Origin of the sequence: Prauserella flavalba (assembly GCF_003202235.1) — a bacterium.
In the GTDB taxonomy this organism is placed as follows: domain Bacteria; phylum Actinomycetota; class Actinomycetes; order Mycobacteriales; family Pseudonocardiaceae; genus Prauserella_A; species Prauserella_A flavalba.
In genome coordinates, this window is sequence record NZ_MASU01000013.1 from 567828 (window position 1) to 623281 (window position 55454).

Consider the following 55454-nt stretch of genomic DNA (forward strand, 5'->3'; position numbering starts at 1 on the left):
CCCGCTGCAGGTCCCACGCCTCCAGATAGTCGATCGTGCCGATCTCGCGGACGTCGACGGGATCGGTGGTGGCGCGGCAGGACCTGGTCGCATTCTCAGTCACGCTGACGAGGCTACGCCGCGCCTCACCGGCGGCGACAGCCGAAGTGCGACGGCTGACAGCAGGGCGATACCGCTCACCGCCAGCACGGCGCCGACCGTGTCGGTCAGCCAGTGCACGTCCAGCACCACCCTGCTCGCGGCGCACAGCAGCGTCGCCACCACCGCCACGCGCGTCACCACGGCGACCAGGTGGGCGGCCAGCAGTGTGCACAGGACCACCGCGGCCACGCCCGTGCTCGCGACCGACACCACGTGCCCGCTCGGATAGCTGAAGTCGGGGTACACGCGGGGCCGTTCGCGCGCGAAGACGGGTTTCGCGAGCCAGCTCGTCGCCCGGCAGAGGCCGAGCAGCAGCAGTACCCGCAGCACGATCCCGGCACGGTCCGTGTCGCCGCGCCGCCACAGCACGAGGGCGCCGATCGCCAGTGCCACCGCGAACAGCACGGGCAGCACCGGGCCGAGCACCGCGCTCACCACCTCGGCGACCACGCCCGCGGGGCCTCGCCAGCGGTCCTGGAGCAGCTCGCCGAGCAGGGCGTCGAGCCCACCGGGCGAGCCGCTCACGAACACACCGAGCGCGACGAACGCCGCCAGCAGCACCACGCCGAGCACAAGGGAACGCCGGACGGTCACAGCACCGCCGCGAGCGCCTCGTCGAGGTCGGGGTGCCGGAAGCCGAAGCCCGCGTTGACGAGCTTGCGGGGCACCGCCCTCGGACCGGTCAGGATCATCTCCTCGGCGGCCTCGCCGAGCGCGACGCGCAGCGCCGGAGCGGGCACCCACCACGGCGCGGGCCGGTTCACGGCGCGGCCGAGCGCCCTGGTGAACTCCGCGTTGGTCACCACGCCCGGCGCCGCCATGTTGACGGGGCCGGTCACGTCCTCGCACTCCAGCACGAAACGGATCGCCGCGACCTGGTCGGGCAGGGAGATCCACGGGAAGTACTGCCTGCCGCCACCGAGCCTGGCGCCGAGGCCGAGCCAGAACAGCGGCTTCAAGGGTCCCAGCAGCCCGCCCTTTCCCGCGAGCACGGGCGCGTTACGCAGCAGGACCACGCGGGCGCCCGCCTCGACGGCGGGTGCGGTCGCGGCCTCCCAGGCAACGCACAGCTCGGGCAGGAACCCCCGGCCCGCCGGACGCGACTCCTCGGCCTCGCACTCGCCGGTGTCGCCGTAGTAGTGGGCGCCGGAGGAGTTCACCAGCAGCGGCACCCCGTGCTCGGCGACGGCCTCGGCGAGGACCTCGGTCGGCTCGATCCTGCTGTCGGTGAGCAGTTGCTTGCGGGCACCGCTCCAGCGGCCGGAGATCAGCGGGGCGCCGCACAGGTTCACCACGGCGTCGACACCGTCGAACGTGCCGTGGTCGATGCGGCCCGCGGGCGGGTCCCAGCTGCGCTCGTCGCCCGTGCGGGTGTCGCGGCGCACCAGCCGCAGCACGTCGTGCCCTGCCTTGCGCAGGCACGGCACGAGCGCGCTTCCGATCAGACCGCTGGAACCGGCGACGACTACTCGCATGAACCCACCTTAAAGAGACACAGTGAAGGGGCGCCCACCGAAAGGTGGACGCCCCTCACGCCGAACTCACGTGCTACAGGCCGAGCTCGTCCTCGAACTTGCCCTCTTCGAGGCGCTGCTTGATCGTCGTCAGGAACCGGCCGGCGTCGGCACCGTCGATCAGGCGGTGGTCGTAGGTGAGCGGCAGGTAGGCCATCGACCGGACGGCGATGGTGTCGTTGCCGTCCGCGTCGGCCACCACGACCGGGCGCCGCACGACCGCGCCGGTGCCGAGCATGCCGGACTGCGGCTGCACGATGATCGGCGTGTCGAACAGGGCGCCGTTGCTGCCGATGTTCGTGATCGTGAACGTGCCGCCCGTCAGCTCGTCGGGCGTGACCTTGTTGCTGCGCGCCCGCGCCGCCAGGTCGGCGATGCGGTGCGCGAGCCCGGCCAGGCTCAGCTCGCCGGCGTCGTGGATCACCACCGAGAGCAGGCCGCGCTCGGTGTCCACGGCGATCCCGAGGTTGATCGCGCCGTGGTAGGTGATCTCCTTCGTCTCCTCGTTGTAGGAGGCGTTGACGTTCGGGTGCTGCTTGAGCGCCTCGACGGTGGCCTTGGCGAAGAACGGCAGGAACGTGAGGTTCACGCCCTCGCGCTCGCGGAAGGCCGCCTTGGCCCGCTGCCGCAGCTTGGCGATCTTGGTGACGTCGACCTCGTGCACCTGCGTCAGCTGCGCCGAGACCTGGAGCGACTCCCTGGTCTTGGTGGCCGTGATCTGCCGGATGCGGCTGGCCTTCTGCACGGTGCCGCGCAGTGCCGCCTTCTCCGAGTCCGACACCGCGGCGGCCGGCTCGGCCGGTGCCTGCGCGGCCGGGGCTGCTGCGGCCGGCTGCGCGGCGGCGGGAGCCGCGGCGGGCTGCTGCCGCTGCTTCTCCTCGACCGCGGCGAGCACGTCCTGCTTGCGGATACGCCCACCGACGCCGGTGCCGGTGAGGCTGCCCAGGTCGATGTCGTGCTCGGCGGCGAGCTTGCGCACCAGCGGCGTGACGTACGGCCCGGCGGCGCCGTCCCGGCTCGGAGCGGCCTGCTGCGCGGGCTGGGCCTGCTGGGCCGGTGCCGCGGCGGGCGCGGGCTGAGCGGGCGCAGGGGCCGGGGTCTCCTGCTTCGGCGGCTCCGGAGCCGCCTGCGGCTCCGGCTGCTTCGGCTGGGCCGGGGCCGACGGGGCGGCGTTCGCGTCACCGATCACGGCGAGCTGCCCACCGACCTCGACGGTCTCGTCCTCGCTCACGGAGATCTCGAGCACGGTGCCCGCGACCGGCGAGGGAACCTCGGTGTCGACCTTGTCGGTGGAGATCTCGAGCAGCGGCTCGTCGACCTCGACCGTGTCGCCGACCTGCTTGAGCCACCGGGTCACCGTGCCCTCGGTGACGCTCTCGCCCAGCTCGGGCAGCGTCACCGGGGTGCCTGAGGCCGCGCCGCCCGACGGGGCGGGTTCGGACTGCGCGGGCTGGGCCTGCGCCTGGGTGGGCTCGGGCTGCTGTTCCTGCGCGGGCTCCGGCTCGGGCTGCGCGGGCGCCTCCTCGGCCTGCGGGGCGGGCGCCGCGGCACCGCCGCCGGAACCGTCGTCGATCACCGCCAGCTCGCCGCCGACCTCGACCGTCTCGTCCTCGCGGGCGACGATCTTCTGCACCGTGCCGGCGACGGGGGAGGGGACCTCGGTGTCGACCTTGTCGGTGGAGATCTCGAGTAGCGGCTCGTCGACCTCGACCGTGTCACCCTCCTGCTTCAACCACCGGGTGACGGTGCCCTCCGTGACGCTTTCACCGAGCTCCGGCAATGTGACGGAGTACGCCATCGTTCGCTGACTCCCTTGACTGTTTCTGGTGTGGTCTGGTTCTGAGGCGACTGACGTCAGCCGTGCGTGTGCAGCGGCTTGCCCGCGAGGGCGAGATGCGCCTCGCCGAGTGCCTCGGTCTGGGTCGGGTGGGCGTGGATGAGCGGGGCGACGTCCTCGGGGAAAGCCTCCCAGTTGTAGATCAGCTGTGCCTCGCCGATCAGCTCGCCGACGCGGTCGCCGACCAGGTGCAGGCCCACGACGGGGCCGTCCGGGGCCTTGACCAGCTTCACAGCGCCGGAGGTCTTCAGGATCTGGCTCTTGCCGTTGCCGGCCAGGTCGTAGGTCAGCGTCGTGACGTCCGAGCCGAACTTCTCCTTGGCGGCGGCCTCGGTGAGGCCGACGGAGGCGACCTCGGGGTGCGAGTAGGTGACGCGGGGGATGCCGGCCTCGTCGATGGGCTTCGGGTCGAGCCCCGCGATGTGCTCGGCGACGAGGATGCCCTGCTGGAAGCCGCGGTGGGCGAGCTGCAGGCCGGGCACGATGTCGCCGACGGCGTAGACGTTCGGCAGGTTGGTGCGCAGCAGGTCGTCGGTGAGCACGAAGCCGCGGTCCATCTGGACGCCCGCCTCGTCGTAGCCGTGGCCCGCGGTGTTGGGGCCGCGGCCGACGGCGACCAGCAGCAGGTCGGCCTCCAGCGTCTCGCCGGACTCCAGCGACACGCTCACGCCGTTGTCGTCCTGCTTGGCGCCGGTGAACTTCACGCCGGTCTTGAAGGCGATCTTGCGGCGGCGGAACGCGCGCTCGAGCTGCTTGGACGCGAACTCGTCCTCGTTCGGCACCAGCCGGGGCAGCGCCTCGACGATGGTCACCTCGGTGCCGAAGGAGGCCCACACGCTGGCGAACTCGACGCCGATCACGCCGCCGCCCAGCACCACGGCCTTCTTGGGCACGTAGTCGAGCTTCAGCGCGTCCTCGCTGGCGATGATCCGGCCGCCGAGGTCGAGCCCGGGCAGTGACTTGGAGTACGAGCCGGTGGCCAGCACCACGTTCTTGCCCGTGTAGCGGGTACCGTCGACGGTCACCGTGGTGCCGCCGGAGAAGGTGCCCGTACCCTCCACGTAGTTGATCTTGTGTGCCTTCGCGAGGCCCTGCAGGCCCTTGTACAGGCGGGTGACGACCCCGTCCTTGTACTTGTGGACGCCGGCCATGTCGACGCCCTCGAAGACGGACTTGACGCCGAACTGCTCGCCGTCGCGGGCCGAGTCGGCGACCTCGGCGGCGTGCAGCAGCGCCTTGGTCGGGATGCATCCGCGGTGCAAGCAGGTGCCGCCCAGCTTGTCCTTCTCGATCAACGTGACGGAAAGGCCCAGCTCGGCGGCGCGGAACGCCGCGGCGTAGCCACCCGATCCGCCACCCAGGATCACCAGGTCGGCTTCAGCGTCGGTCACTTCTCAAACTCCTCGGCAGGCAGTGTCGATGGGGTACACGGGCGCCGTGGTGCGCTCATCACACCTCATCTTGTCACCTCGCCTGACAGGCTTGCGAGCTAGTGCTGCCCATGTGGCGGACACGTCGTTTCCGTCCCCGGAATAATGATCGTGGGGACACCGGAAGAGAGGTGGTCGACGTGGGGCTGTTCGACTCACTGCGGAGAAGGAACAAGGGGTCGTCGAAGCCGGGAACGCTGCGAAAGGCCAGCTCGGCCGACACGCGGCACCTGGAGGAATGGGCCGCGTCGCGGCGCGGGGTGGAGGCGTACGTGGAGCCCCGCACCACTGTCACCGACACCACTGTGGTGCTGGTCGCACACGACGGTGAGTGGACGCGGCGCCGGATCGGCAGCCTGTCAGCGGCCCAGGACTTCGGCCGCAAGCGCTCCATCCCCGTCTATGAGGTCGCCCGCACGGGCTACCCGAAGCGCATGCGCGAGTACACCGAGCGGCAGAAAATCCTCGAGCGCCGCCGCGAGCAGCCCTGAGCCCTCACCCGACTGCAGTGAAGGCCACCTTCACTGCAGTCAACGCAGTGAAGGTGGCCTTCACTGCGGTTGAGCACGGGTGGCTACGCCGACGCCTCCAGCAGGCGCAGGTGTTCCTCGAGCAGGGCGCGGATGCCCGGGTGGACGGTGGTGCCGAACACCGGGTCCCATTCGACGACCTCTCCGGTGCCGGGGCGCAGCACGATCCCCTCGGGGTCGCTGATCCCGATCCCCTCGGCGGCGGGAGCCAGCTCGGCCACACCGAGCAGGCGCGGGAACACCACGTCGGCGCGCAGGCCGTCGCAGGTGAGCAGGAACGCGCGGTAGTCGGCCGGCAGCGGGTGGCCGAGCCTGCGCTCCACGTCCGCGATCGCCGCAGGGCTCGCCGGCGGCGGCACCGCGCCCGGCTCGCCCCGCAGTCGCATGATCTCGGCGACCAACTCCCGCCAGCCCCCGCGCTCGCGCTCCGGCCGGTAACGCGCTCCCAGCGCGGCGACGAGCGTCCCCGCGTAGTCCCTGGCCCACTCCTCCGGCACCGTCAGCACGCCGTCGACGAGCAACGGCGCGACGTCACGGCACGCGGCGAGCGTGGCCACGTCCGGTCGCTTCGTCTCGCCCGCGCGCTCGGCCCACCGGCCCAGTGCCTCGGTGGCCGCCTCGACGTCATCCCGCTCCGCCGCGGCCTGCGCCTCGGCGGCGAGTGCCCGCAGCGGGTCCCGGCTCTCCTTGGCGAGGTGCGCGCGGTGAGCCTCGGCCTCGGCGTCGAGGTCGAGCGGGGTCAGCTCGGCCGCCCAGTCCGGTGTCTCGCGGCGCGCGGCGAACAGCATCGCCCACGCCCGCGCGGTGAGCGGCTCCGCCGCGAGCCTGCTCGCCTCACGGCCGGTCGCGGCGAGCCAGTGCCGCACGAGCCGGTCGGACTGCGCGCTCGCCCCGGCGCACGCCAGCAGCAGGGCGGCGGTGGAGATCACCGCGTCGACGCCCTCGTCCGACGCCGTGAGCACCTTGCGCACGGCGTCGTCCGCGTAGCCGCCCTCGTCGGTCACCCGTTGTCGGCGATGTCCGCCAGCACCGCGGCGATCGTGCGCACCGGCACGCCCGTGCCGCCCTTGCCGGTGTAGCCCCACGGGCCGCCCGTGTTGAAGGCGGGGCCCGCGATGTCGATGTGCGCCCACGGCAGGCCCTCGGCGACGAACTCGCGCAGGAAGATCCCGGCCGCGAGCATGCCGCCCCAGCGGGAGCCCGTGACGTTGGCGAGGTCGGCGAGCTTGGAGTCAAGGTCACCGCGCAGCTCCTCCGGCAGCGGCATCGGCCAGCCGTTCTCGCCGGTGGCTTGCGCGATCGCGGCCACGCGGTCGCGGAACTCGTCGGAGCCCATGATGCCGGGCGTGCGGTTGCCAAGGGCCACCATCTGCGCGCCGGTGAGCGTGGACGTCTCGATCAGGTAGTCCGGCTCGTCCTCGGCCGCGCGCACGATCGCGTCGGCGAGCACGAGCCTGCCCTCGGCGTCGGTGTTGAGCACCTCGACGGTCTTGCCGCCGTACATGGTCAGCACGTCACCGGGCCGGTACGACGTGCCCGACGGCATGTTCTCCGCGAGCGGCAGGTAGCCGGTGACCTCGAGCGGGTACTTGAGCTTCGCGGCGAGCACCACGGAGGCGAGCACCGCGGCGGCCCCGGACATGTCCGAGGTCATGTGGTCCATGTTCGCGGCGGGCTTGAGCGAGATGCCGCCCGTGTCGAACGTGATGCCCTTGCCGACCAGCGCGACCTTCCTCTTCGCCTTCGGCCCCTTGTAGGAGAGGCAGACCAGGCGCGGCGGCCGCGACGAGCCGCCACCGACGCCGAGGATGCCGCCGTAGCCCTTGCGCTTGAGCTGCTTCTCGTCGAGCACCTCGATGTCGAGGCCGGTCTGCTCGGCGAGCTTCTTCGCGCGGTCGGCGAACGAGCCGGGGAAGAGGTCGTTGGGCGGGGTGTTCACCAGGTCGCGCGCGGTGAGCACCGACTCGGCGATCGCCGTGGCGGCCTTGAGCGTGGCGCGGTGCTCGCGCGCGGACCCGTCGGCAGGCGTCGCGACGTCCACCGTGGACACCGGGGCGTCGCCGGGCTCCGACTTGTACTCGGTGAAGGTGTACGCGCCCAGGATCGTGCCCTCGACCGCGGCCTGCAGGTCCACAACGGACAGCGTGGTGAGCGCCCGCGCGGTGCCGGCCAGCGCGCGGCCCGAGGCGCCCGCGGCGCGGCGGACCTGCTCCTGCGTCGGCTCCGGCTTGCCGAGGCCGACGGCGAGCACGACGCCCGCGGGCAGCTTGCCCAGCGTCGGCACCTTCACGACCTCCTCGGCCTTGCCGGTGGCGCCGAGCGTGCGCAGCACGTCGACGAGCGTGCCGCCCAGCGCGGCGTCGACGGCCTCGGCGCCGGGCGCCAGCTCCAGCCCGTTGGCTCCCTGAACGGTGCCGACCACGACGGCCTCGGCGCGGGTCTTGCCCAGCGCGGCCTCGGTGATCTCGGACAGGGCAAGCTTCGGCACGCTCACGTCAGGCTCCTCGTCGGGTCTCGAATCTTGTCCGCCATGCTATTGACGGCGTCGTGACCGGTGAGAGGTAGGTACGAGCGTGCAGGTCGGTGCTGGCATCCTCGGCGCGCTCGCGGTGGCCGCCTCCGCTGCGGGGTGGTGGCTGCTCGGCGGCGTCGTGCTCGCGGCGGCACTGGCCTTCTGTGCTCAGTGGACGGTGCCGGAGCCGGAGGGCCGCGGCGCCACCCTGTACCGGGGCCTGCGCTCGGGCGCCAGGATCGCGAGCGTCGCCTTCTACGCCTCGGTGTTCGCCGCCTACGCGGTGCCCGGCTCGGCGTGGCTCGGCGCCGGCGTGTTCGTGCTGCTCGTGGCGGTCGCCGACGCCGTGGGCGTCGGCATCGGCGACTACTGGCGGCGCTGGATCGCGGGACTGCTCGTGGCCGCGGGCGCCGCGTTCGTGGCGGTGAGCGTCGCGATCGCCCCGGCGGGACCCACCGGAGAGCCGTCGTGGCCCGGCGTGCCTGGGCTGCTGCTCGCCGGTGCCGTGCTGTTCCCGCTGCTCACCGGGCTCGACCGGCTCCGCCTCGCCACGGGCGCCGTGCTGGTCGCCGCGGTCGCGGCGGCGGCGCTCTACCAGCTGGGGCCCGTGCGTCTCGGGCTGTCGGTGACCTCGCTGCGCGACGCGCTCGCCGCCGCCGACGCCGAGGCTCTGCAACCGCTGCTCGGCGGCGTCGTGGTGCTCGCGACCGTGCCCGCGGCACTCGCGGCGCTCACCGAGGCGAGGCAGGACCTGCGGCCCCACGGGCGGATCGTCGGGACCGCGGCCTGCGCGCTGGCCTCCGTGGTGCTCGCGGTGGTGCTGACGCCGGTGGGCGCCCTCTTCGTGGCGGCCGCGTTCGCACTGGCGCAGGCGTTCGCGGCGGCGTTGCTCACGCGCGAGCGCACCGCACCGGCCGTCGCGACGGCCGTACTCGCCGTCGCTCTGTTCGGCGGGCTGGTGTTCGGTGCATGAGTCCCCTGCGGTGGGAGCCGGGACAGACGGCGGTGCTGACTTTCCTGCGCCCCGACGCGAGCGTCGGCCAGCAGCACCCGTTGCGCGTGCTCGCCGACGACGGCACCCGGCTGCTCGGCTGGCTGCCCTCCGGCACCCGGATCGTCGGCAGCAGGCTCACCGACGGCAGGCACCAGCGCGACGCGCCACTGGCCGAGCGGTTCGTCGCCCCGCGCAGGCGCGTCCACGACCGGTGGCACGGCACGTCCACGCTGCGGCTGGTGTGCGAGGACGCGTGGTCGTCGGTGTGGTGGTTCTTCGACGAGGCAGGCGAGTTCACCGGCTGGTACGTCAACCTGGAGATTCCGCGCGGGCGGGACGCGCACGGGCCGAGGCGCATCGACGGCGTGCTCGACGTCGACGTGGCCCCCGACCGCGGCTGGGAGTGGAAGGACGAGGACGAGGCGGAGGCGGCCCTGCGGGCCGGGCGCCTCACCGAGCGCGAGCTGGCACTGTTGCGGGAGGAGGGCCTGCGCGTGGCGGCGCTCGCCGAGGCAGGGGCGTTCCCCTTCGACGGCACGTTCACCGATTTCCGGCCGGACCCGGCGTGGCCGGAGCCCGAACTGCCCGCCGAGCTGCTGCGGGACTTGTGAGCGTCAGGCCATCACGTAGGTGAGCCCGAACAGCGCCGCGGCCGTGACGAGCAGGGCGACCAGCGACTTCGCCGGCAGGTCGCGGGGGAAGACCTTGCCGTGCAGGCTCTTCCACCACACCACGCCGAACACGCCGCCGATGATGCCGAGGAAACCACCGAAACCGCCGGCCATGATGTAGCCGATCAGCACGATCAGGCCGGCCGCGAAGGTGAGCAACGCGGCGGCGGCGAAGGTCTTGGCGTCGGAGGCGGCGCCCGCGGACACACTGCTGCCGCCCTGGGGCTGCTGGGGCTGGATGCTCACGTCCGCCATCGTAGAGGTCGGCGAATCCTCTGACTTCCTACTAACGAGATATGCTCATCGACATGACTACGACGATCCCGTTCAGCCGTACCCTCAGCACGTCTCCCGCCTCGGCGGAGCGCGTAGCCGAGGTACTGGCGGCTCCGGGATTCGGCACCCACTTCACCGACCACATGGTGACGGTCGAGTGGGACACCGAGCGTGGCTGGCACGACCCGCGGGTGCGTCCGTACGAGGGCCTCTCGCTCGACCCGGCCACGGCCGTCCTGCACTACGGGCAGGCGATCTTCGAGGGCCTCAAGGCGTACCGGCAGCCGGACGGCACCATCAGTGCGTTCCGCCCCGAGCAGAACGCCGCCCGATTCCGCCGCTCCGCGGCGCGGCTCGCGATGCCGGAGCTGCCCGACGAGCTGTTCCTCGGGTCTATCCACGAGCTGATCGCCGTCGACGAGCGGTGGGTGCCGACGCGGCAGGGTGACACGCTCTACCTGCGGCCGTTCATGATCGCCACCGAGGCGGGCCTCGGCGTCAACCGGCCGTCCGGTTCGTACCTCTACTCGCTCATCGCCTCGCCCGCCGGCTCCTACTTCGCCGGCGGCGTGAAGCCGGTCAGCGTGTGGCTGTCGACCGAGTACGTGCGCGCGGCCCCCGGCGGCACCGGGTTCGCCAAGTGCGCCGGCAACTACGCGGCGTCCTTCGTGGCGCAGGCGCAGGCCGTCGAGCAGGGCTGCGACCAGGTGGTGTGGCTCGACGCGGTCGAGCGGCGCTGGGTCGAGGAGATGGGCGGGATGAACCTGTTCTTCGTCTTCGGCTCCGGTGAGGACGCCCGGGTGGTGACGCCCGAGCTGAGCGGTTCGCTGCTTCCCGGCGTCACCCGCGACACCCTCCTGAGGCTGGCCTCCGACTTCGGCCACCGCGTCGAGGAGCGCAAGATCTCCACCGACGAGTGGGAGAAGGCGGCCGCCTCCGGCGAGCTGACCGAGGTGTTCGCGTGTGGCACGGCCGCCGTGATCACGCCGGTGGGCAGGGTCAAACACGGCGGCGGCGAGTTCACCATCTCCGGCGGCAAGCCCGGCGAGCTGACCATGCGCCTGCGCGAGGAGCTCACCGGCATCCAGGAGGGCACCCGCCCCGACCCGCACGGCTGGATGCACAAGCTCGCCTGACTCCCGCGAGTCGTGCGCTCCGGGGCGCGAGTCTTGCGCTCCGGAGCCCGAGTCGTGCTTTCCCGACAGCGAGTCGTGCGTTCCCGGACCTACTCGGGCAGCGGCACCTGGTCGAACGTCGTCATCTCCGTCAGCAGCCGTGCCGACGCCGTGAGCAGCGGCAGCACCGCCGTGGCGCCCGCGCCGCCGCCGAGCCGGACGCCGAGGTCGACCACGGGCTCCAGGTCGAGGTGGTCGAGCGCGAGCACCTGAGCGGGTTCGGTGGACCGGTGCGTGGCCAGCCACCACGAGCGCGAACCGGGTGCGAGCTCCTCGGCGACCAAGGCGGCGGCGGCCGACGCGAGCCCGTCGAGCAGCACCGGCGTGCGGCGCACGGCGGCCTGGGCGAGGAAGCCCGCCATCGCGGCGAGGTCCGCACCACCGGCCGTACGAAGCAGCTCCACCGGGTCGGACAGCGCGGGCCGGGCCCGGCGCAGGGCGTCGCGCACCGCGACGGCCTTGCGCATCCACCCGTTGTCGTCGATGCCCGAGCCCCTGCCGATCACGGCCACCGGTTCGGTCCCGGTGAGCGCCGCGACGAGCGTGGACGCCGGGGTGGTGACGCCGACACCGAGGTCGGCGGGCACGAGCAGGTCGGCGCCCGAGTCCACCTCCGCGTCGGCTAGCCGCATCCCCGCCCGCACGGCCGCCTCGGCCTCGTCGGCGGTGAGCGCGTCCTCGACGTCGATCGAGCCGGAGCCCCTGCGGACCTTGAACTCGCCGTCCTCCGCCGAGTCCACGGCGATGTCCTCCACGCGCAGGCCTGCGCCCGCGACATCGGCGAGGACGTTCAGCGCACCGCCCCCGGACCGGGCCGCGGCGAGCAGCTGCCGCGTCACCTCCGGCTTGTAGGCGGACACGCCCTTGGCGGCGATCCCGTGGTCACCCGCGAACACGACGACCCGCGTGCGCTTGAGCGGGCGCGGCGGCGACTGACCCTGGCATGCGGCGATCCACGCGCCGAGGTCCTCCAGCTTGCCGAGTGACCCCACGGGCTTGAGCAGCAGGCCGTGGCGCCGCAGGGCGTCGGCGCGGGCGATCTCGTCGGGATGGGGAACGGTGGCGAACTCGATGGGCACGGGGCCAAGTTACCGCGCGTCGCGCGTGAGCAGGGCCCTGGCCAGGGAGCTGTCGCACACGAGCACGTCGAGCACGCCCGTGCGCAGCGCGCCGAGCACCCCGCCCGCCTTCTCCGGGCCTGCCGCCACGCCCGCGACGGTCGGGATCGCGGCGAGGTCGGACAGCGACACGGCCAGCACGTGGTCGTCGGAGGGGCCTGCCAGCGGCGTGCCCTCGGCGTCGAAGAACCGGGCGCAGACGTCGCCGACGGGCCTGGCCGCGTCGAACCGGGCTTGCTCCTCGGCGCTGAGGTTCATGGCCTTGACGAGCGCGGCCGAGGAACCCTGCCCGACGCTGCCGATGCCGACGATCGCCACCTGCACGCGGCGGGCGGCGTCGAGGGTGGCCTGCACGCTCGGCTCGGCGAGCAGCACGTCCCTGCCCGCCTTGGACGTGAGCAGCGCGGGCGCGTGCAGTCGCTGGTACCGGCCGCCGACGCGGCCCGCGAGGTCGCGCACGAGCTCCTCGCCGCTGATCGCCGAGTCCACTGCGGACAGTCCACCCACGAGCGGAAGCACCTCGACGTCGAGCCCGCCCTCGTCGGGGATGTGCTGCACGACGGCCTGCAGCCCGTGCCCCCACGAGACGCCGATCTGTTGCCCCGCTTGCAGGTTCTCCAGCAGCCACCGGGCGCCGAGGTCGCCGACCCTCGACAGTGGACGGTCGGCGCTGTGGATCTCGGCGACCCGGCAGTCGCGCAGGCCGAACCGCGCGGTGAGCTCCGCCTCGAGATCCATGTCCCGGCCCGTCGGGTCGTTGATCTGGATCCGGACGATGCCGCGCTCGCGCGCCGCGGTGAGCATGCGCGAGACACTCGAGCGGCTCACCTGCAGCGTGGTCGCGATCTCGTTCTGGGAGCGGCCTTCCTCGTAGTAGAGGCGGGCCGCCTTGACGAGCAGTTGCTGATCGCGCGGTGGTGGCATGGGCTCACGCGTCCAGATCTGTCACCAGCAACCGCGAGAGCTCGGTGAGCGCGGCGTCGGCGTCGGCGCCGTCGGTGCGCAGCACCACCTCCTCGCCGTGCCCGATCGCGAGGCTCAGTACGGAGAGCATGCTGCGCGCGTCGACGGGTTCCGTGCCGGGCCTGCCGATCAGGACCTGGCCGGAGTGCTTGGCGGCGGCTTTGACGAATACGCTGGCGGGCCTGGCGTGCAGGCCGACGCTGGACGCGATCTTCACGCGGATCTCCGGCATGCGTGCTCCTTCGCAATCGGGTCTTGTCGACGCTTGAGCGGCATGTTACACACATCACTGGCAAACGTGAAGAACGTACGCACATAAGTGCAAATGCCGGATTGTGGGGGGCCGAGAAGGAGGCCAGGAATGCAAGTGCTTGCTGTAATGGCGCAGCAGCAGCCGGCACAGCCAGAGCCGGAGACGAGCGGCGGTGTGCTCGGCGTCTTCGAATGGCTGGGCACACATTTCATCGGGCTGTTCAACGAGTCGGGCGAGCAGTTCGTGGGGTTGGTGACCGGCATCCTGCCGACCCTGATCGTCCTGCTCACGTTCATGTACGCGCTCACGACCTTCATCGGCGAGCAGCGTGTGACGAGGGCGGTGCAGTGGTCGGCGCGGTGGTGGATCACGCGGTACACGATCATGCCGATCATCGCGGTGCTCATGCTCACCAACCCGATGTGCTATTCGTTCGGCCGGTTCCTGCCCGAGCGGCACAAGCCGGCGTTCTACGACTCCGCGGTGTCCTTCGTGCACCCGGTGACCACGTTCTTCCCGTACGCCAACGCCGGTGAGCTGTTCGTGTGGCTCGGCATCGCCAACGGCATCACGCAGCTCGGCGAGTCGACGGTTCCGTTGGCACTGCGGTACTTCCTCGTCGGCATCGTGGTGATCTTCATCCGCGGCATCGTCACCGAGAAGCTCACCGCGTTCATGATCAAGCGGACCGGCCGCACCGAGGTCTTCGCCGACTTCGACCGCGAGTTCGAGGCCGCACGGGCCGGAGGGGTGAAGGCATGAGCGAGACGGACACCACGCACACCTCCCGCGCCGTGTTCGTGCGCGCGGGCGCGGGCGGCTGGGGGCCGGGCCTGCTGCTGCGGGCCGACGGCAAGCGCAACAAGGTGCTCTCGGTGACCGGGGGCGGCATCCACGAGGTGGCCGCGAGGATCGCCGCGCTGACGGGGGCCGAGGCCGTGGACGGCTTCACCACCACCGTGCCCGACGACGAGGTGGTGGCCGCGGTCATCAACTGCGGCGGCACGGCGCGCATCGGCGTGTACCCGCGCAAGGGCATCCCCACCGTCGACGTCTACCCCGGTGCGCCCGGCGGGCCGCTCGCGAAGTTCATCACCGAGGAGCTGTTCGTCTCCGCGGTCGGTGTCGAGCAGGTCCAGCCGTCCACAGTGGAAGGTGCCGAGGAACCGGCCGAAGAGCCCGCCGTTCCGCCGCGCTCGGAACGCCCTTCGTCGCGCGAGGTCGCCGCGACCGTCACCGGTGACGGGAAGTTCGGGCAGGCGTTCAACTCGGTCACCGGCGTCTTCGTCAAGTTCGGCTCCGGCGTCGGCTCGTTCGTCAACACGATGCTCGCCGCGGGCAGGCAGACGATCGAGCTGACGCTCAAGACGATCCTGCCGTTCATGGCCTACGTGAGCCTGCTGCTCGGCATCGTCATCTACACCGGTGTCGCGCAGTGGATGGGCGAGGTGCTCTCGCCGATCGCGAGCAACCCCATCGGGCTCGTGGCGATCAGCCTCGTCGTGGCCCTGCCGTTCCTGTCGCCCATCCTCGGGCCCGGCGCGGCGATCGCGCAGGTGATCGGCACGTTGATGGGCAGCCAGATCGCGATCGGCGCGCTGCCGGTGCAGTACGCGCTGCCGACGCTGTTCGCGATCAACGGCCAGGTGGGCTGCGACTTCGTGCCGGTGGGGCTCGCACTGGGTGAGGCGAAGCCGGAGACCGTGGCGGTCGGAACGCCCGCGGTGCTGATCAGCCGCATGATCACCTCGCCGGTGGCGGTGCTGATCGCGTGGGCCGCGAGTTTCGGCCTGTAGGAGAGTGGAGGAATGAGCGTGTATTACGAGAGCACCGTCCTGCGGGCAGGCGACGAGGCGGGCGACATGGTGGAGGGCGGAGTCATGATCCTCTACGCCGACCCGATCCCGGACGCGCTGGAGAGCGTGAGCGTCGTGCACGGTCCCGCGAAGGGGCCCGAGCGGGAGATCCGGCCCGGCGACGTGTTCCTCCTCGGCGACGAGCGCGTCGAGCTGGTCGCCGTGGGGGAGCGGGCGCACGAGAACCTGCGCACCCTCGGCCACATCGTCGTCTACCTCAACCCCGACGAGGGCACGTCGCTGCTGCCCGGTGCCGTGCACGGCAAGGGAACCGTGACGCTGCCGAAGGCAGGTGCCCGGCTCGCGCTGAGCGGGGGGACGACGTGACCTGGCAGGCGGTGCTCGTGCTGGTCTGCGGCTTCGTCGCCGCGGGACTGCTGAGCTACCGCCAGCACCTCGGCTACCAGCGCGCCGTCAACGAGCTGGCGACCGACGAGAACCGCAGCGGCATGCTGCTGGTCAGCGGGCGCGCGAAGGGGCGCCTGCGCGGCGCGATCGTGCTGCTGGTGATCGACCGCCGCCGCGGCGAGGTCACCAGGGCGCAGGTGATGGAGGGCGTGTCGGTGTTCGCGACGTTCACCGAGCGCCCGGACCTGGCGGGTCCCGTGGAGGGTGCCGAGGAACGCGCGGGCTCCAAGGCGCTCGCGAAGGCCGTCGCCGAGGCGCTCAAGATGGCCGCCCGGCTCAACGCCGGAACCCTGAGGTCCCAAGCCGTCTAGACCCAAATGCAGTGAAGGCCACCTTGCCTGCGTTCAACGCAGGCAAGGTGGCCTTCACTGCATTTGCACTTATGTGCGGAGAACGTGGGCTTGTGTGCTTTTCCACCTGCGTGCTACCAAAGAAGCACCACGGTGCACACGATGTGCACATACGTGCAAAAGGGTGGAGGAGCCTCGGGATGAGTTATGTCGATCGGCTGCGAGTCCGCGAGCGGGAGCTGGGCCGCCCGGTGCGTGTCGGGCTCGTCGGCGCCGGGCAGATGGGCCTCGGCTTCGTGGTGCAGGCGAGCCGGATCGCGGGCATGGAGGTCGCGGCCATCGCCGACATCGCGCCGGAACGCGGGCGGCAGGCGTTCGCGCACGCCGGTCACGACCACGTGGTCGCACAGGGCTCCCGCGCCGAGCTGACCGCCGCGATCGAGGCGGGAACGCCGGTGGTCACCGACGACGCCGCGATGCTGCCCGGCCTTCCGCTCGACGTGCTCGTCGACGCCAGCGGCGTGCCCGAGGTCGGCGCGCGCGTCGCGTTCGCGGGCCTGCTCGCGGGCAAGGACGTCGCGATGCTCAACGTCGAATGCGACGTGACCGTCGGCCTGCTCCTCGCGCGACTGGCGGCCGGGCTCGGCCGCGTCTACACCGTGTGCCGCGGCGACGAACCAGTGGAGTGCAAGGCGCTCGTCGACTACGTGCGTGACATCGGCTTCGAGGTCGTGTGCGCGGGCAAGGGCAAGAACAATCCGCTCGACCCCACGGCGACGCCCGACTCGGTGGCCGACAAGGCCGCCGCGAAGGGCATGAACCCGCACATGCTCGCGAGCTTCGTCGACGGTTCCAAGACCATGATCGAGATGGCGGCACTCGCCAACGGCGCCGACCTGCGCGTGCCCGCGCGCGGCATGAGCGGCCCGCACTGCACCGTCGAGGCGCTCGCCGAGACGTTCCGGCCGGCCGCCGACGGCGGGGTGCTGCCGGGGCCGGGCGTCGTGGACTACTGCACGGGCCCGGTCGCGCCCGGCGTGTTCGTGATCGGCCGCAGTGAGCACCCCGTGGTCGTCGAGGAGATGGCCTACCTGAGCATGGGCAAGGGCCCGTACTACGCGTTCTACCGGCCCTACCACCTCGCGAGCGTCGAGGCGCCGCTGTCGGTGGCGCAGGCTGTGCTCGACCGTACGCCGAGCCTCTCGCCCGCCGCGTGGAACGCCGAGGTGCTCGCGGTCGCCAAGCGCGACCTGCGCGAGGGGGAGACGCTCGACGGCATCGGCGGGGAAACCGTGTACGGCGTCACCGACAGCGCGGAGAACGCGAAGGCGGGCGACCACGTCCCGCTCGGTCTGGTGCAGGGGGCGCGGGTGCTGCGGGACGTCCCCGCGCGGACCGCGCTGACCACCGCCGACGTCGCCGTCGACGAGACCACCACGATCGCCACGCTGCGCAGGCTGCAGGACCGGCTGCTGGAGGGGGAGGAGGTGCTCGGCGCGTGGATCTGACCAAGGATGCCGCCGCGGCACGGGAAACGCTGCGGACGATGTGGACGATCCGCCGGTTCGAGGAGGCTGTGGACGATCTCTTCGCGCGCGGCCTGATGCACGGCACCATGCACCTGTCGATCGGGCAGGAGGCCGTGCCCGCCGGGGCGTGCCTCGCGCTGCGTGAGGGCGACTACATCACCTCGACCCACCGCGGGCACGGGCACTGCATCGCACGCGGAGCCGAGCTCGACGCCATGATGGCGGAGCTGCTCGCCAAGGAGACCGGCTACTGCCGGGGCCGGGGCGGTTCGATGCACATCGCCGACGTCGCGACCGGCAACCTCGGCGCCAACGGAATCGTCGCGGGTGGTGTGCCCATCGCCGCGGGGGCCGGGCTCGCAGTCAAGCTCCGCGGGGGCGAGCAGGTGGTGGTGAGCTTCTTCGGTGACGGCGCGGTGAACGAGGGCGCGTGGCACGAGGGCGTCAACCTCGCCGCGATCTGGGACCTTCCGGTGGTGTTCGTGTGCGAGAACAACCACTACGGCATGTCGATGTCGGTGGGCAGGGCGTTCAAGGTCCAGCGGCTCGCGGAGCGCGCGGCCGCCTACGGCATCCCCGGTGTGACCGTGGACGGCAACGACCCGCAGGCCGTGCACGACGCGGTCTCCGACGCCGTGCACCGGGCGCGGGCGGGGCAGGGGCCGACGCTGGTCGAGGCCGTCACCTACCGCTGGAAGGGCCACTCGAAGAGCGACAAGAACCTCTACCGAACCCGGGAGGAGATCGAGAGCTGGCGCGAGCAGGACCCCATCGCGCGCTTCGAGCGGGCGGTGGCGGGCACGCTGTCCGAAGTGGACATCGCGGCCTGCCGCGACGAGGCGCGGGACCGCGTGCGCGAGGCCATCCGGACCGCGAGCGCCGCACCCGACGCCCGTGCCGACTCGCTGACCGATGCCGTCTACGCCGGGAGTGACCGATGACCGCGGTGCTGGATGCGACGAACACCCGGACCCTGACCTATGCCGAGGCGGTGCGCGAGGCGCTGGGGCAGGCGATGGAGGCCGACGAGCGGGTGTTCCTGCTGGGGGAGGACGTCGGGACGTACGGTGGCGCGTTCGGCGTCACCGGCGACCTCGTGCACCGCTTCGGTGAGGAACGGGTGCGGGACACGCCGATCAGCGAGCTGGGCATCGTCGGCGCGGCGGTGGGGGCCGCGCTGGCCGGGATGCGCCCGATCGTGGAGATCCAGTTCTCCGACTTCACCGCACAGGCGATGGACCAGATCGTCAACCAGGCGGCGAAGATCCACTTCATGCTGGGCGGTGCGGCGACCGTGCCGATGGTGCTGCGGACGCCCGGCGGATCGGGTACGGGCGCGGCGGCCCAGCACTCGCAGAGCCTGGAGGCGTGGTTCGCCCACGTGCCCGGGCTCAAGGTCGTGATGCCGGCGACGCCCGCCGACGCGAAGGGCCTGCTGCTCGCGGCGATCGACGACCCGAACCCGGTGATCGTGCTGGAGCACAAGCTGCTCTACAAGCAGAGCGGGCCGGTGCCGGACGGTGCCGAGCGGGTGCGGCTCGGGGAGACGGCGGTGCGCCGCACCGGCGGGGACGTCACGATCGTGGCCACCGGCGTGATGGTGTCGCGGGCACTGGAAGCAGCGGAAACACTGGCTTCGCAGGGAATTCAGGCGAGCGTGCTCGATCCGCGCACGCTCCGGCCGCTCGACGATCAGACCATTGTGGACAGTGTGACGGCGACGGGCCGGGCACTGCTCGTGCAGGAGGCGCCGAAGACCGGCGGGTTCATGGCCGAGATCGCGGCGCGGATCGTGGAGTCGAGCGCGTTCGGCCACCTCCGGGCGCCGGTGGCGCGGCTGTGCGGGCTCGACGTGCCGATCCCGTACGCGCCGCAGCTGGAGCGGGCCGCGGTGCCGCAGGTGGAGGACATCGTGCGCGAGGCGAGTGAGCTGGTGAACCGGTGGTAGCCAAGGAAGTCGCGCTGGTCATGCCGAAGATGTCCATGACCATGACCGAGGGCGTGTTCGTCGGGTGGCGCAAGGCAGCGGGGGACCCGGTGCGCCAGGGCGAGGTCGTGTGCGAGGTGACCACCGACAAGGTGGACATGGAGGTGGAGGCGACCGTCGACGGCGTGCTGACACGCCTGGTGGCCGAGCCGGAGGACGTGATTCCGGTGGGGGAGCCCATCGCCTACGTCGCTTCGGAGGCCGACGACCTCCTGGAGGGACTCTTCGACGGCCCGCCGGAACCGGAGCCCGTGCCAGAGCCGGTGTCCGAGCCCGCGGCGGTGGCGGTGGAGTCGGCTGTGGAGCCGTGTTCCCGCAACGGCGTCGCGGCGGTGCCGGCCGCGCGCCGTCGTGCCACTGACCTCGGCATCGATCTCGCCCTGGTGACGCCAACGGGCCCCTGGCACACGATCCGCCTATCCGATGTCGAGTATTTCGGTAGGGAGCAAGGGAGCTTTACTACCGCGAAACGAGAGCAAAGCTCCCTTGCTCCCCTCTCGCGGCGGCGGAAGGGGGCGCGAACGGCGATCGCGCGACGCATGTCGGCGAGCGCGCAGGTGCCTCAGTTCGTGTTGTATCGCGACGTCGATCTCGAGCGGGCACAGGCGAACCGGGGCGCGAACGGCTGGACGGCCGTGTTCACCCACGTGCTCGCCCGCGCGCTGCGCGAGCACCCCGAACTCAACGCGAGCTGGGCCGACGGCGAGGCACGGACCCACGAATACGTCGGCGTCGCACTCGCCGTCGACACCGGGCGCGGGCTGCTCGCACCCGTGCTCACCGACCCGGACCGGCTGCCCCTCCGCGAGCTCGCCGAGCGGATCGGCGACGTGGTGGACCGCGCGAGGGCGGGCAGGCTCGGGCTGGCCGAGCTGTCCGCGCCCGCCACCACCACGGTCTCCAACCTCGGCGGCCTTGGCGTCGGCGCGTTCCAGGCGTTGCTCACCGCGCCGCAGGCGACGGCGCTCGCGCTGGGCGCGATCGAGCCGAAGGTGGTACCCGTGCCCGGCGGCCTCGGCGTGAGCCTGCGCTGCACCCTGGGACTGAGCGTCGACCACCGCGTCGCCGACGGTGCCGACGGCGCCCGCCTCCTCACGACGGTGCAGCGGCTCCTGGACGGTGAGCTCGTATGATCCCGGTGTGGCGGAACGGAAATCGCGGCGCGCGCGGCGGGTCAGACGGGCGCCGTACGCGGCAGGCGTCGTGCTCGCCAGCGGCGCAGGCACCCGCGTCGGAGCCGCCATGAACAAGGTCTACCTCCCGCTGGCGGGCCGCCGCCTCGTGTCGTGGTCGCTCGGCGCGTTCGCCCGCGTCCCCGACATCGGCGCGCTGGTGCTGGTCGCCCGCCCGCAGGACGGCGAGCTCGTGGAGTGGGTGCTCGACCGCGAGGTCGACGGCGCCGAGGTGGAGGTCGTCTACGGCGGCGAGACCCGGCAGGAGTCCGAGCTGCGGGCGCTGCGGCACCTCGCGAGCCGGATCGACGACGGGACCGTCGACACCGTGCTGCTGCACGACGCGGCCCGCCCGCTCGTGAGCCCGGCGCTGATCGCGGGCGTGCTGCACTCGGCGCGGGAGCACGGCGGCGCGATCCCGGGGCTGCCCGCCGAGGATGTCGTGGCGGTCGGGGACGATGGCGCGACGCTCGCCGAGCAGGCTCCGGGCCCGATCATCAGGGCGCAGACCCCGCAGGGCTTTCGCGCGGGCCCCCTGCTGGCCGCCTACGAGCAGGCCGCGCGGGAGGAGTTCCTGGGCACCGACACGGCGTCGTGCATGGAACGCTTCTCCGCACTGCCCGTGCACTGGGTGCGCGGCGAGCAGCAGAACTTCAAGATCACCTACCCGCACGATCTCGTGATCGCCGAGCAGGTACTCGCGGCGGCGGAGTACCAGACATGAGGGTGAGCAGCATGGGGACGGTCGAGTACGCCACGCTGACCTGCCACGACTGTGGCCAGGACACCCGCCACGAGCTCGCGTACGCGGGCAGGCTGCTCGTCGTCACCACCTGCACTCGCTGTGGCAACCGCATCGAGCGGGACGTGCGCGACCGCTACCTCCGGGATCTTCGGCAGCGGCTGGTGAGCAAGCCGAGCCGGATGCTGCGGAGGTTCCGCAGGCACCCGGTCGGCTTCGCCAGCTCACTGCCGCGCACCACGGTGCTCAAGCCGTGGGAACTGCTGGAGGAGATCCGTCTGGTGTGGAGCGCCGCGGCCGACGCCCGGCGCGCCGAGCGCGACTGAGTCGCCCGATTACGGGCTCTTCGTCAGGCTCGGGTCGGTCTCGACCACGCCGAGCAGCTCGGTGTCGATCGCCTGCAGCAGGTCGGCGTCGAGCTTCACGCCCGCGGCCTTGACGTTCTCGTGCACCTGCTCGGGGCGGGAGGCGCCGATGATCGCGGACGCCACGTTGCCGTTCTGCAGCACCCACGCCACCGCCAGCTGCGCGAGCGAGAGGCCGGCCTGCTCGGCCAGCGGACGCAGCCGCTGCACGCGGTCCAGCACGTCGTCGTTGAGGAAGCGCTTGACGAAGTTCGCGCCGCCCTTCTCGTCGGTCGCGCGGGAGCCCTCGGGCGGGGCCTGACCGGGCTGGTACTTGCCGGTGAGCACGCCCTGCGCGATGGGCGACCACACGATCTGGCTCATGCCCTCCCGCTCGCACGCGGGGACGACCTGCTCCTCGATCACGCGCCACAGCATGTTGTACTGCGGCTGGTTGGACACGAACGGCACCTTCAGCTCGCGTGCGAGCGCGGCTCCCCTGGTGATCTGTTCCGCGGTCCACTCGGAGACGCCGACGTAGAGCACCTTGCCCTGCCGCACGAGATCGGCGAACGCGAGCATGGTCTCCTCGAGCGGGACCGTGCGGTCGAAGCGGTGCGCCTGGTAGACGTCGATGTAGTCGGTGCCGAGGCGTTTCAACGACGCGTGGGCCGACTCCATGATGTGCTTGCGGCCGAGGCCCTTGTCGTTGGGGCCGCCCGGTCCGGTGGGCCAGAAGACCTTCGTGAGGATCTCCAGGCTCTCGCGGCGCTGGCCGGCGAGGCCGCGGCCGAGCACCGACTCGGCGGCCGTGTTCGCGTAGACGTCGGCGGTGTCGAAGGTGGTGATGCCGGCGTCGAGTGCTGCCTTGATACAGGCCTGGGCCTGCTCTTCCTCGACCTGGGAACCGTGGGTGAGCCAGTTCCCGTACGAGATCTCACTGACCGAAAGGCCGCTACGGCCGAGACGACGAAACTCCATGTTCCGAAGCCTAACCACGAATGGTTCGCAATGCTAACGACCTGGAGCGGCTCAGCTCACCCCCGGAAAGGAGCAAGGGAGCTTTACTCCCGTTTTCCGGTAGTAAAGCTCCCTTGCTCCCACGTTGGCTCGCGGTTACGGGATCGGGTCGCCCGGCTTGAGGCGGGGCTTGGGCATGCGGAGCCTGCGGATCTGGCTCGCACGGACGAACGCGTACCAGCCGAGCGAGGCGCCCCTGACGGTCTCGTTCGGGAACCGCTGCCGCACCAGCTTCGCGATCTTGCGGCCGTTGAGGAAGCCCTCCACCAGCATGCCCAGCAGGAACACCGTGGTGACCAGCGTCGCGTACTGCTGCACGGCCGGCACCGGCACGAGCAGCGACACGAACACCAGGATCGCCAGCGGCATGAACAGCCCGAGCACGTTGCGGCGCGAGTCCACCAGGTCGCGCACGTACGCCTTGACGGGCCCGCGGTCGCGCGGCAGCAGGTAGCGCTCGTCGCCCGCCATCATGCGCTCGCGGCGCTCCTTGGCGGCGGCGCGCCGCTCCTCCTTGGTCACCGGGTTCTGCTTGCGCAGCTCCCGGTTGCGGCGCATCGCCTCGCGCGTGGTGCGCGGCGGCGGGGCCACCGGGCCCCGGCGCTTGCCCTCGGCCTCGCGCCGCTTGGGCGTCGCCCGGCCCTTGGCCGGGGTGTAGCCCTTCGGGGCGTGAGATTCGCCGCCGGGGTCGACCTCGACGGCGTCGGCCTCGGCAACGGCCTCTTCAGTACTGTTACGGCGCAGGAACCTCACGTCACCAGGGTATTGCAGTGCTCACCACGCATGTTCAGCCGGTCGAAAGATGTGTCACCATGGTCGGTAGGGAACAGAACGGGACCCGGGCTTGTTGGCACCGGTAACCGCCCTGCGAACAGACCTTGAGGGAGAGTCATGACGACCGCTGAGCAGAACACCGCCGCCGAGGCCGGCGAGACCACGCACGGCGTCATTCTGACCGACGCCGCGGCCGCCAAGGCGAAGGCGCTGCTCGATCAAGAGGGCCGCGACGACATGCACCTGCGGATCGCCGTCCAGCCCGGTGGCTGCGCCGGTCTGCGCTACCAGCTGTTCTTCGACGAGCGGACGCTGGACGGGGACCTGTTCCGCGACTTCAACGGCCTGCGCGTCGCCGTGGACCGCATGAGCGCGCCGTACGTGCAGGGTGCCGAGATCGACTTCGTCGACACCATCGAGAAGCAGGGCTTCACGATCGACAACCCCAACGCGGGCGGTTCGTGCGCCTGCGGCGACAGCTTCCACTGAGTCGTCGCGGGGGACCCCCGCAAGACCCCACGGCGCGTGCTTCGTGCCTTGGCGGCGCTGGTCACGCATCGTCGTGGCCAGCGCCTTCGTCGTCTCCGGGCCCGAACAGCACACAGGGGCCGCGATCGCCATTGATCGCGGCCCCTGTGCGTACCCGGGCCCGTGGGGACCGGGGGGTCAGATGTACTCGTCGAGGTCGGCGACCTGCGCGTGGCACGCGTCGTCGACCGTCCACGGGGCGGCGGTGGGCACCTGCTCGTGCCTGGGTACCTCGGGCCTCGGGATCTCCGCGCAGTCGGCGATCAGCTCGGCCAGGGTCTCCGGTTCGGTGGCGGTGCTCACATGAGCAACGTAAGCGCTACGGCCCGTGCGCGACACCCTTACCTCTCGGTAGTCTCGCGTGTCGATCGAACCGTTACCCGACTGGAGGACCGGTGGCAGTGAAGGCGCGGATCGCCGTCTCGGGCAGCATCGCGACGGACCACCTCATGCACTTTCCCGGGCGGTTCGCCGAGCAGCTCGTCCCCGAGCAGCTGCATCGGATCTCACTGAGCTTCCTCGCCGACGACCTCGTGGTCCGCCGCGGCGGCATCGGCGCCAACATCGCCTTCGGGCTCGGCGTCCTCGGCGTCTCGCCGGTGCTGGTGGGCGCGGTCGGCGACGACTTCGCCGACTACCGCGCGTGGCTCGAACGGCACGGGGTCGACACGTCGGGCGTGCACGTCTCCGAGATCGCGCACACCGCGCGCTTCGTCTGCACCACCGACGAGGACCTGTGCCAGATCGCCACGTTCTACGCGGGCGCGATGGCCGAGGCCCGAAACATCGAGCTGGCACCCGTCGCCGACCGGGCAGGCGGGCTGAGCCTCGTGCTCATCAGTCCCGACGACCCCGAGGGCATGCTCCGCCACGCCGCCGAGTGCAGGCAGCGCGGCTACACCTTCGCCGTCGACCCGTCGCAGCAGCTGGCCAGGATGGACGGCGCGCAGGTCCGCTCGTTCGTCGCGGGCGCGAGCTACCTCTTCAGCAATGACTACGAGTGGGAACTGCTGCTGCAGAAGACCGGCTGGACCGAGGAGGACGTGCTCTCCCGCGTCGGCATGCGCGTGACCACGCTCGGCGCGAAGGGCGTCGAGATCGTCAGCGCCGACGGCATGTCCCTGCAGGTGGGCGCCGTGCCCGAGACCGCGAAGGCCGACCCGACGGGTGTCGGTGACGCCTTCCGTGCCGGCTTCCTCGCCGGCAGGCACTACGACCTCGGCCTCGAACGGTCCGCGCAGCTCGGCTCGCTGGTGGCCGTGCTCGTGCTCGAGACCATCGGCACCCAGGAGTGGCTCTTCGACCGCGAGACGGCGCTCGCCCGTCTCGCCGGTGCCTACGGAGCCGAGGCCGCCGACGAGATCGGTGCCGCGCTGCCCGCCTGAGCCGTCGCTCGGCCGGTTTCTTTCTCACCCCGTGGGATGACAGTTGTTGTCCCCGACACCTCACGCTTAGTGTGCGCATCACATCGCGAATTTCGTGCCACATCGTGAGCGATGTGCCGTGAGGAGGAACAGGCAAACATGGGTGACGACGGAGTCGCCACCGCGATCGAGCTACGCGGCGTCACGATGGCCTACCGGGCCAAGGGCGCCGACTACACCGCGGTGTCCGACGTGGACCTCACCGTCGGAACGGGCCGCTTCGTCTCGGTGGTCGGGCCCACCGGGTGTGGCAAGTCGACGGTGCTCAACGCGGTCGCCGGGCTGCTCACCCCGGCGGCGGGCCAGGTGCTCGTCGACGGGAAGCCGCTGCGGGGGCTCAACCGCAAGGCCGGCTACATGTTCCAGCAGGACGGGCTCCTGCCGTGGAAGACCGTGCTGGACAACGTTGCCTTCGGGCTCCAGCTGCGCGGCGTGAGCAAGAGCGAGCGCGCCGAGCTCGCCAGGGACTGGATCGCCAGGGTCGGGCTCGCCGGGTTCGAGGACGCCTACCCGCACCAGCTCTCCGGCGGCATGCGCAAGCGCACCGCCGTGGCGCAGAGCTGGATCGGCGACCCCGAGATGCTGCTGATGGACGAGCCGTTCGGCGCGCTCGACGTCCAGACCCGGCAGGTGATGGAGAACGAGCTGCTGACCCTCTGGACCGGCAGCGAGAAGACGGTCCTGTTCGTCACCCACGACCTCGACGAGGCCGTGTCGCTCTCCGACGAGGTCGTGCTGCTGTCCGCGGGACCGGCCAGCCGCATCGTCGGCACCTACGCCGTCGACCTGCCCCGCCCGCGCAACCTGCTCGACATCAGGACCAGCCCCGAGTTCACCGAGATCTACCGGGCCATCTGGTCGGACCTGCGAGACGAGGTGATGAAGACCTATGAGCGCACCAGCGAAGGCGACGCCGTCGGTGCCGACCGCTGACGCCCCCGCCAAGCGCAGGCGCGGCCGAGGGCACAGGCCCGCGGTCTTGATCACCCAGATCGCACTCGCCGTGGTGGTGGTGCTCGGCTGGGAACTGTGCTCCCGCAACGGGATCGTCGACGAGTTCTTCTTCTCCAAGCCCAGCGACATCCTCTCCCGCGCCGTGGACTGGTTCGTCACCGGTTCGATCTGGGAGCACCTGCGGGTGACCCTTGTCGAGGCCGCGCTGGCGCTGGTGATCGGCGGCGTGCTCGGCCTCGTGATCGGCTTCCTGCTCGCGAGGGTCGAGTTCATCGCGGCGGTGTTCGACCCCTACATCAAGATGCTCAACGCACTGCCGAGGGTGGTGCTCGCGCCGATCTTCCTGCTGTGGTTCGGCCTCGGCATCTGGTCCAAGGTGGCCTTCGGCGTCACCCTGGTGTTCTTCATCGTCTTCTTCAACACCTACCAGGGCGTGCGTGAGGTCGACCGGGTCGTGGTCGACAACGCGCGGATGCTCGGCGCCAAGCAGGGCCAGCTGGTCCGCCACGTGCTCCTGCCGAGCGCGCTCACATGGATCTTCTCCAGCCTGCACATCAGCGTCGGCTTCGCGATCGTCGGTGCCGTCGTCGGCGAGTACCTCGGTGCTTCCAAGGGCGTCGGCTACCTGATCTCGCAGGCGGAGGGAACGTTCGACACCACGGGTGTCTTCGCCGGAATGGTCGTGCTCTCCGCGGTGGTGCTCGTGGTCGACGTCGCCGTCAACCGCGTCGAGCGCTACCTGCTGCGCTGGAAGCCGACCCAGGCCAACCACATCGCTGGAGGTCAATGATGATCAAGCGGATCCTCGCCCCCGTGCTCGCGCTCGCGCTGGTGCTCAGCGCGTGCCAGGCCAAGCCGGGCGAGCGGGCCGAGGGCGGGCAGCTCACCATCGGCGTCGGCGGCCAGCCGTTGCTGGTGTACCTGCCGACGACACTGGCGCAGCGGCTCGGCTACTACGAGGCCGAGGGCCTGAAGGTCACCTTGGAGGACCTGCAGGGCGGCTCGAAGGCATTGCAGGCGTTGCAGGGCGGCAGCGTCGACGTGGTCAGCGGCTACTACGACCACACGATCCAGATGGCGGCCAAGGACCGCGAGGTGCGCTCCTTCGTCACCATGCTTCGTTATCCGTCGCTCGTGCTCGCGGTGTCACCGAAGGCGAGCAAGCCGATCAACTCGATCGCCGACCTCGCGGGCGCGAACGTCGGCGTGACCGCGCCCGGCTCGTCGACGGACTTCTTCCTCAAGTACCTGCTCGACAAGGAGGGGCTGCCCTCGGACTCGGCGACCGTGCAGGCCGTCGGTGGTGACTCCAGCGCCGTCGCGGCGATGGAGCAGGGCCGAGTCGACGCCGCGGTGATGCTCGACCCGGCGTTCTCCCTGCTGCAGCAGCGTGCCGGCGCCGACAAGGTCAAGATCCTCACCGACACGCGCACCGCCGAGGGCGTGCAGGAGGACTTCGGCGTCTCCACCTACCCGGCCGCGGTGCTGTACTCCACCGGGCAGTGGCTGGAGAACAACGGCGACAACGCCCGCAAGCTCGCGAAGGCCATCGTGCGCACGCTGGAATGGATCGACCAGCACTCTGCCGAGGAGATCGCCGCCGAGATGCCGGAGGAGTACGCGCAGGGCAACCGCGAGGTCTACGTCGACGCCATCGGCAAGGTCAAGGACGCCTACTCGAAGGACGGCACGATCCAGCCCGACGGCGCCGAGGCGGTGCGCTCCGTGCTGGCCCAGTTCATCCCCGAGGTCGAGCGGGCCGACGTCGACGTGTCCGGTACGTACTCCAACGACTACCTCCCGGAGAAGGCGGGCTGATTCTTTTGCACCGCGCGTAACGGCAGGCAGCATGGCGCGACTGGCCTCTGATAGACGCTAGGAGGCAGTCATGACCGGTAACCTGCTCGAACCCGCGTCCGTGGACGACCTGCGGACGCAGCTCAGCGGCCGGGTGGTCACACCCAGTGACGGCGACTACGAGGATGTGCGGAACATCTTCAACGCGATGATCGTCGCGCGGCCCCAGCTGATCGCCCGCTGCGCCGACGCCGACGACGTCAAGGCGGCCCTGGCGTTCGCGCGGAACAACCGGCTCGAGATCGCGGTGCGCAGCGGCGGGCACAGCGTCGCGGGCGCCTGCCTCGTCGACGGCGGGCTGGTGATCGACACGCGGCCGATGAACCACGTCGCGGTGGACCCCGAGCGGGCCACCGTGACGGTCGGCGGCGGCACCAGCTGGGGCGAGTTCGACCGCGGGACCCAGCCGTACGGGCTCGCGACGACCGGAGGACGCGTGTCGACCACCGGCGTCGCGGGCCTGACGCTGGGCGGCGGGTCCGGCTGGCTGGAGCGCAAGCACGGTCTCGCCTGCGACAACCTGCTCTCGATCGACCTCGTGACCGCCGACGGCCGCGAGGTGACCGCGAACGAACAGGAGAATCCCGACCTGTTCTGGGGGCTACACGGCGCGGGCGGCAACTTCGGCGTCGCGACGTCGCTGACCTTCCGGCTGCACCGGCTACCCGAGTTCTCGATCGCGCTGCTGCTGTGGCCCGCGGACGAGGGCCGCTCCATCGCGGGGATCTACCGCGACCTGATCGCCACCGCGCCGGACGAGGTGGGCGGCGGAATGCTGTACATGACCGGCCCGCCCGAGGAGTTCGTGCCGCCGCACCTGGTGGGGCAGCTGACGTGTGGCGTGCTCGTGACGTACTGCGGGGCAGAGCCGGCCCTGCGGGAGGTCGCCGCGCCGCTGCTCGCGGCAGCGCCGCACGGCCAGGTGATCACGAACATCCCCTACGCCGACCTGCAGTGCATGCTCGACGACCCGCCGGGCTTCCGGAACTACTGGACCGACGAGCACCTACGGGAACTGCCCGACGAGGCACTGGACCGCTACTGCGAGCGGGCGTACGACATGGTCGTGCCGTCCGCCTCGCAGTACGCGCTGCTGCCGTGGGGTGGTGCGGTGACGCACGGCCGGGACTGGCCGGGCTTCAACCGGGCCACGCCGTGGGCCGTCCACCCGCTCGGGCTGTGGGAGGACCCCGCCGACGACGACCGGGTGATCGGGTGGGCCCGTGACGTGCGCGCCGCGATGCGGCCCTGGTCGAGCGGGGACGTCTACCTCAACTTCATCGGCGACGAGGGCACCGACCGCGTCGTGGCCGGTTACGGCGAGGAGAACTACCGCAAGCTCGCCCGCATCAAGGCCGAGTTCGACCCGGAGAACATCTTCAACCGCTGGCACAACATCCACCCGGCTCGCTGACCCGCGCGCAGAAAGGCCCCCAAGGCCACCTTTGTTGCGCTCAACGCAACAAAGGTGGCCTTGGGAGCCGATACGCGGAGTCTCAGAGCTTGACGGGGTATTGGGGTTCCGGGATCTCCGGCTTGATGCGGTTCTCGATGAAGATGCCGTGCCAGAGCATGAACACCAGCAACGCCCACAGCCGCCTGCTGTGGTCGAGGCTGCCCGCCTTGTGCTCGGCGAGCATCGCCAGCACGGCGCGCTTGTCGAGCAGCTCGTCGGTCTGCGAGTCGGAGATCACGCCGCGCGCCCAGTCGTACATCTCGTCGCGCAGCCACACGCGGATCGGCACCGGGAAGCCGAGTTTGCGCCGGTTGAGCACGTGCGCGGGCACGATGCCGTCGAGCGCCCTGCGCAGCGCGAACTTCGTGGTCTCGCGGGTGATCTTCTGGTCGAGCGGGATCGACGACGCCACCCGGAACACCTCGGAGTCGAGGAACGGCACCCGCAGCTCCAGCGAGTTGGCCATCGTCACCTTGTCGGCCTTGACGAGGATGTCGCCGCGCAGCCACGTGAAGAGGTCGACGTGCTGCATGCGCGCCACCGGGTCCCACCCGCGGGAGAGGTCGTACCAGGGCGCCGTGACGTCTCCGTGCCCGACACCCTCGGTGAACGTCTTCAGCACGCCCCGCAGCTGGTCGTCGCGGAAGATCCGCGCGTTGCCGTAGTAGCGCTCCTCCAGCGTCAGCGCCCCGCGTCGCAGCAGGTCCTTGCCGCGCGTTCCCTCGGGGATCCGGGCCGAGACCTTGCCGAGCAGCTTGCGCACGCCGCCGGGCACCTTCTCGAACGGCGCGAGCGACAGCGGCTCGCGGTAGATCGTGTACCCGCCGAACAGCTCGTCGGAGCCCTCACCGGAGAGCACGACCTTCACGCGCTTGCGCGCCTCGCGCGCGATGAACCACAGCGGCACCAGCGCCGGGTCGGCCACCGGGTCGTCGAGGTACCAGACGATCAGCGGCAGTGTGTCCATCATCTCGTCGGCGGACACGGTCCTCACCACGTGCTCGACGCCGATCGCCGCCGCGGACTCGGCCGCGACGTCGACCTCCGAGTAGCCCTCGCGCTCGAACCCGGTGGTGAAGGTGATCAGGTTCGGGTTGTGCTCCTTGGCCAGCGCGGCGATGGCGGTGGAGTCGATCCCGCCGGAGAGGAACGCGCCGACGGTGACGTCGGCACGCATGTGCTTGGCCACCGAGTCGCGCATGACCTCGGCGATCTCCTCGTGCAGGGCCGCGACCTGCGCCGCGCCCGACACCGGCTTGGCGGTGAACTCGGGGGAGAAGTACCGCTCGGTCTTCAGCTCGCCGCCCGGCTCGACCGTGAACGACGTGCCCGACTCGATGCGACGGATGCCGCTGTGCAGCGACTCCGGCTCCGGCACGTACTGGAGCACGAGGTAGTGCTGCAGGGCCGTGCGGTCCAGCTCCTCGGCGACGCCGAGCGTTCCCGACAGCTCCAGCAGGCTCTTCTTCTCGCTGGCGAACGCGATCCCGCCAGTGCCCGCGGAGTAGTAGAGCGGCTTGATGCCGAACGGGTCGCGGGCGCCGAAGACGACCTTGCGCTCGGAGTCCCAGATCAGGAACGCGAACATCCCGCGCAGCCTGCCCACCGCGGCGGGGCCGAGGTGGTGGTAGGCCGCGACGATGGCCTCCGTGTCGCCCTCTGTGGCGAACTTCGCACCGTGTTCGGCGGCGAGCTCCTCGCGCAGTTCGAGGTAGTTGTAGATCTCACCGTTGAAGTTGATCGTGTACCGCCGCGGGTTCTCCGGAGGTCCCCAGGTCAGAGGCTGGTGGGAGTGCTCGACGTCGATGATGGCGAGCCGGTTGAAGCCGTAGACGACCTCGCCGTCGGTCCACGTGTCCGTCTCGTCGGGCCCGCGATGCCGCTGGCAACGCAGGGCCTGGCCGACCGACGGCCTGGCGTTCACGGCGTCGTTCTCGCTGGCACAAACCAGTCCAAGCAGGCCGCACACGTGTCTTCACACACCTTTTTGCTCGTCGCAGCGTTCGAAGTCGCCAGTATGCCGGGGGAGGCGCAGGCCACGGCCGGGCGGGTCGCGGACACCCCTTGGGCGGCGAGCTCGGCTATCTCGGCTAAAGTCCGGTGCGTCAGAGTGATCGGGCGAGGAGGCATCGCGGAGTGGGCGTTCCAGAGCGCACCCGGGGCAAACGACGGGGCAAGGTCGCCAAGGTTGCCGCGCTCGCCGGGCTTGTCGCCATCCTGGCGACCGGGTGTTCCGGCGAAGAGGTACTGCGGTTCGGGTGGCCGGAAGGCGTCACGCCTGAGGCCGACCGCATGCGCACCCTGTGGACGTGGTCCGTCATCGCGGCTCTCGCCGTCGGTGTGATCGTGTGGGGCCTGATCTTCTGGACCGTGGCCTTCCACCGCAAGAAGAAGGGCACCGTCGAGGCGCTGCCCCGCCAGTTCCAGTACAACGTGCCGCTCGAGCTGTTCTGCGTCGTCGTGCCCGTCGTCATGGTCTGCGTGCTGTTCTTCTTCACCGCCACCACCGAGAGCAAGGTGCTGGCGAAGGAGCCGGACCCCGATGTGACCGTCGACGTGACGGCGTTCCAGTGGAACTGGGAGTTCTCCTACCCGGAGGAGCCGGAGACCGAGAACGGCCAGCGCATCTCCACGGTCGGCAGCTCGACCGAGATCCCGCTGCTGGTGCTGCCGACGGACCGGACGATCCAGTACAACCTGCGCTCGACCGACGTCATCCACTCCTTCTGGGTTCCCGAGTTCAACTTCAAGCGGGACGTCATGCCGTACCCGGAGAAGAACAACCAGGACAACGTCTTCCAGAACACCATCGACCGCGAGGGTGCGTTCGTCGGCCGCTGCGCCGAGCTGTGCGGCACCTACCACGCGATGATGAACTTCGAGGTGCGGGCGCTGTCGCCGGACAAGTACGACCGCTACATCGAGCTGCGGACCCAGATCAACGAGGAGTCCGGCCAGCCGAACACCGCTGCGGAGGCGCTCGCCGTCCTGCAGAGTGAGGGTTGTGGCGAGGTGTGCAGCCCGACCGCGACCACGACCAAGCCGTTCTCCACCGACCGCACGCTGCGGACCGCCACCGGCTGAGCCCGCGAGACGGCAGCAACTCCCGCGAAGTAGTCCCAGCGAACCAGTAAGGACACGGCAATGAAGGTCGAAGCCCGGATTTTCGACATCGTCACGGTCTTCGCTTTCCTCGTAGCGATCGTCTACGCGGTGATGACCGGCTACATGACCAACGACGGCGTGGAGCCGATCGGCACGGTCGCGCTGATCCTCACCGGTGCGCTGGCACTGCTCGTGGGCAGCTACTTCCGCTTCGTGTCGCGGCGCATCGAGCCGAGGCCCGAGGACCGCGAGGAGGCCGAGATCGCCGACGGCGCCGGTGAGCTGGGCTTCTTCAGCCCCGGCAGCTACTGGCCCGTGGCGCTCGCCGCCTGCGCCGCGCTGGGTGGTGTGGCGCTCGCGTTCTTCCAGATCTGGCTGCTGATCCTGGCGATCATCGCCCTGCTGATCGCCGTCGGCGGCCTCGTCTTCGAGTACCACACCGGCCCGAGCCACCACTGAGGCTCACCGCTCTCCCTCTGCAGTGAAGGCCACCTTGCCTGCGCCCGCCCGTCTCCCCCCGCCACCCAAACGGAGACGCTGCGCGCCGCTGTGTTGATTCAACGCTTCCTGGTCGGCGCCATCGCCGCTGCCAGGACCGCCAGCATTCCGGCGCCTTCGACGACGCTGACGCGGTGGCCGTAGGCGAGCACGTCCACGATCACGGCCACCACGGGGTAGACATAGGACAGCAGGGCCACGGTCGTGGTCGGCAGCCTGCCGATGCTGCTGTACATCAGCACGTACATCACCGCCGTGTGCACCGCGCCGAGCAGCGCCAGCCACAGCAGGCCCCTCGGATCGGCCGGCAGCGGCGTGAACGCCAGCGCAGGGGCCAGCAGCACCGTCCCGACGCCCAGCTGGATCGCGGCCAGCAGGTGCGGCCGGACGTGGCTCAGCTGCTTGGCGATCAGCGACGCCCCCGCGTAGAGCACCGCGGCGCCGAGCGCGAGTGCGACCCCGCCCGCGTTCACCGGCTGCCCGTCCGTGCCGTGCGCACCGAGCGAGATCAACACCACCCCGCCGAACGCCACGGCGGCCCTCCCGAGGTGGCTCCGGGTGACCTTCTCGCGCAGCAGCACCGCCGCCAGCCCGACCAGCAGCAGGGGTTGCGTGTGGTAGACGACGGTGCTGACCGAGATCGAAGACAACGCGTACGAGGCGAACAGCAGCACCCAGTTGCCCACCAGCAGCACGCCGCCGAGCGCGGCGAGGCCGAGGTCCCTTCCGCTCAAGACCGCGGGGCGTAGCCAGCCTCGCGCCGCGCACCAGATCGCGAGCAGCACGCCGCCGACGAGGCAGCGCGCGAAAGCCACCGCGGGCGCCTGAGCGCCGCTCTCCAGCACGACCGCGCCGATCGTGCCGGACAGTGCCATGGCCGTGGTCCACCGCAGCAGGGCCGTCCGGTCGAGGACTTCCGCCTCGGGGGTTGTCGTCGTTGTCATGCGCCCAGCCTCGACCTCCGGCGAAGACGCGACGAGTGGCAGAGATGACATGCACCGCAAAACTTGTGACACACTGCCGGGATGGGCGTGGAGAAGGTCGCCGTCGTCGTGGCCGGCGAGGTGTCGCCGTTCGAGCTGGGCGTGGCGTGTGAGGTGTTCGGCACCGACCGCTCGGCCTCGGGCATGCCGGGCTGGGACTTCGCGGTCTGCTCGCCCGGCGGTGAGCCCGTGCGCAGCTGGTCCGGGTTCGAGGTCGGCGCGCTGTCCCCGCTGGAGCGCGCCGCGGACGCCGACCTGCTGGTGGTGCCCACGTGCGCGCCCCGAACGAGCCCGCCGCCGGATGCCCTGCTCGACGTCCTCCGCACCGCACACGAGCGGGGCGCCTGGGTGGCCGGGTTCTGCGCGGGCGTGTTCGCGCTGGGCTACGCGGGCCTGCTCGACGACCGCGACTGCACCGTCCACTGGGTCTACGAGCGCGAGTTCACCGAGAGATTCCCCACGGCCAAGATCGACGCGACGGCGCTCTACGCCGAGGACCGCGGGGTGTTCACCAGTGCGGGCACGGTGGCGGCGGTGGACCTGTGCCTGCACCTCGTGCGCAAGGTGCGCGGGCTGGCCGCGGCGACCGCGCTGGCCCGCCGCATGGTCGCCTCACCGCACCGCCCCGGCGGGCAGGCGCAGTTCGTCGAGGCGCCCGTGCCCGAGGCGAAGGCCTCCGACGACGCGGTGCTCGCCGAGGTGCTCGAATGGATCGAACGCAGGCTGGACCAGCCGATCACCGTGGCCGAGCTGGCCAGGCGCACCGGACTCGGGCAGCGGTCGTTCCTGCGCCGGTTCGCCGCCGCGACCGGCACCACGCCCCACCGCTGGCTCACCGAGCGCAGGCTCGACCGCGCACAGGGACTGCTGGAGAACGGCGCGCTCTCGGTGGAGGAGATCGCGGTGGCCTGCGGCTACGCCTCGGCGGCCGCGCTGCGGCACCAGTTCACGCGCCTGCGGGGCACATCGCCGAGCGCCTACCGCAGGGCGTTCAGGACGCCTTCGACAGCTCCACCCAGCGCGTGAGCAGGCTCGCCGCGGCACCGGAGTCGATGGTCTCCGCCGCCCGGCCGAGGCCGGCCTTCAGGTCGGCCGTCAGATCGCCGGAGAGGCCCGCGAACGCGGCGAGCGCGCCTGCCGCGTTGAGCAGCACCGCGTCCCGCACCGGGCCCTGCTTGCCGCCGACCAGCCCGCGCACGACCTCGGCGTTCACCGCGGCGTCGCCACCGCGCAGGTCCTCGGCCGTCGCCTTCGCGATGCCCAGCGCGGCCGGGTCGATCGACTCCTGGCGAACGCCGCCGCCCGAGACCACCCACGCCGTGCTCGTGGTCGTGGTGGTGATCTCGTCGAGACCATCGTCACCCCGCACCACCAGCACGCTGGCGCCGCGCCGGGCGAACACCTCGGCCAGCACGGGCGCCTTGTCGGCGTAGGCGCAGCCGATGAGCGCCGACGTGGGCTGAGCCGGGTTGGTCAGCGGTCCGAGCAGGTTGAAGATCGTCGGCACACCCAGCTCCCTGCGCGGCCCGCCGGTGTGGCGGAACGCGGGGTGGAACGCGGGCGCGAAGCAGAACCCGATGCCGAGCGCCTCGACCGAGCGCCGGACGTCCTCCGGCGTCGACTCGATGCGCACGCCGAGCGCCTCCAGCACGTCGGCGGCGCCGGACTTCGAGGAGGCCGCGCGGTTGCCGTGCTTGACCACGGGCGCGCCGGCGGCCGCGACCACCAGCGACGTCATCGTGGAGATGTTCACCGAGCCCGAGCGGTCGCCGCCGGTGCCGACGATGTCCACCGCCGGGGCGGCCAGTTCGACGCGGTGGGCGTAGGAGAGCATCGCGCGCGCCATGCCCGAGATCTCGGCGGCCGTCTCGCCCTTGGCGCGCAATGCGACGGCGAAACCGCCGATCTGCGCCGCGGTGGCCGCGCCCGACATGATCTGGTCCATCGCCCACTCGGTGTCGGCCTCGGAGAGGTCCGTCCGGTCGATGAGCCTGCCCAGAACCGAAGGCCAGGTGTGTGTCTCGGCCATGCGGATCAGCCGCGCACGACGGGAACCCGTCGCGAACGCAGCACGTCGGCGACAGTCTCTGCGGCGGTCAGCGGGTCGAGCGGATGCACGAGCACGGCATCCGCCTGCGACCAGGTGGCGAGCCATCGGTCGTCCTTGCGCCGCACCGCGACGACGATCGGCGGGCAGTCGTCGATCTCGTGCTTGAGCTGGCGGGTCAGGCCGATGCCGCCGGTCGGCTGCGCCTCGCCGTCGAGGATGGCGAGGTCGATCTCCCCCGAGTCCATCTCGGTGAGCACGTCGGCGACGCCGGAGGCCTCCACGTAGCGGACCTTGGCGAGATCGGCTGCGGGCCTGCGGCCGACGGCGTTGATGATCGAGTCCCGTACCTCGGGCCGGTGGCTGAAAACCAGGATCCTCAGTGGCTGCGCTGCCTGCTCGGTCATGGTCACGTCCTCCGCGCCTCGATGGTGGATCGGTCCTGATGCTATCGGTCCGGGCCCGTGTCAACCCAGAGGGCTGGAGAGTGTTCCACGACTCTCCGTAGGACCCGCTCTGCGGCGCCGGGCCACGGGGAGACATAATGCGACTCGTGACAACGGCAGCTCCCACCATCAGCCAGCGGGTGCACTCGCTGAACAGGCCGAACATGGTCAGCGTCGGCACCATCGTTTGGCTGTCCAGCGAGCTCATGTTCTTCGCTGGGCTGTTCGCGATGTTCTTCACGGTCAAGGCCCAGAACGACACGGGGCACTGGCCGCCACTCAATCCAGAGACCGGCGAGCCGATCCATCTGGACATCCCGTACGCGCTGCCGTTCACGATCATCCTCGTGGCGTCGTCGTTCACCTGCCAGTTCGGGGTGTTCGCCGCTGAGCGGGGCGACGTCTTCGGCCTGCGCCGCTGGTACCTGATCACGCTGATCATGGGCGCGGTGTTCGTGGCAGGCCAGGCCGGTGAGTACGTCACGCTGATCAGCGAGGGCGTGACCATCCCGTCCGGCGCCTACGGCACCGTCTTCTACCTGACCACCGGGTTCCACGGACTCCACGTCATCGGCGGTCTGATCGCGTTCGTCTATCTCCTGATCCGGACCCGGCTGAGTAAGTTCACGCCGGCGCAGGCGACCTCGGCGATCGTCGTCTCGTACTACTGGCACTTCGTCGACATCGTGTGGATCGGCCTGTTCGCGGTGATCTACATCATCCCCTGACCACCAGCACAATCGGCCGAACTGACAGCAAGGGTTGCCGCAGAAGATGACCACCAGCAACGACTCCGCCACCGCCCCGAGGCGGCGCGCGGGGCGCCGCACGAAGTTCCGTCGGCGGATGGCCGGCCTGCTCGCGCTCGGTATCGCGCTGATCGGGGCGGGCGCCCTCTACGCCGTGTTCGCCCCGCAGCCGCAGACGGCGCAGGCGCAGGTCGACCCCGCACTGCTGCGCAAGGGCGAGCAGATCTACAACAACACCTGCATCTCGTGCCACGGCGCGAACCTCGAGGGTGTCGAGGACAAGGGCCCGAGCCTCATCGGCGTCGGCGACGCGGCCGTGTACTTCCAGACGGCCACCGGCCGCATGCCGATGGTCCGGCAGGAGGCGCAGGCCGCCCGCAAGCCCGCCAAGCTGACGCCCGAGGAGATCGACGCGCTCGGCGCCTACATCCAGGCGCACGGTGGCGGCCCCGAGCGGCCTGCCGAGACGGGCGAGGCGCTGCGCGGCTCCGACCCGGCCCGCGGTGGCGAGCTGTTCCGCCTCAACTGCGCGTCGTGCCACAACTTCACCGGTCAGGGCGGTGCGCTGTCGGCAGGCAAGTACGCGCCGCACCTCGCGCCTGCCAACGAGGACGAGATCTACACCGCGATGCTCACCGGTCCGCAGAACATGCCGAAGTTCTCCGACCGGCAGCTGTCGCCGGAGGAGAAGCAGGACATCGTCGCCTACGTCAAGTCGGTCAACGAGGGCAACAACCCCGGCGGTAACAGCCTGGGCGGTTTCGGGCCGGCTTCAGAAGGTGTCATCGCATGGGTCGTGGGCATCGGCGCGCTGATCGGCGCGACCCTGTGGATCGGATCGAGGGCATAGAAGCATGAGTAGCGGCAACGGGTCAGAACCGCGGCCCACGGACGAGGAGCTCTCGGCGATGAGCCGGGAGGAGCTCCTCCGCCTGGGCGGCAAACTGGACGGCGTCGAGATCGTCAACTACCCGGACCCCTGGCCGGTCAAGGGCACCAAGGCCGAGAAGCGCGCCGAGCGCGCCGTCGCGCTGTGGTTCCTGATCGCGGCGCTGGCGGGTGCGGCGTTCTTCGCGGCCCTCATCTGGTGGCCGTGGCAGTTCGAGCCGCCGGGCAACCAGGACGGGTACTTCTGGTACAGCCTGTACACCCCGGTGCTCGGCGTCACGCTGGGCGTCTCGGTGCTCGCGCTCGCGATCGGCGTGCTGCTCTACAGCAAGAGGTTCATCCCCGCCGAGCTCGCCGTGCAGCAGCGCACCGACAACATGGGCGAGGGCTCCGCCGAAGTCGACCGCAAGACGTTCGTCGCGCACCTCGCCGACGCGGGGGAGCGCAGCACGATCGGACGGCGCTCGCTGATCAAGCGCAGCGCCGGCCTCGGTGCCGGTGTGCTGGGCCTCGGCACCGTGGCGCTGCCCCTCGCCGGGTTCATCGAGAACCCGTGGAAGGACGCGAACGGCAAGGACTCGCTGGCCCACACGGGCTGGCAGCCCGCCTTCCCCGGTGAGGTCGTCTACCTGCGCCGCCACACCGGCGACTTCGGCGAGGTCTCGCTGGTGCGCCCGGAGGACCTCGACGCGGGCGCGATGGAGACGGTGTATCCGTTCCGGGAGTCCGAGCGGGACGACCACGACGCGCTCGTGCATGCGCTCAAGCGCTCGGACAACCCCGTGATGCTGATCCGTCTGCGCCCCGACGACGCCGCCAAGGTCGTCAAGCGCAAGGGCCAGGAGGACTTCAACTACGGCGACTACTACGCCTACACCAAGATCTGCAGCCACGTCGGATGCCCGACCTCGCTGTACGAGCAGCAGACCAACCGGATCCTCTGCCCGTGCCACCAGTCGCAGTTCGATGCGCTGCAGTACGCCAAGCCCGTCTTCGGCCCGGCCACGCGCGCACTGGCGCAGCTTCCCATCACGGTGCACAGTGATGGGTACCTGATCGCGCGGCACGACTTCATCGAGCCGATCGGACCCGGTTTCTGGGAGCGGAAGTCATGAGCTCACTCACCACGCCGACCAAGGGCTCCAGCGCTCTCCAGCGGCACGCCGCGGACGCCGCCGACAACGCCGACCGGCGTTACCTGGCGGCCAAGGGCCTGCGGCACCAGATGAACAAGGTCTTCCCGACGCACTGGTCGTTCCTGCTCGGGGAGATCGCGCTCTACAGCTTCATCATCCTGATCATCTCCGGGGTGTACCTGACGTTGTTCTTCGACCCCTCGATGGAGGAGGTCATCTACAACGGGCCGTACCAGAACCTGCAGGGCATCGAGATGTCCCGCGCGTTCGAGAGCACACTCGAGATCTCGTTCGAGGTCAGGGGCGGCCTGTTCGTGCGGCAGGTCCACCACTGGGCGGCGCTGATCTTCGTCGCGGCGATGATGGTGCACATGTTCCGGGTGTTCTTCACCGGAGCGTTCCGCAGGCCGCGCGAGGCCAACTGGGTCATCGGCGCGCTGCTGCTGATCCTGGGCATGTTCGAGGGCTTCTTCGGCTACTCGCTGCCGGACGACCTGCTCTCCGGTACCGGTATCCGCGCGACCCTCTCGGGCATCGTGCTCTCGGTTCCGGTCGCAGGGACGTGGTTGCACTGGGCGTTGTTCGGAGGGGAGTTCCCGGGGACGGTGATCGTGCCGCGCATGTACGCGCTGCACATCCTGATCATCCCGGGCATCATGCTCGCGCTGGTCGCGGCGCACCTCGCGCTGGTCTGGTACCAGAAGCACACGCAGTTCCCCGGCGTCCGCCGCAAGGAGACCAACGTCGTCGGCGTGCGCATCATGCCGGTGTTCGCTGTCAAGGCCGGTGCGTTCTTCGCGGTGGTCACGGGCTTCATCGCGCTGATGTCGGGTCTGTTCCAGATCAACGCGGTCTGGAACCTGGGGCCGTACAACCCGTCACAAGTCTCGGCGGGTTCACAACCCGACTGGTATCTGGCCTGGGCGGACGGCATCCTGCGGATCTGGCCCGCGTGGGAGCTCTACATCGGCAACTACACGGTCCCGCCGGTGTTCTTCGCTGGTGCGATCGGTATGGGCATCCTGTTCACGGTGCTGATCGCGTACCCGTTCATCGAACGGAAGCTGTCCAAGGACACCGGGCACCACAACCTGCTGCAGCGTCCGCGTGACGCACCGGTGAGGACCAGCCTCGGCGTCATGGCGATCACGTTCTTCATGGTGCTCGAGCTGTCCGGCTTCAACGACATCATCGCGTACACGTTCGACATCTCGCTGAACGCGACGACGTGGGCGGGCCGGATCGGGGTGCTGATCGCGCCGCCGCTGGCGTACTACATCACCTACCGGATCTGTCTCGGCCTGCAGCGGTCCGACCGCGAGGTGCTGGAACACGGTGTGGAGACCGGCATCATCAAGCGGCTCCCGCACGGTGAGTTCATCGAGATCCACCAGCCGCTCGGCCCGGTGGACGACCACGGTCACCCGGTGGCGCTGGAGTACCAGGGTGCGCCGGTGCCGAAGAAGATGAACAAGCTCGGCTCCGCGGGCCAGCCCGTCGCGGGCGGCTGGCTCTCGCCGGACCCGGCGGAGGAGACGCTCGCGCTCGAGGCCGCCAGGGCCCACGAGAACGGCCAGACCAGCGAGACCGAGCTGGAGGCCCCGCAGCCCGAGGAGGCAGGCGCGGGCCGCCGCGAGCACTAGGTTCGCCAACAGCCCCCAAGGCCACCTTTGTTGCGCTCAACGCAACAAAGGTGGCCTTGGGGGCTTTGTCGTGGGCTGGGGTCAGTCGGCTTCGATGCCGATGTCGAAGGCCGACTCGGTGTCGGCGCGCGAGTACGAGCGGAAGGCGATGTGGGTGTCGGTGTCGAGCACCCCGGAGACCTTGCTGATCTTGGTGGGGATCAGGTCGGCGAGGCCCTCGTGGGTGGGGACACGGACGATCGCGATGAGGTCGACGTCTCCGGCGCACGAGTACACCTCGGCCACCCCCTCGATGTCCGCGATCGCCTGCGCGGTCTCGGGGATGCTGTCCGCGGCGGCGTGAATCAGGACGATCGCGGTGATCAACGGGGGCCTCCTCGCAAGGGCACGGTCTGCTTCGCCGTGATCGTAGCCCCGCGCGACGGTCAGGACCTGGTGCGGCGCCGCCAGGACAGCACGACGGCGGCGACGGTCGCGGTCAGGTGGACCGCGGCGAGAACGGGGGCGAGCCCGTCGAGGGTGCCGAGCACGTAGCCCTCGCCGATGCCCACCAGCGTCCCGAGCACGACGAGCGTGACCAGCGCCCACCGGCTGCCGAGGCGGAACTGCCACAGCACGCTGCACCACGCCGGCAGCAGGCACAGACCCAGCGCCGCCTGCAGGGTGTCCTCGGCGTTCAGAACAGCCCAGTCCAGCCACGTGGGCCCGCCGCTCGGCAGCAGAACGGAGAAGGCGATCAGCAGCTGGCCCGCCACGGCGGCGATCGCCACGCCCCACGCCGTCACCGCCGAGCGCGAGGCGGCGGGGGCGGTGCGCGGCGGCGCGGTGCCGAAGTAGTCGCACGCGGAGCCCGTGTACGACAACACCGCGGCTACCACCAGGAAGGCGGCGCGACTTCCCCCGGCCCAGACGTGGAGGGTCAGCAGCGGATCCCACTCGGGCAGCGCGTTCAGCACGATCAGGTCGAACGTCGTGCCGAGCACACAGAAGCCCGCGAAGCCGCAGAGCGCCGCCCTGGCGAGCGGCCTCCCGGTGGCGAACCGCAGCAGCGCCCAGATCGCGAGCGCGAGCAGCAGGAGGCTCCCCACCGGGTTCGCGCCGCGTTCGGGCGCGCCGAACCGGCTCAGCAGCACCACCGGCACCGTCAGCACGAGGCCGGTGACCCACAGCCAGAACGCCACGCGGACCGAACCGGGCTCGCGCACCGGAGCCGCCGGAGCGTGCCGCATCGTCGTCATGGGGGAAAGCTAGGTACCGCAAGGTGGGGGAGCGCCCGGGTTGACCGGTAGCTGCCAGCGCTCAGCCCACGTGTTCCAGCGCGTTGGCCGTGGCCGCACGGTCGAGCCAGGGACGCCAGCCACCGGCCCCGTGCGCGGGCTCGGCCCACGGCGTCGCCGTGCGCACCAGCCGCACCCCTGGCCTGGTGAGCCAGCGCAGCAGCACTCCGGCCTCCTCGGCGGCGGCACCACGCAGCGGTCCCGGCCCCGGCAGCACCGTCTCCGCCGACGCCACCAGAGCCTCTACCACCGGCATCGGCGGCACGCCCCTGCGCGCGACCCCGGCCGAGGCGAGCCGCCCGTGCCGCACCACCGCGAACTCCCAGCCGCCCGAGCCGTCCGGAGCGGCGCCCACCAGCTCGGGGATCGCCGCGAGCGACGCGAGCCGGTGGCGGCGTTCGACGCCGCTCAGCAGCGTCACCAGCTCGTCGCGCCTGCGTGCGGCCTGCTCGAAGTGCTCGGCTTCGGCGAGCGCGTCGACGTGCTCGCGGGCGGCGTGCAGCGCCGAGTTGTCGGTGCCCTCCACGAGGTCGGTCACGAGCCGCACCGACGGCGCGTACTCGGCGACGCTCTGCCTGCCCGCGCACGGGGCCCCGCACCGGCCCAGTTCCGCCAGTACGCACGGCTTCGCGTTCGCCCCGGCGGCGGGGATCCGCTGCGTGCACGTCCGCAGGCGCGTGGCGCTCGCGAGCGCGTCGGCGGCGACCTTCGCCCGCGCCTGCGAGCTGAACGGACCGAGCGCGCCGTCCCGCACCTGCCGGACCACCGACAGCCGGGGGAACGCCTCGTCCGTGAGCACCACCCACCAGGCGTTGCGCGGGTTCTTCGACCTCCGGTTGTAGGCGGGGCGGTGGGCGCCGAGCAGCCGCAGCTCCCGTACCTGGGCCTCCAGCGCGTGCGAGCATTCGATGCCCTCCACGCGCTCGGCGAGGCCGACCATCTCCCTGATCCGGCCCCTGCTGTCCGACCCGGTGAAGTACTGGCGCACGCGGCGGCGCAGGTTGCCCGCGGTGCCGACGTAGAGCACCTCGTCGCCCGGACCGCGGAAGAGATACACCCCGGGCCGTTCGGGCAGGTGCGCGGCCATGCCCCGCTTGCGGCGCTGCGCCGGGGTGACGTCGGGCAGGTAGTCGAGCAGCTCCTCCAGCGAGTGCACGCCGACCGAGCCGACCCGCTCCAGCAGCGCGTGCAGCACGTCGACCGTGGCCCGCGCGTCGTCGAGTGCGCGGTGGGTCGGCTTGGTCCGCGCCCCCACGAGCGCCGCGAGCGCGGAGAGCCGGTAGCTGCGCGTGTCCTGAGGCGACAGGACCCTCCGCGCGAGCTTGAGCGTGCACACCACCGGCGGGCGCGGCCACGCGTAGCCGTGCCCCTGGCACGCCGCCTTCAGGAAGCCGACGTCGAAGCCCGAGTTGTGGGCCACGAGCACGGATCCCGCCGCGAACTCGAGGAACGCGGGCAGCACGCGTTCGATGCGCGGCGCCGCCTGCACCATCGCCGTGGTGATGCCGGTGAGCGCCACGATCTGCGGCGGGATGGGCGCCCTCGGGTCGACGAGCGTGGCGAACTCGCCGATCACCTCGCCGCCGCGCACCTTGACGGCTCCGATCTCGGTGATCCCCTCCGGGCCCGGCGGCGCGCCCGTGGTCTCCAGGTCGACGACGACGAACGTGGTGTCTCGCAGGGGAGTTCCGAGCTCGTCGAACGTCAGCTGCATGATCGGCACCCTAGAAAGGACCACCGACAATCTTTCGCCTCCGGTTCACCGCACGGTCGCCAGGCGTGCGCCCGTGCCCGCGAAGATCATCGCGACCGACGCGTGGAGGCGAGAATGCGACTGCTGCGGGCACTGACGATCCTGCTGGTGACGGGCATGCTGCTGGGGATGGCGAACGGCGCCGCCTCGGCGGCCGGACACGGGGCGCGGGTGCTCACCGTGCTCTCGTTCAACATCCACCACGCGCAGGGCACCGATGGCGTGCTCGACCTCGGGCGCATCGCGCGCGTCATCGAGCGCAGCGGGGCCGACGTGGTGGGCCTGCAGGAGGTCGACCGGCACTACTCCGAGCGCAGCGAGTGGGTCGACCAGGCGGGCGAGCTGGCCGAGCTGCTCGGTTACCACGCCGCCTTCGGCGCCAACATCGACCGCGACCCGCCCGCGGCGGACCGGCCGCGCATCCAGTACGGCACGGCGATCCTGTCCCGGTACCCGATCACGGACTGGGAGAACACATACCTCACGCGCTCGCCCGGCCAGGAGCAGCGCGGGCTGCTGCACGCGCGACTCGACGTCCGCGGGGTGCCGGTGCACGTGTACAACACCCACCTCGCCGCCAGCTCGCAGTCCGACCGCGCCGCGCAGACGCGCGAGATCGTGGAGCTGGTGGGCGACACGCGGCGCTCGGTGCTGGTCGGCGACCTCAACGCGCTGCCGGGCTCCCCGGAGATCCGAACGCTCGACGCGGCGTTCACCGACGCGTGGCGGTTCTCGGGGCTCGGCAGCGGCGCGACCTACCCGGCCGAGGACCCCGACCGGCGCATCGACTACGTCTACACCGGCGCACGCGTGCGGCCGGTCTGGACGAAGGTGCTGGCCACGGAGCCGGAGGCCTCCGATCACCTGCCGGTGGCGGCGCGACTGGTGATCCCATAGGGCGCGGTCCGGCGATCCGGAAATTAAGCTTGATGGATGCTGCCGTCGTCCGCGCACTCCGAACGGCCCGAGGAGGACCTCCCCGGGCCGGCCGCCGGCGTGCCCGGCGAGGCCCCCTCCACCGCTGAAGACGAGTCAGGGGAACTCGACTGGCTCGGCCTGCCCGAGGCCATCCGCGAGCGCATCGCCGAGCTGGCGGCCTCCGCGCTCGGCAAGCTGCCCGCCGACGACGTTCCCCGGCAGCTGAGGCCGATCGCGCGGTTCGCCCCGGCCAAGCGGGCCAGGGTCGGCGGCACGGCGCTGCTGACCGGTCTGCGTGACTCGAGCCGGTTCCGCATCGCGGTGCTGGAATGGCTGCGCGAGCACCGCTACGACGCGCTCGACCCGAACGCCGAGGACTCCGTCGCCGCCGCGGCCGCCGCCGTGCTGCTCGGCTCGTCCAGCGCGACCTCGCGCATCCGGCTGGTCGCCAAGAACGCCGAGGAGACCGCGCTGCGCGCCGAACGCGACGCCGCACTGGCCAAGGCGCGGCGGCTGGAGGCCGAGCTGGAGCGCGTGCGCGCCGAGCTGGAACAGGCCCGCGCCGCGACCGAGGAGGCCAGGGGCGAGCGCGAGGCCGAGCTGGAGAAGCTGCGCGGCAGGCTGCGCGAGCAGGGCGTTGCGTTGCGGCAGGCCAAGGACGCGGCCGAGCTGGCGAGGACCGAGGCCGAGCAGGCCGGTTCCGGGCGCAGCGCCGAGATCGACAACCTCACGGCCCAGCTCGAACGGGAACGCCAGCGGGTGGCGACCGAACGGGCGCGGGCGGAACGGGCGCTCGCCGAAGCGGAGACCGCCCGGCAGTCGGCGCGCGAGGCCCGCGACGCCGACGAGGTGCGCCTGTCGCTGCTGCTCGACACGCTCGGCGGCGCCGTCGACGGCCTGCGCCGTGAGCTGTCCGTGGGCAGCGCGTCCCGCCGCAGGCCGGCCGACACCGTGCGTGGCGCGGGCAGCGGGCGGAGCCACGGCGACCGCGTGCACGACCCCGTGATCCTCGACCGTCTGCTGCGCCTGCCGAAGGTCCACGTGATCGTGGACGGCTACAACGTCACCAAGACCGGCTACCCCGACCTCACGCTGGCCGAGCAGCGCAACCGCCTGATCGGCCAGCTCTCCGCGCTGGCGGCCCGGACCGGCGCCGAGCTGACGGTGGTCTTCGACGGCGCCGGGGTGACCTCGATCCCCGCGACGACGCCGCGCGGCGTGCGGGTGCTGTTCTCCGACCCGGGCGTGCTCGCCGACGACGTGATCCGCTCGCTCGTCTCCTCGGAGCCGAGGGGCAGGCCGATGATCGTCGTCACGTCCGACCAGGCCGTCGTCACGTCGGTGCGCGCGGGCGGCGCCCACGCCGTGCCCTCGGCGGTCTTCCTCACCAGGCTCGGCCGCGTGTAGCTCCGCCCTGGCCCGGCGTGCGCGTGACGATCTTGCGCACGGATCGTTGTCACTGCTGAGTCGGTGCGCGTGGAGGTCGCGGAAATGCGGGTGGGTGGGCTGCTGGTCCCGATGGTGCTGGCCGGGTCGATGCTGCTCGCGGTGCCCGTGTCGGCGCAGGAACCGCCGCGGCCGCCGACCGACCCCGGCGACCTGCGCGTCGAGGCCGGGATCGCGCCGGGTTCCCCGGTGCCCGACCCGAGGCCGGGTGAGGCGTTCGCCGATCCGGTGGTGGCCGACCTGCAGCGCGCCGCGAGCCAGGTGCAGCGCGAGCTCGGGCAGCTCTCCGGCCAGATCCAGGAAGCGCAGCAGGCGGTCGATCGCGCGGCGTCGAGGCTCGCGACCGCCAGGCAGCAGCGCGAGCAGGCCGAGGCGGCGCTGGCCGCGCAGCAGCGGGAGATCGACGAGTTCTCGCGTTCGGTGTTCACGGCGATGGGCAGGGCCGACGAGTTCCGGTTGCTCGTCACCGCGGCCAACCCGGAGGAACTGCTCGGCGGCACGTCGCTGCTGAACCGGCTCAGGGCCGAGCAGGACCAGCGGCTGGCCGGCGCGCTCACGCGGCAGCGCGAGGCCGTGGCCACCGAACGCGCCGCCGAGGCCGACGAGCGGGCCGCGGCCGAGAGCGTGGCTGAGCTGGAGCGCCGCAGCGGCGACGCCACGAACCGCGCCGACGCCGTGTCGGCCGAGCTGCGGGATCCGATCGACGCGGCGAACGCGGCCGTCGTCGCCCAGCAGCGCGCGCAGCAGCAGCGCAACACCGAAACCGCGGCGAGCTGGCGCGCCTACCTCGGCAGGCTCGACGCGGCGGGTATCGAGCCGCCGCCCGCGGCGACGCTGCGCGACCCCGCGCTGCTGCCCGCCGGGCTGCGGGCGCTGCCGGGCAAGGGCGGCAGGCCACAGGCCGGGGTCGCTCAGGTCGGTGTGAACGGGCAGCGGCTGCTCGTCCTGCCCCGGGAGACGATCAACGCCGTTTCGGCCGCCGTGGAGGCACTGGGCAGGCCGTACGTGCCGAGAGAGGGCGGCGAGGGGCCCGTGGCCTACTCGTGTGACGGACTGGTGCGCTCGGTGTTCGCCAAGGCGGGGCTCACGCTTCCCGCCGCGGCGGCGGAGCAGTTCGCCCGTGGACGGCCGGTGCCCGCCGCCGACGCGCAGCCGGGCGACCTCGTGTTCGTCGGCCCCGCGCGGTACGGCGTGCAGTCGGTGGGCATCGTCCTCGACGAGCGGACCATGCTGGCCGCCGACGCGCGGCTGGCCGGAGTCGTCGTGGCCGACCGGCCCGCGGGCGACAGCCTGCTCGGCGTCGTGCGGCCCGCGCTCGGCCAGCGGGAGCCCGGTCCCGTGCCGCAGCGGGCGAAGGGGGAGCTGACCTGGCGCTGTGGCGGCGTGGAGCTGCCGCCGAGGCAGACGGGCACCGCGGGGGCCGACGAGGCCGCGGGCGCCTGGGGCGGCTATCCCAACGGGCTCATCCCCGGTGCGGCGCTGTGCCCGATCGGCGTCGGCTCGCACGTGCTGCGTTGCGACGCCGCGCAGTCGTTCCAGGCGATGTCGCGGGCGTACGCCGGCACGTTCGGCCAGGCGCTGTGCCTCACCGACTCCTACCGGACGTTCTCCGCCCAGGTGGAGCTGTACCGGCGCAAACCGTCGCTCGCGGCGGTTCCGGGCACGAGCAACCACGGCTGGGGCCTCGCGGTCGACCTGTGCGGCGGCGCCCAGTCGTTCGGCACGCCGCAGTACGGCTGGCTCGCGGGCAACGCCCGCGCGTTCGGCTGGGTGAACCCGGGCTGGGCGCGGCAGGGCGGCGGCCGGGAGGAGCCGTGGCACTGGGAGTTCGTCGGCACGCTGTAGCGTGCGTCCGGAAATTGTCGGTGGTGGTCCCTACCTTCTCCGGCATGGACTACTTCGACGAGAACACACTGGTCATCGACTGTGACCGTTGCCAGGTCCGTGGGGACGCCTGCTCCGACTGCGTGGTGAGCGTGCTGCTCGGCGCGCCGCCGTCGGTGGAGTGGGACACCGAGGAGCAGCGCGCGGTGGACGCGCTCGCGGAGGCCGGTATGGTGCCGCGGCTGCGGCTCGTGCCGGAGGGGCCGGGGAGCCGGGGGAGGCCGGGAAAGCACCGCAGGGCCGGCTGACTACGCGCGCAAAGGCGATGCGTTGAGCGGTCCATCCGATCAGGTGAACGGTCGGCGCGGATACAGCGGCGCATTGTTGCATCTGTCACATCGAGCGACTAAGCGCTGGTCCAATGGGGGTGTCGCCTCCGGTTGGCGATTTTCAGTACCCCATCGGTGGACGCGAGCACCGACCTTTCGTAACCTGGCCGAGATCTCGCGCCAGGCAGCCGTTCCACCAGGGTCGGCGACGCGAGGTCGCCGCCGAAGCAGCTTGCAGTCGGGGAAGCTGTGCCGGACCACTGCGCGACATCAGGTGAGTGGCGAGTACCCGCGGGTACCGCTGTGCCCGATGGCGCCGGAAACGCTGGAACGTGACGAGGGCCCCCGACCTCACGCGGTCCAGTGCGCCCGGTAGGCGGCCGAGAGCAAAGGAGACAGACGCGACGTGCAGTCGCATCCCGTGAAGCGCGTGGTCTCGGGCGCGCTGGCGGCCTCCGCCGTGATCGCGGTCGTCACCTTCACCCAGTCCCCGGCCACCGCGTCCCCAACCCCCGCCCCCCAGAATCCCCCCGCCCTCCAGCAGCCTTCGGGCTCGGACGCGCTCGACAAGTACCGCGAGCTGGCCTCACAGGCCGAGAAGCTCAACGAGGAGTACCTGACGGCGCAGGAGGACCTCAAGGGCAAGGAAGGCGAGCTCCACCAGGCCAACAAGGAGCTGGAGAACGCCACCCAGGCCCAGCGTCAGGCCGCGGCCGACATCGAGCGCTACCGGGTCGACGTCGACAAGTTCGCCGGTGTGTCCTTCACCAGCGGTGCCCAGCTCAACAAGCTGTCCGCGCTGCTGACCGGTGACTCGGCGCAGGACTTCCTCGACCGTTCCTCGGCGCTCGACATCCTCGCCACCGACAAGAACGAGGCGCTCAGCAAGCTGCAGGGCGCCGTCGACGCGGCGAGCTCGGCCGAGAAGCAGGCCGCCGACGCGCAGCGCCGGGCACAGCAGGCCAAGGACGCCGCCGCCCGCCTCACCGCGGACCTGGAGTCCCGCAAGGAGCGGCTCGACCAGCAGGTCGAGGACCTCGCAGAGCAGGCGGGCCTGCTCAGCGACTCCGACGTGGCAGCCCAGTCCGACACCGGTCCCGACGTCGGTCCGATCTCGGCGCCCGGCGCGGCCGCCCAGGCCGCGGTCGACGCCGCGATGAGCGCGCGTGGCAGCGCGTACGTCTGGGGCGCCACCGGTCCGGACACGTTCGACTGCTCGGGCCTCACGCAGTGGGCCTACTCGCAGGCCGGCGTCAGCATCCCGCGCACCAGCAGTTCGCAGTCGACGTTCGGCCAGGCCGTGTCGCGTGACCAGCTGCAGCCGGGCGACCTGGTGTTCTTCTACTCGCCCGTCTCGCACGTCGGGATCTACATCGGCGACGGCATGATGGTCCACGCGCCCACCGAGGGCGACGTGGTCAAGGTCTCGCCGCTGCAGGACGAGTACAGCGGAGCGCGCAGGGTCGCGTGACGAACGACGGTTTCACCCCCGGGGCGGGATAGTCTCCAGCCATGCGCCGCACGCTCTTGGTGACGAACGACTTCCCGCCCCGGCCGGGTGGAATCCAGTCCTATCTGCACGCACTGGCCACCCGGCTGCCCGCCGACGACCTGGTGGTCTACGCGCCGTCGTGGGAGCGCGGTTCCGGCTCGCACCGGAAGTTCGACGCCGAGGCCCCGTTCGAGGTCGTCCGGCATCCCACCTCTCTCATGCTGCCGACGCCGGATGTGTTGCGGCGGGCCAGGAACATCCTCCGCGCGCGCGGCTGTGAGGCCGTGTGGTTCGGCGCGGCCGCCCCGCTCTCGCTGCTTGGCAGTCCACTGAGGACGGTCGGTGCGCAGCGCGTGGTGGCGTGCACCCACGGCCACGAGGTCGGCTGGTCCATGCTGCCCGCCGCACGTCAGGCGCTGCGGCGCATCGGTGACACCGCGGACGTGGTGACCTACGTCAGCGACTACACGCGCCGCCGGTTCGCGGCGGCCTTCGGCCCGTTCGCCGGTCTCGAACACCTGCCTTCCGGCGTCGATCCCGGTCAGTTCAAACCGGACGACGCCGCGCGCGAGGAGATCCGCAAGCGCCACGACCTCGGTGACCGTCCCGTGGTGGTGTGCGTGTCCCGGCTCGTGCCGCGCAAGGGCCAGGACATGCTCGTGCGCGCGCTGCCGGAGCTGCGCAAGCGGGTTCCGGACGCCGCGCTGCTCCTGGTCGGTGGCGGCCCGTACCGCAAGCGGCTCGCCGAACTGGCCCGGGAGAACGGCGTCGAGCAGCACGTGGTGCTCACGGGTTCGGTGCCGTGGGAGGAGCTGCCCGCGCACTACGCGGCGGGTGACGTGTTCGCGATGCCGGCGAGGACGCGGGGCAAGGGGCTCGACGTGGAGGGCCTGGGCATCGTCTACCTGGAGGCGTCGGCGACGGGGCTGCCCGTGGTGGCCGGCAACTCGGGGGGTGCGCCGGAGACCGTGCTCGACGAGGTGACCGGGCACGTCGTGGATGGCCGGCGGCTCGACCAGCTCGTGGACACGGTCGCCCCGCTGCTCGCCGATCCGGTGCGCGCGCGGCGCATGGGTGAGGCGGGCCGCGAGTGGGTCAGCGAGCACTGGCGGTGGGACATCCTGGCCAGGCGGCTTGCGGCGATGCTCGACGGCACCCCGGTCACGCTGGCGGGCTGACGCGCATCGCTGGGTTGCGCGGATGGTCCATCCGCACCACGACATCCGCCGTCTCCTCTGGCCGCACCTCGCGGTCGTAGCGCGCGTACGCGGGCAGCGCCCAGGTTTCCTCGCCGGGCAGCCTCCGGTCGCGTGCGGCGGGGGAGAGCCACAGGTGCACGACGAGGTCGGCCGGGAGACCCCGGCCCAGGAGCAGTTCCCCGTCGAGCAGCAGCACCGCCCCGTCCGGCAGCCTCGTGCGCGGCAGCCGGTAGGCGCGATCGCGGTCGCGGTCCCACAGCGCGGGCAGCACCTCGCCGCTGCCGTCCGGCGCGAGCGGGTCGAACACCTCACGCCGCAGCGCGGAAACGTCCAGCCAGTCCTCGTAGCGCACGTCCGGGTCGTGACGGCCCCGTTCGAGCCGCAGTGACGCCGGGCGGAGGAAATCCCACGCCGACACGCGCAGCACCTCGCGGCCGAGGACCCGCAGCGGGTCGACGAGCGCGTCGGCCAGCCGCGCCGGTTCCGGGCCGGCGCCGTCGACGACCACTCTGGTCCACGGCCGTGCGGACAGGCCCGCGATGCGCTCCGTGAGCTCCTCGACGAGCCGTTCCGGGGAGATCGGCCGGTAGCTCACGGCGTCACCCCCGTGAGCACCGTGTCGACCAGCTCCCGTACCGAGGCCTTGCGCGGTGTCTCGCCCCGGCCCAGCACGCGCAGCCAGAGCGCCCCGGCGAGCAGGTCCATGACCAGTTTCGGGTCGGCGTCAGGCCGCAGCTCGCCGCGGCCGGCGGCGCGCTCGAACACGATCCGTTCCCTGCGCAGCCGGTCGGCGAAGAAGGCGCGCGTGAAACCGGCGAGTTCGGGCCGGTGGGTCGCGGCTCCCAGTACCGCGGTGACCACGGTCCCCGTCGCCCTGCCGGTGAGCAGCCGCAGGATCTGCTCGACCAGCGCGCACAGGTCCTCGCGGAGGCTGCCGGTGTCGGGCACGGTCAGCTCGAGCAGGCCGGCGTCGGTGAGGGCCGCGCCGAGCAGCGCGTCCTTCGACGGCCACCACCGGTAGATCGTCGTCTTGTTCACGCCCGAACGCGCCGCGACGCCCTCGATGGTGAGGCCGTCGTAGCCGTGCTCGGTGAGCAGGGCGAGCGTCGCGGCGTACACGTCCTGCGCTCGGCGCGGTCCGCTGGCTGGCACCGGCCTATACTACAACGCAACGGTGCGTTGTGCTTTGAGGAGTCGCGCGATGGCTGCCGTGGGTGCCCGCACGAGTGTGGGACCGGCTCGACGTGTCGCGAACGCACGCCACGGTCGCGATCGGGCTCATGGGCGGGGTGATGGCCGCCGCGTCGTTCGCGGGGGCCCGCACGCGCTGTCGCCCGGCGTGATCGAGGAGTTCCTCCGCTACGACGGGCCGATCAACCTCGCGACGCTGCGCTACACCACCGAGCCGGTGCGCGTCGATGACGTGGAGATCCCCGCGCACGCGCTCGTGCTCGTCGCCCTGCTGGCGGCCAACCGCGACGAGGCGCGGGTTCCCGATCCGGACCGGCTCGACATCACGCGGTCCGCGAACGGGCATCTCGCGTTCGCCGAGGCGGGGGACGCTCTGTGCTGGCGGGACAGCACACTTGTGCACGCACTGGAGTCGCTGCGGGTGCGCCTCACCTGACCCGGCGGCGCACGTCACGTTCCGGCGGCCGTCGCCGCGCCTACAGTGCTGCCATGCGTCAGGACGAGCTGCTCGCACTCGATGCCGAGCACGTGTGGCACCCGTACGGCCCGATGCCGGCGACGGTGCCTCCGCTGCTGGTCGGCGAGGCCGAGGGCGTCCGGCTCCGCCTCGCCGACGGGCGCGAGCTGATCGACGGCATGTCGTCGTGGTGGGCGGCCATCCACGGTTACCGGCACCCGGTCCTCGACGCGGCACTCACCGAGCAGGTGGGGCGCATGAGTCACGTGATGTTCGGCGGGCTCACCCACGAGCCCGCCATCCGGCTGGCGACCACGCTCGTCGACCTCGCCCCCGACGGCCTGCGGCACGTGTTCCTGTGCGACTCGGGATCGGTCTCGGTCGAGGTCGCGATCAAGATGTGCCTGCAGTACCAGCGCTCGCTGGGGCGGACCGGCAAGCGCAGGCTGCTGACCTGGCGCGGCGGCTACCACGGCGACACGTTCCACCCGATGAGCGTGTGCGACCCCGAGGGCGGCATGCACGCGTTGTGGCGTGGGGTGCTGCCCGAGCAACTTTTCGTGCCCGCGCCGCCCTCCGGTTTCGCGACCGAGCCAGACGAGTCCTATGTGGACGAGCTGGCTCGCGCGGTCGAGCGGAACGCGGGCGAGCTGGCCGCCGTGATCGTCGAACCCGTGGTGCAGGGCGCGGGCGGGATGCGGTTCCACAACCCGGAATACCTGCGCGTGCTGCGCGAGGTGACCGAGGCCAACGACGTGCTGCTGGTGTTCGACGAGATCGCCACGGGCTTCGGGCGCACCGGCCGGATGTTCGCCGCCGGGCACGCCGGGGTGACGCCGGACGTGCTGTGCGTCGGCAAGGCACTGACCGGCGGCTACCTCACCGCCGCCGCCGCGCTGTGCACGCCGGAGGTGGCCGCCGGGATCTCCCGTGGCGAGCTCCCGGTGCTCGCGCATGGCCCGACGTTCATGGGAAACCCGCTCTCCTGCGCGGTCGCCAACGCCTCGCTCGGCCTGCTCGCCGAGGGCACGTGGCGCGACGACGTCCACCGCATCGAGGGCCTGCTGCGCACGGGCCTGGCCCCGGCCGCGGACGTGCCGGGGGTGGTGGACGTCCGCGTGCTCGGAGCGATCGGCGTGGTGCAGCTCGACCGTCAGGTGGACCTGGCGAAGGCGACGGCGGCCCTCGTCGAGCGGGGCGTCTGGCTGCGCCCGTTCCGCGATCTCCTCTACACCATGCCGCCCTACGTCGCGGGTGACGACGACGTTGCGCGGGTTGCTGACGCGATGGTCCAGACCGCGCGAGTGGCGTGATCGCGTCAAGATCACCTCTTCGGGTAACGGTGTGCAGTAGGCCCGGCAGTCGATCACTTCCCGATGGCGGATTTCCGTGTTCCGTCAATGGATCGAGTGAGATCTAGACCACTTCTCGTGGGTGTTGTTCACAGACAGGTGTCCTCTTTGTAGTGACGCGTCGGTGAAGAGAACATGAGAAGGTCTTTCGATAGCGGACAAATCACACACTCTTCGGTTATCTAGTGGGAGTCCATCGAGAGCGCACTGCGCTTCGCGGTCGCCGGGGATCGCGGACGACTTTCACCGAATGTGAAGCGCCTTCGCAACCGCTACCTAGGAGGGTGATGCATGACGCGGAACGTTGATCACGACAACAAGGGGAGTGAGGCCGTGAGTGCCCGCCCCCGGCTGCCGCTGAGCACCGTCCTGCGCCACGACGTCCCGGCTTCACTCGTCGTCTTCCTGGTGGCGGTACCGCTGTCGCTGGGCATCGCGCTCGCGTCGGGAGCGCCGATCGTGGCCGGGCTGATCGCCGCCGTCGTCGGTGGCGTCGTCGCGGGTTCGCTCGGCGGCGCACCGCTGCAGGTGAGCGGACCCGCCGCGGGCCTCACGGTCGTGATGGCCGAGACGATCAACGAGTTCGGCTGGGCCGTCACGTGTGCGATCACCGTGGCCGCCGGTGTGCTGCAAGTCCTTTTCGGACTGAGCCGCGTCGCCAGGGCCGCGCTCGCCATCTCCCCGGCCATCGTGCACGGCATGCTCGCCGGCATCGGTGTCACGCTCGTGCTGGGGCAGCTGCACATCGTGCTCGGCGGTGAGGCGCAGAGCTCCGCCGTCGACAACGTGCTGGAGCTGCCGAGCCAGATCATCAACCTGCACGACACGGCCGCCCTGCTCGGGTTGCTCACCATCGCGCTGCTGCTGGTGTGGGGCAAGCTGCCCGTCGTGCGCAAGGTGCCCGCCCCGCTGGCGGCGATCGCGCTCGTCACGGTGCTCGCGGTGGTCACCGGCGCGTCGGCCGAG

60 protein-coding genes (2 of these 60 cut by a window edge) are annotated in these 55454 nt (G+C 71.3%); 37 read left to right on the top strand and 23 right to left on the bottom strand.

Annotated elements, in window-relative coordinates:
* From lipB to lpdA, 5 genes are all read right to left on the bottom strand, one after another.
* Window positions 1–103 carry the 5' end (the start) of a lipoyl(octanoyl) transferase LipB gene (lipB, locus tag BA062_RS29960; protein WP_110342421.1) on the bottom strand. It extends 644 nt beyond the left edge of the window, so only the first 103 of its 747 coding nucleotides appear in the window; its start codon is at window positions 101–103; the stop codon falls past the left edge of the window.
* Window positions 100–735, bottom strand: a complete 636-nt coding sequence (locus BA062_RS29965) for a phosphatase PAP2 family protein (protein WP_110342422.1) — start codon at window positions 733–735, stop codon at window positions 100–102. The genes lipB and BA062_RS29965 overlap by 4 nt, the downstream gene beginning before the upstream one ends.
* Window positions 732–1616, bottom strand: a complete 885-nt coding sequence (locus BA062_RS29970; protein ID WP_110342423.1) for a TIGR01777 family oxidoreductase — start codon at window positions 1614–1616, stop codon at window positions 732–734. Before BA062_RS29970 ends, BA062_RS29965 begins: the two co-directional genes overlap by 4 nt.
* 73 nt (window positions 1617–1689) lie before the next feature.
* Window positions 1690–3453 carry a 2-oxoglutarate dehydrogenase, E2 component, dihydrolipoamide succinyltransferase gene (gene sucB, locus BA062_RS29975; protein ID WP_110342424.1) on the bottom strand — a complete coding sequence of 588 codons (1764 nt, stop codon included), beginning with the start codon at window positions 3451–3453 and terminating at the stop codon, window positions 1690–1692.
* 56 nt (window positions 3454–3509) lie between these two features.
* On the bottom strand, window positions 3510–4883 hold the full coding sequence (lpdA, locus tag BA062_RS29980; RefSeq protein WP_110342425.1) for a dihydrolipoyl dehydrogenase: 1374 nt from the start codon (window positions 4881–4883) through the stop codon (window positions 3510–3512).
* 170 nt (window positions 4884–5053) lie between these two features.
* Here lpdA and BA062_RS29985 point away from each other — a divergent pair, with 170 nt between their 5' ends.
* The gene (locus BA062_RS29985) at window positions 5054–5413 is read left to right on the top strand and encodes an oxidoreductase (protein ID WP_168214128.1); all 360 of its coding nucleotides are present in this window, start codon (window positions 5054–5056) and stop codon (window positions 5411–5413) included.
* An 83-nt stretch (window positions 5414–5496) separates the two neighbouring features.
* Here the strand turns inward: BA062_RS29985 and BA062_RS29990 are convergent, their stop codons facing one another.
* Window positions 5497–6456, bottom strand: a complete 960-nt coding sequence (locus BA062_RS29990; RefSeq protein ID WP_110342427.1) for an SMI1/KNR4 family protein — start codon at window positions 6454–6456, stop codon at window positions 5497–5499.
* The gene (locus tag BA062_RS29995) at window positions 6453–7946 is read right to left on the bottom strand and encodes a leucyl aminopeptidase (protein ID WP_110342428.1); all 1494 of its coding nucleotides are present in this window, start codon (window positions 7944–7946) and stop codon (window positions 6453–6455) included. The genes BA062_RS29990 and BA062_RS29995 overlap by 4 nt, the downstream gene beginning before the upstream one ends.
* A gap of 79 nt (window positions 7947–8025) precedes the next feature.
* Here BA062_RS29995 and BA062_RS30000 point away from each other — a divergent pair, with 79 nt between their 5' ends.
* The gene (locus BA062_RS30000; RefSeq protein ID WP_110342429.1) at window positions 8026–8937 is read left to right on the top strand and encodes a hypothetical protein; all 912 of its coding nucleotides are present in this window, start codon (window positions 8026–8028) and stop codon (window positions 8935–8937) included.
* The gene (locus tag BA062_RS30005; protein WP_110342430.1) at window positions 8934–9569 is read left to right on the top strand and encodes a ribonuclease FAU-1 family protein; all 636 of its coding nucleotides are present in this window, start codon (window positions 8934–8936) and stop codon (window positions 9567–9569) included. Before BA062_RS30000 ends, BA062_RS30005 begins: the two co-directional genes overlap by 4 nt.
* Before the next feature lie 3 nt (window positions 9570–9572).
* On the opposite strand, the gene BA062_RS30010 is transcribed toward BA062_RS30005, so the two are convergent.
* Window positions 9573–9884, bottom strand: a complete 312-nt coding sequence (locus BA062_RS30010; RefSeq protein WP_110342431.1) for a hypothetical protein — start codon at window positions 9882–9884, stop codon at window positions 9573–9575.
* 53 nt (window positions 9885–9937) lie between these two features.
* Between BA062_RS30010 and BA062_RS30015 the strand changes: the two genes are divergently transcribed.
* Window positions 9938–11041, top strand: a complete 1104-nt coding sequence (locus tag BA062_RS30015; RefSeq protein ID WP_110342652.1) for a branched-chain amino acid aminotransferase — start codon at window positions 9938–9940, stop codon at window positions 11039–11041.
* 89 nt (window positions 11042–11130) lie between these two features.
* Here the strand turns inward: BA062_RS30015 and cobT are convergent, their stop codons facing one another.
* From cobT to BA062_RS30030, 3 genes are read right to left on the bottom strand one after another with little or no spacing between them, the layout of a single operon-like run.
* Entirely contained in the window at window positions 11131–12159 is a 1029-nt protein-coding gene (gene cobT, locus BA062_RS30020; protein ID WP_110342432.1) for a nicotinate-nucleotide--dimethylbenzimidazole phosphoribosyltransferase, read from the bottom strand.
* A gap of 9 nt (window positions 12160–12168) precedes the next feature.
* Window positions 12169–13122 (bottom strand): sugar-binding transcriptional regulator, encoded by a 954-nt coding sequence (locus tag BA062_RS30025; RefSeq protein WP_110342433.1) that lies wholly within the window; start codon window positions 13120–13122, stop codon window positions 12169–12171.
* A gap of 4 nt (window positions 13123–13126) precedes the next feature.
* Window positions 13127–13393, bottom strand: coding sequence for an HPr family phosphocarrier protein (locus BA062_RS30030; protein ID WP_110342434.1), 267 nt, complete (start codon window positions 13391–13393; stop codon window positions 13127–13129).
* A 129-nt stretch (window positions 13394–13522) separates the two neighbouring features.
* Between BA062_RS30030 and srlA the strand changes: the two genes are divergently transcribed.
* The 10 genes from srlA to BA062_RS30080 all read left to right on the top strand — a co-directional run bounded on the left by srlA (window position 13523) and on the right by BA062_RS30080 (window position 21724).
* The gene (srlA, locus tag BA062_RS30035) at window positions 13523–14176 is read left to right on the top strand and encodes a PTS glucitol/sorbitol transporter subunit IIC (protein WP_228713888.1); all 654 of its coding nucleotides are present in this window, start codon (window positions 13523–13525) and stop codon (window positions 14174–14176) included.
* Window positions 14173–15210: a PTS glucitol/sorbitol transporter subunit IIB gene (gene srlE, locus BA062_RS30040; protein WP_110342436.1), complete on the top strand. Its 1038-nt coding sequence runs from the start codon at window positions 14173–14175 to the stop codon at window positions 15208–15210. The genes srlA and srlE overlap by 4 nt, the downstream gene beginning before the upstream one ends.
* A 12-nt stretch (window positions 15211–15222) precedes the next feature.
* Window positions 15223–15597, top strand: coding sequence for a PTS glucitol/sorbitol transporter subunit IIA (locus tag BA062_RS30045; protein ID WP_110342437.1), 375 nt, complete (start codon window positions 15223–15225; stop codon window positions 15595–15597).
* Window positions 15594–15989, top strand: a complete 396-nt coding sequence (locus tag BA062_RS30050; protein ID WP_110342438.1) for a transcriptional regulator GutM — start codon at window positions 15594–15596, stop codon at window positions 15987–15989. Before BA062_RS30045 ends, BA062_RS30050 begins: the two co-directional genes overlap by 4 nt.
* A 179-nt stretch (window positions 15990–16168) precedes the next feature.
* Entirely contained in the window at window positions 16169–17476 is a 1308-nt protein-coding gene (locus BA062_RS30055; protein ID WP_110342439.1) for an NAD(P)H-dependent oxidoreductase, read from the top strand.
* Window positions 17467–18438 (top strand): thiamine pyrophosphate-dependent dehydrogenase E1 component subunit alpha, encoded by a 972-nt coding sequence (locus BA062_RS30060; protein ID WP_110342440.1) that lies wholly within the window; start codon window positions 17467–17469, stop codon window positions 18436–18438. The genes BA062_RS30055 and BA062_RS30060 overlap by 10 nt, the downstream gene beginning before the upstream one ends.
* Window positions 18435–19445 carry an alpha-ketoacid dehydrogenase subunit beta gene (locus tag BA062_RS30065; protein ID WP_110342441.1) on the top strand — a complete coding sequence of 337 codons (1011 nt, stop codon included), beginning with the start codon at window positions 18435–18437 and terminating at the stop codon, window positions 19443–19445. Before BA062_RS30060 ends, BA062_RS30065 begins: the two co-directional genes overlap by 4 nt.
* On the top strand, window positions 19439–20617 hold the full coding sequence (locus tag BA062_RS30070) for a dihydrolipoamide acetyltransferase family protein (RefSeq protein WP_110342442.1): 1179 nt from the start codon (window positions 19439–19441) through the stop codon (window positions 20615–20617). Before BA062_RS30065 ends, BA062_RS30070 begins: the two co-directional genes overlap by 7 nt.
* A gap of 7 nt (window positions 20618–20624) precedes the next feature.
* The gene (locus BA062_RS30075) at window positions 20625–21380 is read left to right on the top strand and encodes an IspD/TarI family cytidylyltransferase (protein ID WP_110342443.1); all 756 of its coding nucleotides are present in this window, start codon (window positions 20625–20627) and stop codon (window positions 21378–21380) included.
* A gap of 11 nt (window positions 21381–21391) precedes the next feature.
* The gene (locus BA062_RS30080; protein WP_110342653.1) at window positions 21392–21724 is read left to right on the top strand and encodes a hypothetical protein; all 333 of its coding nucleotides are present in this window, start codon (window positions 21392–21394) and stop codon (window positions 21722–21724) included.
* Window positions 21725–21733: 9 nt separating this feature from the next.
* On the opposite strand, the gene BA062_RS30085 is transcribed toward BA062_RS30080, so the two are convergent.
* On the bottom strand, window positions 21734–22723 hold the full coding sequence (locus BA062_RS30085) for an aldo/keto reductase family protein (RefSeq protein ID WP_110342444.1): 990 nt from the start codon (window positions 22721–22723) through the stop codon (window positions 21734–21736).
* A gap of 135 nt (window positions 22724–22858) precedes the next feature.
* Window positions 22859–23515, bottom strand: coding sequence for a DUF3043 domain-containing protein (locus tag BA062_RS30090; protein ID WP_110342445.1), 657 nt, complete (start codon window positions 23513–23515; stop codon window positions 22859–22861).
* Window positions 23516–23653: 138 nt separating this feature from the next.
* Here BA062_RS30090 and BA062_RS30095 point away from each other — a divergent pair, with 138 nt between their 5' ends.
* Window positions 23654–24025, top strand: a complete 372-nt coding sequence (locus BA062_RS30095; RefSeq protein ID WP_110342446.1) for a HesB/IscA family protein — start codon at window positions 23654–23656, stop codon at window positions 24023–24025.
* A gap of 177 nt (window positions 24026–24202) precedes the next feature.
* Here BA062_RS30095 and BA062_RS39985 read toward each other — a convergent pair whose 3' ends face one another.
* The gene (locus tag BA062_RS39985; protein WP_168214129.1) at window positions 24203–24367 is read right to left on the bottom strand and encodes a hypothetical protein; all 165 of its coding nucleotides are present in this window, start codon (window positions 24365–24367) and stop codon (window positions 24203–24205) included.
* Window positions 24368–24459: 92 nt separating this feature from the next.
* Between BA062_RS39985 and BA062_RS30100 the strand changes: the two genes are divergently transcribed.
* The 5 genes from BA062_RS30100 to BA062_RS30120 all read left to right on the top strand — a co-directional run bounded on the left by BA062_RS30100 (window position 24460) and on the right by BA062_RS30120 (window position 29713).
* On the top strand, window positions 24460–25449 hold the full coding sequence (locus BA062_RS30100) for a carbohydrate kinase family protein (protein ID WP_110342447.1): 990 nt from the start codon (window positions 24460–24462) through the stop codon (window positions 25447–25449).
* Window positions 25450–25587: 138 nt separating this feature from the next.
* The gene (locus BA062_RS30105; RefSeq protein WP_110342448.1) at window positions 25588–26421 is read left to right on the top strand and encodes an ABC transporter ATP-binding protein; all 834 of its coding nucleotides are present in this window, start codon (window positions 25588–25590) and stop codon (window positions 26419–26421) included.
* Window positions 26378–27232, top strand: coding sequence for an ABC transporter permease (locus BA062_RS30110; RefSeq protein WP_110342449.1), 855 nt, complete (start codon window positions 26378–26380; stop codon window positions 27230–27232). The genes BA062_RS30105 and BA062_RS30110 overlap by 44 nt, the downstream gene beginning before the upstream one ends.
* Window positions 27229–28260, top strand: a complete 1032-nt coding sequence (locus tag BA062_RS30115) for an ABC transporter substrate-binding protein (protein WP_210407034.1) — start codon at window positions 27229–27231, stop codon at window positions 28258–28260. Before BA062_RS30110 ends, BA062_RS30115 begins: the two co-directional genes overlap by 4 nt.
* A 70-nt stretch (window positions 28261–28330) precedes the next feature.
* Window positions 28331–29713: an FAD-binding oxidoreductase gene (locus tag BA062_RS30120; RefSeq protein ID WP_110342450.1), complete on the top strand. Its 1383-nt coding sequence runs from the start codon at window positions 28331–28333 to the stop codon at window positions 29711–29713.
* 82 nt (window positions 29714–29795) lie between these two features.
* Here BA062_RS30120 and asnB read toward each other — a convergent pair whose 3' ends face one another.
* A complete protein-coding gene (gene asnB, locus BA062_RS30125) occupies window positions 29796–31724 on the bottom strand; it encodes an asparagine synthase (glutamine-hydrolyzing) (RefSeq protein ID WP_110342451.1) in 1929 nt (642 codons plus the stop codon).
* 167 nt (window positions 31725–31891) lie between these two features.
* Between asnB and ctaC the strand changes: the two genes are divergently transcribed.
* Window positions 31892–32839: an aa3-type cytochrome oxidase subunit II gene (gene ctaC / locus BA062_RS30130; RefSeq protein WP_110342452.1), complete on the top strand. Its 948-nt coding sequence runs from the start codon at window positions 31892–31894 to the stop codon at window positions 32837–32839.
* Between the two features lie 60 nt (window positions 32840–32899).
* Entirely contained in the window at window positions 32900–33319 is a 420-nt protein-coding gene (locus tag BA062_RS30135) for a cytochrome c oxidase subunit 4 (protein WP_110342453.1), read from the top strand.
* A gap of 98 nt (window positions 33320–33417) precedes the next feature.
* Here the strand turns inward: BA062_RS30135 and BA062_RS30140 are convergent, their stop codons facing one another.
* A complete protein-coding gene (locus BA062_RS30140) occupies window positions 33418–34302 on the bottom strand; it encodes a DMT family transporter (RefSeq protein ID WP_245960070.1) in 885 nt (294 codons plus the stop codon).
* An 81-nt stretch (window positions 34303–34383) separates the two neighbouring features.
* On the opposite strand from BA062_RS30140, the gene BA062_RS30145 reads away from it, so the two are divergent.
* Window positions 34384–35367, top strand: coding sequence for a GlxA family transcriptional regulator (locus BA062_RS30145; RefSeq protein WP_110342454.1), 984 nt, complete (start codon window positions 34384–34386; stop codon window positions 35365–35367).
* Here the strand turns inward: BA062_RS30145 and trpD are convergent.
* Window positions 35333–36370, bottom strand: coding sequence for an anthranilate phosphoribosyltransferase (gene trpD / locus BA062_RS30150; RefSeq protein WP_110342455.1), 1038 nt, complete (start codon window positions 36368–36370; stop codon window positions 35333–35335). The two genes, BA062_RS30145 and trpD, sit on opposite strands and share 35 nt — an antisense overlap.
* Window positions 36371–36375: 5 nt before the next feature.
* On the bottom strand, window positions 36376–36795 hold the full coding sequence (locus tag BA062_RS30155) for a hypothetical protein (protein WP_110342456.1): 420 nt from the start codon (window positions 36793–36795) through the stop codon (window positions 36376–36378).
* 137 nt (window positions 36796–36932) lie between these two features.
* On the opposite strand from BA062_RS30155, the gene ctaE reads away from it, so the two are divergent.
* The 4 genes from ctaE to qcrB are packed head-to-tail and all read left to right on the top strand — an operon-like array spanning window position 36933 to window position 41250.
* Window positions 36933–37562, top strand: a complete 630-nt coding sequence (gene ctaE, locus BA062_RS30160) for an aa3-type cytochrome oxidase subunit III (RefSeq protein WP_110342457.1) — start codon at window positions 36933–36935, stop codon at window positions 37560–37562.
* 46 nt (window positions 37563–37608) lie between these two features.
* Entirely contained in the window at window positions 37609–38433 is an 825-nt protein-coding gene (gene qcrC / locus BA062_RS30165; protein WP_110342458.1) for a cytochrome bc1 complex diheme cytochrome c subunit, read from the top strand.
* 4 nt (window positions 38434–38437) lie between these two features.
* Window positions 38438–39586, top strand: coding sequence for a cytochrome bc1 complex Rieske iron-sulfur subunit (gene qcrA / locus BA062_RS30170; protein ID WP_110342459.1), 1149 nt, complete (start codon window positions 38438–38440; stop codon window positions 39584–39586).
* Entirely contained in the window at window positions 39583–41250 is a 1668-nt protein-coding gene (gene qcrB, locus BA062_RS40330; RefSeq protein ID WP_110342460.1) for a cytochrome bc1 complex cytochrome b subunit, read from the top strand. Before qcrA ends, qcrB begins: the two co-directional genes overlap by 4 nt.
* 81 nt (window positions 41251–41331) lie before the next feature.
* Here qcrB and BA062_RS30180 read toward each other — a convergent pair whose 3' ends face one another.
* From BA062_RS30180 to BA062_RS30190, 3 genes are all read right to left on the bottom strand, one after another.
* Window positions 41332–41616: an Lrp/AsnC family transcriptional regulator gene (locus BA062_RS30180; RefSeq protein WP_110342461.1), complete on the bottom strand. Its 285-nt coding sequence runs from the start codon at window positions 41614–41616 to the stop codon at window positions 41332–41334.
* A 59-nt stretch (window positions 41617–41675) separates the two neighbouring features.
* Complete coding sequence (locus tag BA062_RS30185; protein WP_110342462.1) at window positions 41676–42488, bottom strand: hypothetical protein; 813 nt, start codon at window positions 42486–42488, stop codon at window positions 41676–41678.
* A gap of 61 nt (window positions 42489–42549) precedes the next feature.
* Entirely contained in the window at window positions 42550–44241 is a 1692-nt protein-coding gene (locus tag BA062_RS30190; RefSeq protein ID WP_110342656.1) for a DEDD exonuclease domain-containing protein, read from the bottom strand.
* A gap of 114 nt (window positions 44242–44355) precedes the next feature.
* Between BA062_RS30190 and BA062_RS30195 the strand changes: the two genes are divergently transcribed.
* The 6 genes from BA062_RS30195 to BA062_RS30220 all read left to right on the top strand — a co-directional run bounded on the left by BA062_RS30195 (window position 44356) and on the right by BA062_RS30220 (window position 51467).
* Complete coding sequence (locus tag BA062_RS30195) at window positions 44356–45177, top strand: endonuclease/exonuclease/phosphatase family protein (protein ID WP_110342463.1); 822 nt, start codon at window positions 44356–44358, stop codon at window positions 45175–45177.
* 36 nt (window positions 45178–45213) lie between these two features.
* Window positions 45214–46605, top strand: coding sequence for an NYN domain-containing protein (locus BA062_RS30200; protein WP_110342464.1), 1392 nt, complete (start codon window positions 45214–45216; stop codon window positions 46603–46605).
* An 84-nt stretch (window positions 46606–46689) separates the two neighbouring features.
* Window positions 46690–48489, top strand: a complete 1800-nt coding sequence (locus tag BA062_RS30205; protein ID WP_110342465.1) for a D-alanyl-D-alanine carboxypeptidase family protein — start codon at window positions 46690–46692, stop codon at window positions 48487–48489.
* Between the two features lie 44 nt (window positions 48490–48533).
* Window positions 48534–48776 (top strand): hypothetical protein, encoded by a 243-nt coding sequence (locus tag BA062_RS30210; RefSeq protein ID WP_110342466.1) that lies wholly within the window; start codon window positions 48534–48536, stop codon window positions 48774–48776.
* A 427-nt stretch (window positions 48777–49203) separates the two neighbouring features.
* Window positions 49204–50268 carry a C40 family peptidase gene (locus tag BA062_RS30215; RefSeq protein ID WP_110342467.1) on the top strand — a complete coding sequence of 355 codons (1065 nt, stop codon included), beginning with the start codon at window positions 49204–49206 and terminating at the stop codon, window positions 50266–50268.
* A 41-nt stretch (window positions 50269–50309) separates the two neighbouring features.
* On the top strand, window positions 50310–51467 hold the full coding sequence (locus tag BA062_RS30220) for a glycosyltransferase family 4 protein (RefSeq protein WP_110342468.1): 1158 nt from the start codon (window positions 50310–50312) through the stop codon (window positions 51465–51467).
* Here the strand turns inward: BA062_RS30220 and BA062_RS30225 are convergent.
* Together BA062_RS30225 and BA062_RS30230 are read right to left on the bottom strand one after the other, a co-directional pair.
* Window positions 51451–52083 (bottom strand): nucleoside/nucleotide kinase family protein, encoded by a 633-nt coding sequence (locus BA062_RS30225; protein ID WP_110342469.1) that lies wholly within the window; start codon window positions 52081–52083, stop codon window positions 51451–51453. The two genes, BA062_RS30220 and BA062_RS30225, sit on opposite strands and share 17 nt — an antisense overlap.
* Window positions 52080–52640 carry a TetR/AcrR family transcriptional regulator gene (locus tag BA062_RS30230; protein WP_110342470.1) on the bottom strand — a complete coding sequence of 187 codons (561 nt, stop codon included), beginning with the start codon at window positions 52638–52640 and terminating at the stop codon, window positions 52080–52082. Before BA062_RS30230 ends, BA062_RS30225 begins: the two co-directional genes overlap by 4 nt.
* A gap of 62 nt (window positions 52641–52702) precedes the next feature.
* Here BA062_RS30230 and BA062_RS41085 point away from each other — a divergent pair, with 62 nt between their 5' ends.
* The 4 genes from BA062_RS41085 to BA062_RS30245 form a co-directional block, all read left to right on the top strand.
* On the top strand, window positions 52703–52831 hold the full coding sequence (locus BA062_RS41085; RefSeq protein ID WP_281271672.1) for a hypothetical protein: 129 nt from the start codon (window positions 52703–52705) through the stop codon (window positions 52829–52831).
* Window positions 52828–53115 carry a cytochrome P450 gene (locus tag BA062_RS30235; protein WP_425452971.1) on the top strand — a complete coding sequence of 96 codons (288 nt, stop codon included), beginning with the start codon at window positions 52828–52830 and terminating at the stop codon, window positions 53113–53115. The genes BA062_RS41085 and BA062_RS30235 overlap by 4 nt, the downstream gene beginning before the upstream one ends.
* 53 nt (window positions 53116–53168) lie before the next feature.
* Window positions 53169–54449 (top strand): adenosylmethionine--8-amino-7-oxononanoate transaminase, encoded by a 1281-nt coding sequence (locus BA062_RS30240; protein ID WP_110342472.1) that lies wholly within the window; start codon window positions 53169–53171, stop codon window positions 54447–54449.
* Between the two features lie 330 nt (window positions 54450–54779).
* On the top strand, window positions 54780–55454 hold the start of the coding sequence (locus BA062_RS30245) for a SulP family inorganic anion transporter (RefSeq protein ID WP_110342473.1). Its footprint extends 1599 nt past the window's final position; the window shows 675 of its 2274 coding nt (coding positions 1–675); the start codon lies at window positions 54780–54782; its stop codon lies off the right edge, out of view.

Coding starts and splice junctions, on each gene's coding strand:
- BA062_RS29970 (WP_110342423.1), bottom strand. CDS start 1,616: ATGCGAGTAGTCGTCGCCGGTTCCAGCGGTCTGATCGGAAGCGCGCTC.
- sucB (WP_110342424.1), bottom strand. CDS start 3,453: ATGGCGTACTCCGTCACATTGCCGGAGCTCGGTGAAAGCGTCACGGAG.
- BA062_RS30005 (WP_110342430.1), top strand. CDS start 8,934: ATGAGTCCCCTGCGGTGGGAGCCGGGACAGACGGCGGTGCTGACTTTC.
- BA062_RS30010 (WP_110342431.1), bottom strand. CDS start 9,884: ATGGCGGACGTGAGCATCCAGCCCCAGCAGCCCCAGGGCGGCAGCAGT.
- BA062_RS30015 (WP_110342652.1), top strand. CDS start 9,938: ATGACTACGACGATCCCGTTCAGCCGTACCCTCAGCACGTCTCCCGCC.
- BA062_RS30025 (WP_110342433.1), bottom strand. CDS start 13,122: ATGCCACCACCGCGCGATCAGCAACTGCTCGTCAAGGCGGCCCGCCTC.
- BA062_RS30030 (WP_110342434.1), bottom strand. CDS start 13,393: ATGCCGGAGATCCGCGTGAAGATCGCGTCCAGCGTCGGCCTGCACGCC.
- srlA (WP_228713888.1), top strand. CDS start 13,523: ATGCAAGTGCTTGCTGTAATGGCGCAGCAGCAGCCGGCACAGCCAGAG.
- srlE (WP_110342436.1), top strand. CDS start 14,173: ATGAGCGAGACGGACACCACGCACACCTCCCGCGCCGTGTTCGTGCGC.
- BA062_RS30045 (WP_110342437.1), top strand. CDS start 15,223: ATGAGCGTGTATTACGAGAGCACCGTCCTGCGGGCAGGCGACGAGGCG.
- BA062_RS30055 (WP_110342439.1), top strand. CDS start 16,169: ATGAGTTATGTCGATCGGCTGCGAGTCCGCGAGCGGGAGCTGGGCCGC.
- BA062_RS30065 (WP_110342441.1), top strand. CDS start 18,435: ATGACCGCGGTGCTGGATGCGACGAACACCCGGACCCTGACCTATGCC.
- BA062_RS30080 (WP_110342653.1), top strand. CDS start 21,392: ATGGGGACGGTCGAGTACGCCACGCTGACCTGCCACGACTGTGGCCAG.
- BA062_RS30085 (WP_110342444.1), bottom strand. CDS start 22,723: ATGGAGTTTCGTCGTCTCGGCCGTAGCGGCCTTTCGGTCAGTGAGATC.
- BA062_RS30095 (WP_110342446.1), top strand. CDS start 23,654: ATGACGACCGCTGAGCAGAACACCGCCGCCGAGGCCGGCGAGACCACG.
- BA062_RS30105 (WP_110342448.1), top strand. CDS start 25,588: ATGGGTGACGACGGAGTCGCCACCGCGATCGAGCTACGCGGCGTCACG.
- BA062_RS30110 (WP_110342449.1), top strand. CDS start 26,378: ATGAGCGCACCAGCGAAGGCGACGCCGTCGGTGCCGACCGCTGACGCC.
- BA062_RS30115 (WP_210407034.1), top strand. CDS start 27,229: ATGATGATCAAGCGGATCCTCGCCCCCGTGCTCGCGCTCGCGCTGGTG.
- BA062_RS30120 (WP_110342450.1), top strand. CDS start 28,331: ATGACCGGTAACCTGCTCGAACCCGCGTCCGTGGACGACCTGCGGACG.
- BA062_RS30135 (WP_110342453.1), top strand. CDS start 32,900: ATGAAGGTCGAAGCCCGGATTTTCGACATCGTCACGGTCTTCGCTTTC.
- BA062_RS30140 (WP_245960070.1), bottom strand. CDS start 34,302: ATGACAACGACGACAACCCCCGAGGCGGAAGTCCTCGACCGGACGGCC.
- BA062_RS30145 (WP_110342454.1), top strand. CDS start 34,384: ATGGGCGTGGAGAAGGTCGCCGTCGTCGTGGCCGGCGAGGTGTCGCCG.
- trpD (WP_110342455.1), bottom strand. CDS start 36,370: ATGGCCGAGACACACACCTGGCCTTCGGTTCTGGGCAGGCTCATCGAC.
- BA062_RS30155 (WP_110342456.1), bottom strand. CDS start 36,795: ATGACCGAGCAGGCAGCGCAGCCACTGAGGATCCTGGTTTTCAGCCAC.
- ctaE (WP_110342457.1), top strand. CDS start 36,933: ATGCGACTCGTGACAACGGCAGCTCCCACCATCAGCCAGCGGGTGCAC.
- qcrC (WP_110342458.1), top strand. CDS start 37,609: ATGACCACCAGCAACGACTCCGCCACCGCCCCGAGGCGGCGCGCGGGG.
- qcrA (WP_110342459.1), top strand. CDS start 38,438: ATGAGTAGCGGCAACGGGTCAGAACCGCGGCCCACGGACGAGGAGCTC.
- qcrB (WP_110342460.1), top strand. CDS start 39,583: ATGAGCTCACTCACCACGCCGACCAAGGGCTCCAGCGCTCTCCAGCGG.
- BA062_RS30185 (WP_110342462.1), bottom strand. CDS start 42,488: ATGACGACGATGCGGCACGCTCCGGCGGCTCCGGTGCGCGAGCCCGGT.
- BA062_RS30190 (WP_110342656.1), bottom strand. CDS start 44,241: ATGCAGCTGACGTTCGACGAGCTCGGAACTCCCCTGCGAGACACCACG.
- BA062_RS30195 (WP_110342463.1), top strand. CDS start 44,356: ATGCGACTGCTGCGGGCACTGACGATCCTGCTGGTGACGGGCATGCTG.
- BA062_RS30200 (WP_110342464.1), top strand. CDS start 45,214: ATGCTGCCGTCGTCCGCGCACTCCGAACGGCCCGAGGAGGACCTCCCC.
- BA062_RS30205 (WP_110342465.1), top strand. CDS start 46,690: ATGCGGGTGGGTGGGCTGCTGGTCCCGATGGTGCTGGCCGGGTCGATG.
- BA062_RS30210 (WP_110342466.1), top strand. CDS start 48,534: ATGGACTACTTCGACGAGAACACACTGGTCATCGACTGTGACCGTTGC.
- BA062_RS30220 (WP_110342468.1), top strand. CDS start 50,310: ATGCGCCGCACGCTCTTGGTGACGAACGACTTCCCGCCCCGGCCGGGT.
- BA062_RS30240 (WP_110342472.1), top strand. CDS start 53,169: ATGCGTCAGGACGAGCTGCTCGCACTCGATGCCGAGCACGTGTGGCAC.